General features: G+C 62.8%; 39 protein-coding genes (1 of these 39 cut by a window edge). 20 read left to right on the top strand and 19 right to left on the bottom strand.

The genetic code is table 11. From position 1 onward, the window contains the following. The 3 genes from AC0ZZU_RS21865 to AC0ZZU_RS21855 all read left to right on the top strand — a co-directional run. Window positions 1-212 (top strand): hypothetical protein (locus AC0ZZU_RS21865; protein ID WP_476340034.1); only part of this gene is annotated, 212 nt, incomplete at its 5' end. 207 nt (window positions 213-419) lie between these two features. After that, a complete protein-coding gene (gene rhtA / locus AC0ZZU_RS21860) occupies window positions 420-1,307 on the top strand; it encodes a threonine/homoserine exporter RhtA (RefSeq protein WP_476343365.1) in 888 nt (295 codons plus the stop codon). A gap of 184 nt (window positions 1,308-1,491) precedes the next feature. Next, entirely contained in the window at window positions 1,492-1,773 is a 282-nt protein-coding gene (locus tag AC0ZZU_RS21855; RefSeq protein ID WP_476343364.1) for a hypothetical protein, read from the top strand. A gap of 47 nt (window positions 1,774-1,820) precedes the next feature. Here AC0ZZU_RS21855 and AC0ZZU_RS21850 read toward each other — a convergent pair whose 3' ends face one another. After that, window positions 1,821-3,629, bottom strand: a complete 1,809-nt coding sequence (locus tag AC0ZZU_RS21850; RefSeq protein ID WP_476343363.1) for an aminopeptidase P family protein — start codon at window positions 3,627-3,629, stop codon at window positions 1,821-1,823. A 172-nt stretch (window positions 3,630-3,801) separates the two neighbouring features. On the opposite strand from AC0ZZU_RS21850, the gene AC0ZZU_RS21845 reads away from it, so the two are divergent. Together AC0ZZU_RS21845 and AC0ZZU_RS21840 are read left to right on the top strand one after the other, a co-directional pair. Next, on the top strand, window positions 3,802-4,911 hold the full coding sequence (locus AC0ZZU_RS21845; protein WP_476343362.1) for a DUF3182 family protein: 1,110 nt from the start codon (window positions 3,802-3,804) through the stop codon (window positions 4,909-4,911). Beyond that, window positions 4,898-5,668, top strand: coding sequence for an alpha/beta hydrolase family protein (locus AC0ZZU_RS21840; protein WP_476343361.1), 771 nt, complete (start codon window positions 4,898-4,900; stop codon window positions 5,666-5,668). The genes AC0ZZU_RS21845 and AC0ZZU_RS21840 overlap by 14 nt, the downstream gene beginning before the upstream one ends. A gap of 12 nt (window positions 5,669-5,680) precedes the next feature. On the opposite strand, the gene AC0ZZU_RS21835 is transcribed toward AC0ZZU_RS21840, so the two are convergent. After that, on the bottom strand, window positions 5,681-6,244 hold the full coding sequence (locus AC0ZZU_RS21835) for a helix-turn-helix domain-containing protein (RefSeq protein WP_476343360.1): 564 nt from the start codon (window positions 6,242-6,244) through the stop codon (window positions 5,681-5,683). An 84-nt stretch (window positions 6,245-6,328) separates the two neighbouring features. Between AC0ZZU_RS21835 and AC0ZZU_RS21830 the strand changes: the two genes are divergently transcribed. From AC0ZZU_RS21830 to AC0ZZU_RS21800, 7 genes are all read left to right on the top strand, one after another. Next, window positions 6,329-7,279 carry a DMT family transporter gene (locus tag AC0ZZU_RS21830; protein ID WP_476343359.1) on the top strand — a complete coding sequence of 317 codons (951 nt, stop codon included), beginning with the start codon at window positions 6,329-6,331 and terminating at the stop codon, window positions 7,277-7,279. A gap of 150 nt (window positions 7,280-7,429) precedes the next feature. Next, a complete protein-coding gene (locus AC0ZZU_RS21825; protein WP_476343358.1) occupies window positions 7,430-10,339 on the top strand; it encodes a monovalent cation/H+ antiporter subunit A in 2,910 nt (969 codons plus the stop codon). Further along, window positions 10,339-10,683 carry a Na+/H+ antiporter subunit C gene (locus tag AC0ZZU_RS21820; RefSeq protein WP_476343357.1) on the top strand — a complete coding sequence of 115 codons (345 nt, stop codon included), beginning with the start codon at window positions 10,339-10,341 and terminating at the stop codon, window positions 10,681-10,683. Before AC0ZZU_RS21825 ends, AC0ZZU_RS21820 begins: the two co-directional genes overlap by 1 nt. Then, window positions 10,680-12,356 carry a monovalent cation/H+ antiporter subunit D gene (locus AC0ZZU_RS21815; protein ID WP_476343356.1) on the top strand — a complete coding sequence of 559 codons (1,677 nt, stop codon included), beginning with the start codon at window positions 10,680-10,682 and terminating at the stop codon, window positions 12,354-12,356. Before AC0ZZU_RS21820 ends, AC0ZZU_RS21815 begins: the two co-directional genes overlap by 4 nt. After that, window positions 12,353-12,841 (top strand): Na+/H+ antiporter subunit E, encoded by a 489-nt coding sequence (locus AC0ZZU_RS21810; protein ID WP_476343355.1) that lies wholly within the window; start codon window positions 12,353-12,355, stop codon window positions 12,839-12,841. Before AC0ZZU_RS21815 ends, AC0ZZU_RS21810 begins: the two co-directional genes overlap by 4 nt. Further along, window positions 12,838-13,116 carry a K+/H+ antiporter subunit F gene (locus AC0ZZU_RS21805; protein WP_158461855.1) on the top strand — a complete coding sequence of 93 codons (279 nt, stop codon included), beginning with the start codon at window positions 12,838-12,840 and terminating at the stop codon, window positions 13,114-13,116. Before AC0ZZU_RS21810 ends, AC0ZZU_RS21805 begins: the two co-directional genes overlap by 4 nt. Continuing rightward, complete coding sequence (locus AC0ZZU_RS21800; RefSeq protein ID WP_476343354.1) at window positions 13,113-13,478, top strand: Na+/H+ antiporter subunit G; 366 nt, start codon at window positions 13,113-13,115, stop codon at window positions 13,476-13,478. The genes AC0ZZU_RS21805 and AC0ZZU_RS21800 overlap by 4 nt, the downstream gene beginning before the upstream one ends. 24 nt (window positions 13,479-13,502) lie before the next feature. Here the strand turns inward: AC0ZZU_RS21800 and AC0ZZU_RS21795 are convergent, their stop codons facing one another. The 8 genes from AC0ZZU_RS21795 to AC0ZZU_RS21760 form a co-directional block, all read right to left on the bottom strand. Then, window positions 13,503-13,973: a hypothetical protein gene (locus AC0ZZU_RS21795; RefSeq protein WP_476343353.1), complete on the bottom strand. Its 471-nt coding sequence runs from the start codon at window positions 13,971-13,973 to the stop codon at window positions 13,503-13,505. Between the two features lie 372 nt (window positions 13,974-14,345). Further along, window positions 14,346-14,750, bottom strand: coding sequence for a TraR/DksA family transcriptional regulator (locus AC0ZZU_RS21790; protein WP_476343352.1), 405 nt, complete (start codon window positions 14,748-14,750; stop codon window positions 14,346-14,348). 421 nt (window positions 14,751-15,171) lie between these two features. Then, a complete protein-coding gene (locus AC0ZZU_RS21785; RefSeq protein ID WP_476343351.1) occupies window positions 15,172-15,945 on the bottom strand; it encodes an enoyl-CoA hydratase in 774 nt (257 codons plus the stop codon). Window positions 15,946-15,958: 13 nt separating this feature from the next. Then, complete coding sequence (locus tag AC0ZZU_RS21780; protein ID WP_476343350.1) at window positions 15,959-17,086, bottom strand: acyl-CoA dehydrogenase; 1,128 nt, start codon at window positions 17,084-17,086, stop codon at window positions 15,959-15,961. A gap of 7 nt (window positions 17,087-17,093) precedes the next feature. Next, window positions 17,094-18,287 (bottom strand): acetyl-CoA C-acyltransferase, encoded by a 1,194-nt coding sequence (locus AC0ZZU_RS21775; RefSeq protein WP_476343349.1) that lies wholly within the window; start codon window positions 18,285-18,287, stop codon window positions 17,094-17,096. 12 nt (window positions 18,288-18,299) lie between these two features. Continuing rightward, window positions 18,300-19,067 carry an SDR family NAD(P)-dependent oxidoreductase gene (locus tag AC0ZZU_RS21770; protein ID WP_476343348.1) on the bottom strand — a complete coding sequence of 256 codons (768 nt, stop codon included), beginning with the start codon at window positions 19,065-19,067 and terminating at the stop codon, window positions 18,300-18,302. Window positions 19,068-19,215: 148 nt separating this feature from the next. Further along, window positions 19,216-23,700, bottom strand: coding sequence for an NEL-type E3 ubiquitin ligase domain-containing protein (locus AC0ZZU_RS21765; protein WP_476343347.1), 4,485 nt, complete (start codon window positions 23,698-23,700; stop codon window positions 19,216-19,218). 93 nt (window positions 23,701-23,793) lie between these two features. After that, a complete protein-coding gene (locus AC0ZZU_RS21760; RefSeq protein WP_476343346.1) occupies window positions 23,794-24,351 on the bottom strand; it encodes an NADPH-dependent FMN reductase in 558 nt (185 codons plus the stop codon). Window positions 24,352-24,507: 156 nt separating this feature from the next. On the opposite strand from AC0ZZU_RS21760, the gene AC0ZZU_RS21755 reads away from it, so the two are divergent. Then, window positions 24,508-24,726, top strand: a complete 219-nt coding sequence (locus tag AC0ZZU_RS21755) for a hypothetical protein (RefSeq protein WP_476343345.1) — start codon at window positions 24,508-24,510, stop codon at window positions 24,724-24,726. 5 nt (window positions 24,727-24,731) lie between these two features. On the opposite strand, the gene AC0ZZU_RS21750 is transcribed toward AC0ZZU_RS21755, so the two are convergent. The 4 genes from AC0ZZU_RS21750 to AC0ZZU_RS21735 form a co-directional block, all read right to left on the bottom strand. Then, entirely contained in the window at window positions 24,732-26,987 is a 2,256-nt protein-coding gene (locus AC0ZZU_RS21750; RefSeq protein WP_476343344.1) for an Orn/Lys/Arg family decarboxylase, read from the bottom strand. A 74-nt stretch (window positions 26,988-27,061) separates the two neighbouring features. Next, complete coding sequence (gene dnaQ, locus AC0ZZU_RS21745; protein WP_476343343.1) at window positions 27,062-27,814, bottom strand: DNA polymerase III subunit epsilon; 753 nt, start codon at window positions 27,812-27,814, stop codon at window positions 27,062-27,064. 52 nt (window positions 27,815-27,866) lie between these two features. Then, on the bottom strand, window positions 27,867-28,313 hold the full coding sequence (rnhA, locus tag AC0ZZU_RS21740; protein WP_476343342.1) for a ribonuclease HI: 447 nt from the start codon (window positions 28,311-28,313) through the stop codon (window positions 27,867-27,869). Window positions 28,314-28,356: 43 nt separating this feature from the next. Beyond that, window positions 28,357-29,115, bottom strand: a complete 759-nt coding sequence (locus AC0ZZU_RS21735; RefSeq protein WP_476343341.1) for a class I SAM-dependent methyltransferase — start codon at window positions 29,113-29,115, stop codon at window positions 28,357-28,359. A gap of 78 nt (window positions 29,116-29,193) precedes the next feature. Here AC0ZZU_RS21735 and gloB point away from each other — a divergent pair, with 78 nt between their 5' ends. The 7 genes from gloB to AC0ZZU_RS21700 all read left to right on the top strand — a co-directional run bounded on the left by gloB (window position 29,194) and on the right by AC0ZZU_RS21700 (window position 39,009). Next, the gene (gene gloB, locus AC0ZZU_RS21730) at window positions 29,194-29,973 is read left to right on the top strand and encodes a hydroxyacylglutathione hydrolase (RefSeq protein ID WP_476343340.1); all 780 of its coding nucleotides are present in this window, start codon (window positions 29,194-29,196) and stop codon (window positions 29,971-29,973) included. Window positions 29,974-30,072: 99 nt separating this feature from the next. Beyond that, entirely contained in the window at window positions 30,073-31,509 is a 1,437-nt protein-coding gene (locus AC0ZZU_RS21725; RefSeq protein ID WP_476343339.1) for a lytic transglycosylase domain-containing protein, read from the top strand. A 115-nt stretch (window positions 31,510-31,624) separates the two neighbouring features. Further along, window positions 31,625-33,454: an extracellular solute-binding protein gene (locus AC0ZZU_RS21720; RefSeq protein ID WP_476343366.1), complete on the top strand. Its 1,830-nt coding sequence runs from the start codon at window positions 31,625-31,627 to the stop codon at window positions 33,452-33,454. Beyond that, on the top strand, window positions 33,451-35,301 hold the full coding sequence (locus AC0ZZU_RS21715; protein ID WP_476343338.1) for an extracellular solute-binding protein: 1,851 nt from the start codon (window positions 33,451-33,453) through the stop codon (window positions 35,299-35,301). The genes AC0ZZU_RS21720 and AC0ZZU_RS21715 overlap by 4 nt, the downstream gene beginning before the upstream one ends. A gap of 1 nt (window position 35,302) precedes the next feature. Continuing rightward, entirely contained in the window at window positions 35,303-36,376 is a 1,074-nt protein-coding gene (locus AC0ZZU_RS21710) for a microcin C ABC transporter permease YejB (protein ID WP_476343337.1), read from the top strand. 1 nt (window position 36,377) lies between these two features. Next, complete coding sequence (locus AC0ZZU_RS21705) at window positions 36,378-37,397, top strand: ABC transporter permease (RefSeq protein WP_158461835.1); 1,020 nt, start codon at window positions 36,378-36,380, stop codon at window positions 37,395-37,397. A gap of 1 nt (window position 37,398) precedes the next feature. Continuing rightward, the gene (locus AC0ZZU_RS21700; protein ID WP_476343336.1) at window positions 37,399-39,009 is read left to right on the top strand and encodes an ABC transporter ATP-binding protein; all 1,611 of its coding nucleotides are present in this window, start codon (window positions 37,399-37,401) and stop codon (window positions 39,007-39,009) included. Window positions 39,010-39,641: 632 nt separating this feature from the next. Here the strand turns inward: AC0ZZU_RS21700 and AC0ZZU_RS21695 are convergent. The 5 genes from AC0ZZU_RS21695 to sixA all read right to left on the bottom strand — a co-directional run. Beyond that, window positions 39,642-40,691: an AI-2E family transporter gene (locus tag AC0ZZU_RS21695; protein WP_476343335.1), complete on the bottom strand. Its 1,050-nt coding sequence runs from the start codon at window positions 40,689-40,691 to the stop codon at window positions 39,642-39,644. Between the two features lie 12 nt (window positions 40,692-40,703). Then, on the bottom strand, window positions 40,704-41,495 hold the full coding sequence (locus tag AC0ZZU_RS21690) for a DUF4892 domain-containing protein (protein ID WP_476343334.1): 792 nt from the start codon (window positions 41,493-41,495) through the stop codon (window positions 40,704-40,706). Window positions 41,496-41,602: 107 nt separating this feature from the next. Then, a complete protein-coding gene (locus tag AC0ZZU_RS21685) occupies window positions 41,603-42,457 on the bottom strand; it encodes an alpha/beta hydrolase (protein WP_476343333.1) in 855 nt (284 codons plus the stop codon). Continuing rightward, on the bottom strand, window positions 42,454-43,242 hold the full coding sequence (locus AC0ZZU_RS21680) for an alpha/beta fold hydrolase (protein ID WP_476343332.1): 789 nt from the start codon (window positions 43,240-43,242) through the stop codon (window positions 42,454-42,456). Before AC0ZZU_RS21680 ends, AC0ZZU_RS21685 begins: the two co-directional genes overlap by 4 nt. 92 nt (window positions 43,243-43,334) lie before the next feature. Beyond that, window positions 43,335-43,533, bottom strand: the end of a protein-coding gene (gene sixA, locus AC0ZZU_RS21675; protein WP_476343331.1) for a phosphohistidine phosphatase SixA. 257 nt of this gene lie beyond the right edge of the window; only the last 199 of its 456 coding nucleotides appear in the window; its start codon lies off the right edge, out of view; it ends in the stop codon at window positions 43,335-43,337.

The following is a 43,533-nucleotide window of genomic DNA, read 5'->3' as shown; positions in this document are numbered from 1 at the left end:
CATTCTACGCTTTCCTCTGTGTCTGTCAAGCGTTTATTTTGAAGTTTTTAACCAGAAAGCTGTTTAACTTCAAACACTTGACTCGCTGCATCACTGCTAGCGGGAGGCGAATTCTACAGCGTTTCAACCTGCTGTCAACCACCTTTTTCACCGCTACCGATCTTTCGACCGGAGCCACTTCCGGCTGCTGTCCTGAACATCCAACTCGTTGATTCTCAAGGAGTTTTCCGTTCCAACTACGCTGGAAGTGGGGCGCATTATAAGGGGATTCGGGAGAGCGTCAACCCCTGCTTACGATAAAGTCACTAAATAGCCGATTTACCATCCTTACCCTGGCAATTGCGCACTATATTGCCCATCCGCCAATCTTTACGCATCATGGGGCACCGCCACATCGACCCAAGGACAGCCCCATCTAAATGAACACCCAAACCCGCGGCCTGGCTGCGACGCTGTTTCCCATTGGCCTGCTGTTGATCGCAATGGCGTCCATTCAGTCGGGCGCTTCGCTCGCCAAGAGCATGTTCCCCATTGTCGGCGCCCAAGGCACCACTGCCCTGCGGCTGATATTCGCCAGTGTCATCATGTTGCTGCTGCTCAGGCCATGGCGCGCCAAGCTCAACGCCAGCACCCTTCGAACAGTTGTGATTTACGGCCTTGCCCTGGGCGGCATGAACTTCCTCTTCTATATGTCGCTACGCACAGTGCCACTGGGCATTGCCGTCGCATTGGAGTTCACCGGTCCGCTGGCTGTCGCGCTGTATGCATCAAGACGCGCGGTGGATTTCCTCTGGATAGCGTTGGCGGTCGCGGGGCTGCTGTTGTTGATACCCATGGGTCAGTCAGCGAATGCCATCGACCTGGTGGGTGCCGCCTATGCATTGGGAGCCGGCGTGTGCTGGGCCCTCTATATATTGTACGGACAGCGCGCGGGTGCCGAAAATGGCATCCAGACCGCCGCACTGGGTGTAATGATCGCCGCACTGTTCATCGCACCAATCGGTATCGTGCATGCTGGCAGCGCGCTGCTCACACCCGCCCTGCTGCCCGTGGCGCTAGGCGTCGCAATACTGTCCACGGCCCTGCCCTACAGTCTCGAGATGGTAGCCCTCACCCGCATGCCCGCCCGGACCTTTGGCACCTTGATGAGCATCGAGCCTGCCTTTGGTGCATTGTCCGGACTGCTGTTTCTCGGCGAAGTGCTCAGCCTGTCACAGTGGCTGGCCATCGCAGCGATCATTACAGCCTCCGTCGGCGCCACGTTATCCATGCGCCGGGAAGCTCCGCCCCCCATTGCAGCGGACTGACCTGAGAACTGCTGCCATTTGAGTCTCTATCAATCGTTGTACTGATCGATCGTGCTGTTAAGCTGTCACACGATCATCATCTTCGAGCTATCTACTTGTCCGTTCACGGAGGAATGGACCCAAGGAAGAAGCGAGCAGCAATGAACAGACCCAGCGCAGACCTGGGCACGTATTAAGGACAGGAATGAAACGAATTTTGCTCATCCTGGCTGTATTGGCCATTGCAGGATGCGCCGCGACCGCCAAGACCGAGGTCAAGCGGGGCAAGAAGGGGCTGCATATCAACTGTTCCGGGCTTTCATCTTCCTGGGACAAGTGCTACGCCAAAGCAGCGGCGTCTTGTGACAGCAAGGGCTACAAAGTCATCGCCCGAGCTGGCGATGACGACGCGGAACCCGGCGACTTCCTGTTCGGGATCAACCCTGCGGGCTATACCAGCCGCAGCATGATCGTCATTTGCAAGTGATCTGAAAGGGCCAGCTCAGCGCTGGCCCTTTTTTCGTGGCGCAGCGTTCAAAGATCCGCGGTACGCACCATCAGCCAGTCCAGAGCGTCGCCCTGCAGCAATGGCGCCAGACGCCTGCGAACCTCTTCATGGTAGGCGTTGAGCCAGCTCACCTCTTCACGAGCCAACATCTCCGGCACCAGGCAGCGTGTGTCGATGGGGCAAAGCGTCAAGGTTTCAAAGGCGAGAAAATCCCCGAACTCACTACACCCCGCTTCATGGGTAACCACGAGATTTTCGATCCTCACGCCCCATTGCCCTGGCCGGTAGGTGCCTGGCTCGATGGAAGTGATCATGCCGGGCTGCATCGCGGTCTGCGGCGTGGCCGCCGCCTGGTAGGCGATGACCTGCGGCCCCTCGTGCACATTCATGAAGTAGCCCACCCCATGGCCGGTACCGTGCCCGTAGTCCACGTGGTCAGCCCAGATCGGCGCCCGCGCGATGGCGTCGAGCAGGGGCGACAGAATCCCCCGCGGGAAGCGTGCCCGGGACAAGGCGATCACTCCCTTGAGCACCCGCGTGCAATCCTGCTTCTGCGCAAGGCTCGGCGTGCCGATTGGCACCATCCGGGTGATATCGGTCGTCCCGCCCAGGTATTGCCCCCCGGAATCGATCAGCAACAGGCCGTCGCCTTCTATCTGCGCATGGGCCTGTTCGGTGGCGCGATAATGCGGCATCGCGCCATTGGCGTTGAACGCCGCGATCGTAGAAAAGCTCAGGGAGACAAACCCAGGCCGGCGGGCCCGAGCCGCGCTCAGTTGCTCATCGACGCCCAGCTCGGTGACCACTTCGCGGCCCTGCTGTGCCTCGAACCAGGCGAAGAACTCGCAAAGCGCGGCGCCGTCATGCTCCATGGCCTGGCGTATATGCTCCAGGTCATTCTCGCTTTTGCGCGACTTGCTTAGCGTGGTCGGATTTAGTCCTTCGACCAGCCGGACATCCGCGCCCAGGTGCTCGAGCAAACCCACGGTCACCCGCGCCGGATCGATGAGCAGGCTACTGGTGGCGGGAATCGATGCCAAGGCACGGCCGATATCGGCATAGTCACGTACCAGGATGCCGGCGAGCTCAAGTACTCGACGCAAGTGATCATCGACTTTGTCCAGCGCCACGAACAAGGTCGCCTGCTCCTGGCTGACCAGCGCGAAAGAAACGAACACGGGATTATAGGAAACATCGCTCCCGCGCAGGTTGAACAGCCAGGCGATGTCATCCAGGGTGGCAATGAAGTGCCAGTCCGCTTTCCTGGCCACCAGATCATGACGCAGCGCGGCCAGTTTATCGGCACGGGAGACGCTCGACTGCGGCGGTAGATGCTCGTAGACCGGATTGCAAGGAAGCGTCGGCCGCTCGCTCCAGACTCTACCCGGCAGGTCAAGGTGGGTCAGCAGCCGTATCTTGCGCGCCTCGAAGCGCTCCCCCAACTGACGCGCCGAGGCTACGGCCATGACACTGCCGTCAACAGCCACCGCGCCGTTCTCCGGGACCGTATCGGCAAGCCAATCCAAGGGCCCCGGCTGCCCCGGCCGCAGCTTCATCAGCTCGATGCCGCTACCGGCCAGCTCACTCTCGGCCTGCTCCCAATAGCGGCTATCAACCCAGAGCCCTGCGTAATCGCAGGTAACGACCAGCGTGCCCACCGAGCCATGAAAGCCCGACAACCACTGCCGGGCTTGCCAGTACCCCGGCAGGTACTCGGACAGGTGCGGATCAGCGGAGGGAACCAGCAGGGCGTCCACCCCCTCCCTGGTCATGACCTCGCGCACCCGTGCCAGGCGTGCCGGAATACTCTCTGGTAGTGAGGACTGACTGTTCATGCAAACTCCTGCTGACACACCGACGGGTTCTGGCCACAGATAATGGAACACGTGGGGCGCACCGGCAACCGACCACGCAATGTCCAGTCAGGCAGCCCCATCGATCACTCACGGTGAACTTCCCTCCAGCCCCGACTTCACACCCATACATCCTGAGCAAGAGAGCTTGAACATGCCTCGCTCATCCAGACAGAAAGCGGGTGTTGTACTGCTTGATACGCGGGAACGAACCACCGAGCACGAGCATGCTGTGCATCTCAAGCTCGGCCACTACCTGGCCGGCCTGCTAGGTACCGAGATGATCGATACGGAGGATGTGGCACGTCACGGCGCAGACCTCTATTACCTGCCCACCACGACCTTGATCGACCCGTCGCATTACGCCAGTCTCGGCATCACCAGCGAAGCCGACCTGTTCGGCGGACTGGTCAGCCATCCTTATATGGCTACCAAGGCGATTTCCCACTCGCTCCTGCCCGACGCCACTTTTCCTCCTGGCTGGACCAATGCGTTCGCCCGTTACGCTGGGGACGCATTACTGCGCGGGTACACGGTGTTCAGCAAGGCTGATGCACGCCGCGCCGCGCAATTGCTCCTCCTCGATGGGCCAATCAGGGTCAAGCCGGTGCTGGCGTGCGCTGGGCGAGGTCAGCATGTGATCCAGCGGTCCGAAGAGCTCGAACCTCTGCTTGCCGAAATGGACGACGCCATGCTGGAACTCTGGGGCCTCGTGCTTGAAGAGAACCTCGCGCAGGTGGAGACCTTCAGCGTAGGCCAGGCCCGGGTTGCCGGGCTGACCTGCAGCTACCATGGCACCCAGCAGCTCACCTGTGATCACCAGGGCGTGGAGGTCTATGGCGGCTCCGAACTTGTAGTAGTGCGCGGGGGCTATGACGCGTTGCTTCAGCTCTCCCTCGAAGACCACCTGCGTCTCGCAATCACCCAGGCCATGGCCTACGAAGAAGCCGCAGAGCGCAGCTTCCCGGGTTTCATAGCTTCGCGGCGCAACTATGACATAGCCCGCGGACTCGACCATACGCAGCATCAATGCAGTGGTGTGCTTGAACAATCCTGGCGTATCGGCGGTGCCAGCAGCGCCGAGATCCTGGCCCTGCAGGCCTTTGCCGATGACCCCCGGCTCAACCGGGTACGCGCTTCCAGCCACGAAGTCTTCGGCAAGCCTGACCTGCCCCAAGACGCTACCCTCTTCTATCAAGGAGAAGACAGTGAACTCGGACAACTCAGCAAGTACGCGCGCATCCGCGACCATGACCATCCATAGCGAACCGCTCGAGCTGCAGGTCGACGGGGAACGCATTGCCGGCACCCTGGTCAGCCCCGGCAGCAAGATGCCAGGCATCCTGTTCGTTCATGGCTGGGGCGGCAGTCAGCAGCGCGACCTCGCCCGCGCCCGCCAGATCACCGGGCTTGGCTGCGTCTGCATGACGTTCGACCTGCGCGGCCATGAAAAAACCGCCAGCCAGCGCCAGAGCGTGACGCGCGAGCAGAATCTCGATGACCTGATCGCGGCCTATGACAGGCTAGTGAGCCACCCTGCCGTCGACAGCGGCGCCGTCGCCCTCATCGGCAGCAGCTATGGTGGCTACCTGGCGACACTGCTGACAACCCTGCGCCCCGTGAAATGGCTGGCCCTGCGGGTCCCCGCGCTGTACTGGGACGATGAGTGGCAAATTCCCAAGCAGGCACTTGACCGCAAGCGCCTCCAGGACTATCGCCAACGCCTGCTCGGCCCTGGCGACAACCGTGCCCTGGCTGCCTGCGTGGAATTTCGAGGAGATGTGTTGCTCGTTGAGTCCGAACAGGATGACTACGTGCCCCACAGCACCCTGATGAGCTATCGGTCAGCCTTTAGCAATGCGCACTCGCTCACCCACAGGATCGTCGATGGCGCCGATCATGCGCTGTCCAGCGAGGAGAGCCAGAAGGCCTACAGTGCCATGCTGGGATCGTGGATCAGCGAAATGGTCATCGGTGCGCGGCTGGACCGCTACCCCCATTACGCGCCTTGGTACGCCTGAGCTCGCCAGGCCTCAGATCACCACATTGCGTACGAAGCGGGTAACCGCAACGCCGTCATTGCGATACCCGTGACGGCAGTTGCTGGGGAAGGCGAAGAACTCGCCCGCCTGTAGCAAGTGTTCCTGGCCTTCGATCACCAAAGTCAGGCAGCCTTCAAAAACGTACAACTGCTCGCTCCATCCGTCGGCGTCGATATCGCTGCTGTAATGCTCTCCCGGCTCCAGGCGCCACTCCCACAGTTCAACCTCGCGGCTGGCCGGGCAGCTGGCCAGCAGCACCGCCTTGCTGCCAGGGTGTTCCCCCGCCCAGGCCAGCTCGTTGATACGCCGCGGGTCGCGCTGCTCCGGGGCCTGGATCAGGAAACTGAAGGCCACCCCGAGCGCCTCGGCGATCAGGTCAAGGGTAGTGAGGCTGACATTGTTCTCGCCACCCTCGATTGCCACGAGCATGCGTCGGCTGACCCCGGACTTCTCGGCCAAGGCGCTTTGACTCAGCCCGGCGGCGGTGCGCAGGCGGCGGATATTCTGGCTGACGTGTTGCAGTACCGACGCCCGGTGGCTGGAATCTCTGTGCACTATATTGCTCACTGGTGGGGGCTGCGCAGTATACTGCCCACTTTGCGCGTAATTGTGCGTCGCCCTATCCGAGTGTGCAAGACCATGACCCGATCCGCCCAAGCAGAGCGCCCGTCCGTTACCTTCCGACTGAGCAAGGCAGAACTGGTGCTGGTGTTCATCACCATGCTCTGGGGCGGTACGTTCCTCCTCGTCCATAACGTCATGAGTGTCAGTGGGCCGATGTTCTTCGTCGGCCTGCGCTTCGCGGCGGCCGCGCTGTTCGTCGGGGTGGTTTCGCTGCGAGCCTTGCCCGGACTCACCTGGACGGAATTCAAGGCGGGGATGCTCATCGGTGTGACGATCATGCTTGGATACGGATTGCAGACGATGGGCCTGCAGACCATCAACAGTAGTCAGTCAGCGTTCATCACGGCGCTGTATGTGCCCTTCGTACCACTGCTTCAGTGGCTCGTCCTTGGCCGGCGTCCAGGCCTGATGGCGTGCCTTGGGATCTGCCTGGCGTTTGTCGGCCTGATGCTGCTGGCAGGGCCGCAGGGCGGCTCCCTCCAGTTCAGCGAGGGGCAGATTGTCACGCTTGTGAGCGCAGTAGCGATCGCCGCCGAAATCATCCTGATCAGCCGTTATGCGGGTTCCGTGGATGTACGGCGGGTGACCGTGGTTCAGTTGGCCACGGCATCAGCCCTAGCGTTCCTGATGACAGTGCCGACCCAGGAGACCCTGCCCGATTTTTCCTGGCTGCTGGTCCTGAGCGCTATTGGCCTGGGTGCCATGAGCGCGGTGATTCAGGTAGCGATGAACTGGGCTCAGAAATCGGTGTCACCTACCAGGGCCACATTGATCTACGCAGGCGAACCCGTCTGGGCTGGCATCGTTGGGCGCCTTGCCGGCGAACGCCTGCCGGGAGTCGCACTGATCGGCGGAGCTCTGATCGTGCTGGCCGTGGTTGTCAGTGAGCTGAAGTTCAGGAGGCATCCGGCCGCAGTCACGCCGCAGGCCGACGAAGGTCAGGGCGAGGGGGAACTCGGTCGTTGACTCAACGATCGAGCACCTATTTTTGTAAAGAACTGTTATAAAAAAAGTGCTTGTTACGCTGTCTTTGTAGGATCCTGAGACAGCTTGCGTGTTGGTGATAAACCCTACGCCACGTATGATCCTTGGCAAACTCCTGCAGATTAGAACGCTATGTCATTGATAGTGCTATTGCTTCTGCCGTTTGTCGGTAGTTGCCTGGCGGCTGTCCTGCCGCACAACGCCCGTAACACCGAGTCGTTACTGGCCGGTCTCGTTGCCCTGGCTGGCACCATCCAGGTAGCGTTGCTGTACCCGCAGATCGCTGACGGCGGGGTCATCCGCGAGGAATTTCTCTGGCTGCCCAGCCTGGGCCTGAACCTGGTCCTGCGCATGGACGGCTTTGCCTGGCTGTTTTCCCTGCTGGTGCTGGGAATCGGCACGCTGGTCGCGCTTTATGCTCGCTACTACATGTCACCGCAAGATCCGGTGCCGCGTTTCTTCGCTTTTTTCCTGGCGTTCATGGGCGCCATGCTTGGCCTCGTGATATCGGGCAACCTGATCCAGCTGGTGTTCTTCTGGGAACTGACCAGCCTGTTCTCGTTCCTGCTCATCGGTTACTGGCATCACCGCAGCGATGCGAGACGCGGTGCCTACATGGCCCTGATGGTCACCGGAGCCGGCGGCTTGTGCCTGCTGGTGGGGGCGTTGCTGCTTGGCCATGTGGTCGGCAGCTATGACCTGGACAAGGTCCTGGCTGCCGGCGAACAGATCCGCCAACATGCGCTGTATCCAGTGCTGCTGCCCCTGATCCTGATCGGCGCCTTGACCAAGAGCGCACAGTTCCCCTTCCAGTTCTGGCTGCCCCATGCAATGGCGGCTCCAACGCCAGTTTCCGCCTATCTCCACTCCGCGACCATGGTAAAGGCGGGCGTGTTCCTGCTGGCCAGACTCTGGCCGGTGCTTTCAGGTACCGAGGAATGGTTCTGGATCGTCGGCGGCGCGGGCGCTTGCACCTTGGTGCTCGGCGCTTTCGCCGCCATGTTCCAGAACGACCTCAAAGGGCTGCTGGCCTACTCCACCATCAGCCACCTGGGCCTGATCACCCTGCTGCTGGGCCTGAACAGCCCGCTTGCGGCGGTTGCCGCCGTGTTCCACATCCTCAACCACGCCACGTTCAAGGCCTCCTTGTTCATGGCTGCGGGGATCATCGACCATGAAAGCGGCACCCGTGACATCCGCCGCCTCAGTGGGCTGTTCCGCCTGATCCCCTTTACCGCCACCCTGGCCATGGTGGCCAGTGCCTCGATGGCCGGGGTGCCGTTGATGAACGGTTTCCTGTCCAAGGAAATGTTCTTCGCCGAGACCGTGTTCATCAGCGCGAGCGCCTGGATCGAGCTCGCCCTGCCGGTCATAGCCACCCTGGCCGGTACCTTCAGCGTGGCGTATGCGCTACGTTTCACGGTCGATGTATTCTTTGGCCCACCTGCCAAGGACCTGCCACACCAGCCCCATGAACCGCCACGCTGGATGCGCGCGCCGGTCGAGCTGCTGGTGCTGACGTGCCTGGTGGTCGGCATCTTCCCTGCCCAGTCGGTGGGCCCGCTGCTCGCCGCAGCGGCGCTGCCGGTAGTTGGCGGGACCTTGCCGGAATACAGCCTTGCCATCTGGCACGGCTGGAACGCACCGCTGATCATGAGCGTGATTGCCATGTGCGGTGGTGTCCTGCTCTATCTGGTGCTGCGTGAGCAACTGCGCCGCGGCCGCTTCCGTAATCCACCCTTGATCGAGCGCTTCAACGGCAAGCGCCTCTTCGAACATGGACAGGTCCACCTGATGCGCCTGGCGCGCCATGTCGAGTTGCTGCTGACTACCCGTCGTTTGCAGCCACAACTGTTCATGCTGGCCCTCATGGCATTCCTCGCCGGGCTGTTGCCCATGCTCTACAGCGGGCTCAGCTGGGGCGAGCGGCCCAAGATTCCCGGGTCCGGTGTGTTTGTCGCCCTGTGGGTGATCGCCATCGCCTGCGCCATCGGTGCCGCATGGCAGGCCAAGTACCATCGTCTTGCCGCTCTGACCATGGTCAGCGTCTGCGGCCTGATGACGTGCATCACCTTTGTCTGGTTCTCCGCGCCTGACCTGGCCCTGACCCAGCTGGTAGTCGAGGTGGTCACCACCGTGCTGATCCTGCTCGGGTTGCGCTGGCTGCCCCGGCGCATAGAGGGCGTATCGCCCTCGGCGGCGAGGCGTGCACGCCTGCGGCGTTTGCGCGACCTGCTGCTCGCAGCGCTGGTAGGCGGCGGCATGGCATTGCTTTCCTACTCCATGCTGACCCGCCCGACGCCTAACGATATTTCCACGTTCTACCTGAGCCGGGCTTTGCCAGAAGGGGGCGGTACCAATGTGGTAAACGTCATGCTGGTGGACTTCCGCGGCTTCGATACCCTCGGCGAGATCACTGTACTGGTGGCAGTCTCGCTGACCGTATTCGCCCTGCTGCGCCGCTTCCGTCCTCCGAAGGAAAGCATGCAGCTGCCGGCGCAGCAGCGCCAGCTGGCCCGGGATGTCGTGACTGACCTGATCAACCCACGGCACGCCACCGACACTGCATTGGGCTTCATGATGGTGCCAGCGGTGCTGGTGCGCCTGCTGCTGCCGATCGCCCTGCTGGTATCGATGTACCTGTTCATGCGCGGGCACAACCAACCAGGCGGCGGCTTCGTGGCCGGACTGGTGATGTCGGTCGCCTTCATTCTCCAGTACATGGTCGCCGGCACCCAGTGGGTCGAGGCGCAGATGAGCCTGCGCCCGCTGCGCTGGATGGGCACGGGGCTCTTGTGTGCCACGCTCACTGGCGTCGGCGCCATGGCCCTGGGCTATCCGTTCCTGACTACGCACACCGCGCACCTGAGCCTGCCTGTGCTGGGCGACATCCACGTGGCCAGCGCGCTGTTCTTCGACATCGGCGTGTATACCGTGGTTGTCGGTTCGACATTGCTGATCCTGACGGCCTTGGCGCACCAGTCGGTGCGTGCCTATCGTCCTGGAAGCCAGCCCAAAACCCGCCAAGCAGGAGCCGCCTGATGGAAGAAGTCATCGCAATCGCCATCGGCGTCATGGCCGCCTCGGGAGTCTGGCTGATCCTGCGGCCGCGTACCTATCAGGTGATCATGGGCCTGTGTCTGCTTTCCTATGGGGTGAACCTGTTCATCTTCAGCATGGGCAGCCTGTTCATCGGCAAGGAGCCCATCATCAAGGACGGCGTGCCCCAGGACTTGCTCAACTACACCGATCCCTTGCCCCAGGCACTGGTGCTGACCGCCATTGTCATCAGCTTTGCCATGACCGCACTGTTCCTGGTGGTGATGCTCGCGTCGCGCGGGTTGACCGGCACCGACCATGTCGATGGCCGGGAGCGCGACGAATGACGTGGATGAACCAACTGATCGTCATGCCTATCCTGCTGCCGCTGCTGACAGCAGCCCTGATGCTGCTGCTGGGTGAAAGGCACCGTCCGCTCAAGCGGCGACTCAACCTGTTCTCCAGTGTCTTGGGCCTGGCCATTGCCACCACCCTGCTGTTGTGGGTACGCGACCAAGGCCAGGCCGAGTCGATCGGCGTGTACCTGCCTGGCAACTGGCCAGCACCCTTCGGCATCGCGCTGGTGCTCGACCATCTTTCGGCACTGATGCTGGTGCTGACCGGGATCATCGCCGTCTGCGCGCTGCTCTTTGCACGGGCACGCTGGGACAGCGCCGGGGCCAGCTTCCACGCTTTGTTCCAGGTCCAGCTGATGGGCCTGTACGGCGCTTTCCTCACCGCCGACCTGTTCAACCTTTTCGTGTTCTTCGAGGTGCTGCTGGCAGCCTCCTACGGCTTGCTGCTGCACGGCTCCGGACGTGCGCGGGTCAAGGCGGGCTTGCACTACATCGCGATCAATCTGTTCGCTTCCTCCTTGTTCCTGATCGGCGCGGCGATGCTTTACGGCGTCACCGGCACCCTGAGCATGGCTGACCTGGCGTTGAAGATCCCGCTGGTTCCCGAAGCCGACCGCGGCCTTCTGCATGCGGGCGCCGCGATCCTGGCCATGGCTTTTCTGGTCAAGGCCGGCATCTGGCCGCTCAACTTCTGGCTGGTACCGGCCTATTCCTCAGCCAGCGCACCGGTAGCGGCGCTGTTCGCGATCATGACCAAAGTCGGCTTCTACGCGGTTCTGCGCCTATGGACCCTGCTTTTCTCGAGCCAGGCCGGTCCCTCGGCGTTCTTTGGCGGCCAGTGGTTGATCTATGCTGGCCTGATCACCCTGGCCATCGCCGCGTTCTCGATCCTTGCCGCTCAACGTCTGGAGCGCATGGCCGCGCTGAGCATCCTGGTATCAGCCGGCACCCTCATGTCGGCCATCGGCTTCGGTCAACCGGTGCTGACCGGCGGCGCCCTTTTCTACCTCGTGAGCTCAAGCCTGGCGCTCTGCGCGCTGTTCTTGCTGGCCGAACTGATTGAACGCTCGCGCTCTGCCAACGAAGCGCCGCTTGATGATGACGACGGGATGCCGCCTCCACTGGAGTCACTGCACCCTCCCAAAGGTATCAATCTCGATGACGAGCAGAAGGCGGTGATAGGCCAGGTAATTCCATGGACCATGGCCTTCCTGGGGTTGGGCTTCATTGCCTGCGCCTTGCTGATCATCGGCATGCCGCCGCTCTCAGGCTTCATCGGCAAGCTCAGCCTGATCAGCGCATTGTTCAACCCGCTCGGCCTCGGTGTGGCTACCGCCGAACCACTGTCGGCAGCAGGCTGGACGCTGGTCGCCCTGCTGGTCCTGTCCGGGCTGGCTTCGCTGATCGCCATGGGCCGGGTGGGCATCCAGCGTTTCTGGAAACCCGAGGAGCGCCCCTCGCCCGTGCTGCGCCGTTATGAGTGCCTGCCAATTGTGATTCTGCTGGGTCTGTGTCTGGTCTTGAGTTTCAAGGCCGAGCCGCTGCTGCGCTACACCCAGGACACTGCCGCCAGCCTGCAGACCCCCGATGGCTATATCGAAGCCGTATTGGGGACCCGTCCGGTCCCAGGCCCCACTTCCCGCGACACTGAGGTGCAGCCATGAGCCGAGTCTTCCCTGCACCCCTGCTGTCGCTTACGCTGTTTGTGCTGTGGCTGCTGCTGAATCTGTCCTTGAGCCCCGGCAACGTGCTGCTTGCTGCCATGCTGGCGATAATCGCTCCCCTGCTGATGGCGCCGCTGCGCCCGCAAGTTGCGCGTATCCGCAAGCCAGGCAGCATTGCCCGCTTGATGTTGCGGGTCGGCACCGATGTCGTGTTGTCGAACCTGCAAGTCGCGCGTGGCGTGCTCAGCGCGCGGCGACGCCCGCCGCGCTCGGTTTTCGTCCACATCCCTCTGGCGCTGCGTGACGCCCACGGCCTGGCAGCGCTGGCAATGATCACCACGGTCATCCCGGGCACCATCTGGTCGGAGCTGGCGCTGGACCGCAGCGTCTTGCTGCTGCATGTGTTCGACCTGGAGGACGAAGCGTCCTTCATCCAGCACTTCAAGGACACCTACGAGCGTCCGCTCATGGAGATTTTCGAATGACTGGCCTGCTCGCCAACGCCATTCTCGCCAGCCTGTTCATTTTCGCTACCGCCATGGCACTGGCACTGGTCAGGCTGTTCCGCGGTCCTTCCGCCCAGGACCGGGTCCTGGCGCTGGATTACCTGTACATCCTGGCCATGCTGATGATGTTGGTACTGGGGATTCGCTACGCCAGTGACACCTACTTCGAAGGTGCCCTGCTGATCGCCCTGTTCGGCTTCGTCGGCTCTTTCGCACTGGCCAAGTTCCTGCTGCGCGGTGAGGTGATTGAATGAACGAAAGTGCTGAACTGCCATTCTGGCTGGAGCTGACAACCGCAATCCTGCTGCTGACCGGCAGTGTCTTCGCCCTTGTCGGGGCGCTGGGGCTGGTGCGGCTCAAAGACTTCTTTCAGCGCATGCACCCGCCGGCGCTGGCATCGACCCTCGGTGCCTGGTGCGTTGCCCTGGCATCGATCATCTACTTTTCCGGGCTCAAGCAGAGCCCGGTGCTGCATGCCTGGCTGATTCCTGTTCTGCTGTCGATCACCGTGCCGGTGACCACCCTGCTGCTGGCCAGGGCGGCATTGTTCAGAAAACGCATGTCAGGAGATGACGTCCCTGCGGAAGTGAGCAGCGGCAAGGACAGCGGAAACTGAGACGAGGGCGCCTGCCCTCGCTGGTCATTCGCTGGCTTTGAAGGTGGTCAGTTCGCCCTTTCGCCACTTGGCGACCTTGGAGGTAGCTGCCTTGAGCACTTTGCCCAGGCCTTCCTCTACCTGCTGGTGAGCGGCGAACACCAGCATCACACCTTGGCCTTCGCGGAACACGATGCCATCACCTTCGGGGACCGTGACGAACGCATAGTCACCGACCCCATAGACGTTGAGCTTGATCTCGCGGAAACGGATCTCCAGCTTGCCGCCCTCACGACTGGGCAAGACCGCCGCGCGAAAGTGATCACCCACTTTCAATTCGAGCCGCTGCTTGTCATCGACCACCAACGCGGTGTCGGTATCGAGCTCGGCCATGTAAAGGCCCTCGGCATTCTGCTCGGTGATATAGACGAAACGCCCTTGAAACTGCCTGACCAACTTGGCCCGCAGATCGCCCAGGGCAAACAGGGCATGGGTATCCAGAGTGCTGACTGCCAATGAACAATTCCTCAAACCGATTACACTCCGTTGCCGCGCGGACAACATCACTGCGCGTGGCAACGGCACTTCAAAGTGGAAGTCACAAAGACTAATGGGTAAAGCCCGGCGCGTCTGTGCAGGCGGACGCAGAAGTGTGAAGGAATTCTCACACTTGCTTGAAGGTCAAGTCCGCGCTACAGATCCGGGAAAAGCGGGCGTACATATCACCTGCCCATTACAGGAAAAGGAATATGCACGAAAACACCGAAATCCGTCGAGAGGGGAAATGCATTTCTTACATCGTATTGACCCGCACGCATTAATACGCCCGGGCGGGAAATGCAAAAGGCCCCATGGATCGCTCCACAGGGCCTTTCTCCGGCTACAAGGTCAAACCTGGCGCTGGTGCTTGTCGATCTGCTCGTGACGCTCCTGCGCCTCGATGCAGTACTTGGTAGTCGGGCTGATCAGCAGGCGCTTCAAGCCGATCGGCTCGCCGCTGTCATCGCACCAGCCGAAGCTCTCGTCTGCGATTCGGCCCAGCGCCATTTCAAGCTGCGGCAGGGAGCGCTGGTCACGCTCGATAGCGTTGACCAGCCAGTGGCGCTCTTCCTCGACGGAGGCAGCGTCCGCCGGGTCCGCAGGGCTGTCCAGGCTCTCGATGGTGATGCGGCTCTGTTCGATGCGCTCCTGGGTCTCGATTTTCATCGACTGCAGCAACTCGGTGAAGAACGCCAACTGCGCGGCGTTCATGTAGTCATCGGCCGGCATGGCCAGCAACTTGTCCTTGGTCATCGACTTCTCTATAAAAATACGTGCATTTAGGCGAATCGGGTGCCACCGGCGAACGCGCGCCAGCGGCGGAATTCTTCAAGCACCATTCGGCACTCTATTTACAGGGGGCGGCAGTCTAAGGTGCCGCGTCGTACTGGGCAACCGAAATGACAGGGCAATCGACTGAAACGCAGCACAATCCGCTTATTGGCGATCAAAACACATGGATCGCCCGGTTTGACCAGCAACCCTGGCAAAGGTGCCCGCAACGGCCGCGCGGGTGCAGGTGGTAACTCGCCAGGGCCCAGGCAGCGGTCGACACTCGCCTGTCCCAGCTCAAAGTCAGCAACGAGTCGGTGCTCGAGACCTTGAACGCCAAACTGCGTGAGGACGCCGACACGCAGCAGGGCTACCTGGAGAAGATCGCGCAATTGGTCGCAGGTCAGCGGTCCTTGAACTGCGCTTCTCGCTTGGCGATGAAGGCCGCCATGCCTTCCTTCTGGTCTTCGCTGGCGAAGGCCGCGTGGAACACTCGCCGCTCGAAGCGCACACCCTCACTCAGGGAAACCTCGAACGCGCGATTGACGCTTTCCTTGACCATCATGCTCACCGGGATCGATTTGCTGGCAATGCCTGCAGCGACTTTCAAAGCCTCCTCCAGCAGTTCGGCCTGTGGCACTACGCGGGCGACCAGTCCAGCACGCTCAGCTTCGTCGGCGCCCATCAGACGGCCCGTCAGGCACAGTTCCATGGCCTTCGCCTTGCCTACAGCATGGGTCAGGCGCTGGGTACCGCCCATGCCCGGAAGCACGCCCAGGTTGATTTCCGGCTGGCCGAATCTGGCGTTATCGGCGGCAAGGATGAAATCGCACATCATCGCCAGTTCGCAGCCGCCGCCAAGGGCAAAACCCGATACCGCGGCGATGATCGGCTTGCGCCGGTTGGCAATGCGGTCGGCGTCATTGAACAGATCGTCGACATAGATCTGCGGATAGCTCAGCTCGGCCATTTCCTTGATGTCGGCGCCTGCCGCAAACGCCTTGGCAGAGCCGGTCAATACCACGCAGCCGATGCCGGGGTCTTTGTCCAGCTGGTCCAAGGCCTGGTTGAGCTCCCCCATCAACTGCGCGTTCAAGGCGTTGAGCGCCTGCGGCCGGTTGAGCGTGATCAGGCCGACCCTGCCGTGGATGTCCAACAAAATGGTTTCGAATGCCATGCTGCCTGCTCCTTCAAAGATTGCGCGCAATGACCATGCGCTGAATGTCGCTGGTGCCTTCGTAAATCTGGCAGACGCGGACGTCTCGGTAGATGCGCTCCAACGGGAAGTCGCTCAGATAGCCATATCCTCCCAGGGTCTGCAAGGCATCGGAGCACACCTGCTCGGCCATTTCCGAGGCAAACAGCTTGGCCATCGAGGCTTCGACCAGCGCCGGCCGCCCGGCATCGCGCAGCGCCGCGGCGTGCAGCACCATCTGCCGGGCGACGGCGATGCGGGTGGCCATGTCGGCCAGGCGGAAGGCCACGGCCTGGTGCTCGACCAGAGCCTTGCCGAAGCTTTGCCGCTCGCGGGCATAGTCGCGCGCTGCTTCGAAGGCAGCCCGGGCCATGCCCACCGACTGCGCGGCAATGCCGATGCGTCCGCCCTCGAGGTTGGCCAGCGCGATGCGATACCCCTCGCCTTCCTCGCCCAGACGGTTGGCAACCGGCAGGCGCAGGTTGTCGAAGACGATCTGGCAGGTGTCGGAAGCGTGCTGTCCCAGTTTGTGTTCGACCCTTGCCACCTGGTAGCCCGATGAGTCGGTCGGCACGATGAAGGCGCTGATGCCGCGCTTGCCCGCTTCGGGGTCGGTGACGGCGAAGACGATCACCACGCCGGCGCTTTGTCCGGATGTGATGAACTGCTTGCTGCCGTTGAGCACGTAATGGTCGCCGTCCCGGCGCGCACGGCTTTTCAGGCTGCTGGCGTCGGAGCCCGCCTGGGGCTCGGTAAGGGCGAAGGCTCCGAGCATTGATCCACTGGCGAGGGGCCTGAGAAACTGTTGTTTCTGCGCTTCGTTGCCGAACCTGAGAATAGGCACGCAGCCGACCGAATTGTGCACACTCATGATGGTCGAGCAGGCTCCGTCGCCTGCAGCGATTTCCTCGAGGGCCATGGCATAGGCAACATAACCCGTGTCGCTGCCACCCCACTCCTCGGGCACCAGCATGCCGAACAGTCCCATGGCGGCCATTTCGTCGATCGCCTCGCGGGGGAAGCGGTGTTCGCGGTCCCATTGCTCGGCGAAGGGTTTCAGGCGTTGCTGGGCGAAGGCACGGACCGCGTCACTGATCTGTTGTTGTTCTTCGTTGACTAGCATGGACACCTCAGTACAGGCACTCGACAGCCATGGCCGTGGCCTCGCCACCCCCGATACAGATGGCCGCGACGCCGCGGCGCAGATTGTTCTGGCGCAGGGCTGACAACAGGGTCACCAGGATCCGGGCACCCGAGGCACCGATGGGATGGCCAAGTGCGCAGGCGCCCCCATGGATGTTGACCTTGTCATGGGGCAGGTCCAGGTGCTTCATCGCGGCCAGCGTGACCACCGCGAATGCTTCGTTGATCTCGAACAGGTCGACTTCACCCAGCTGCCAGCCCGTGCGCTTCATCAACCGCTCGATGGCGCCGATCGGTGCACTGGGAAACAGCGCGGGGGCGTCGGCGAAATCGGCGTGGCCGTGAATCACCGCCAGCGGCTTGAGCCCACGCCGCTCGGCTTGGGAACGGCGCATCAGCACCAGCGCCGCGGCGCCATCGGAGATAGAGCTCGAGTTTGCCGCGGTCACGGTGCCGCCCTCGCGGAACGCCGGCTTCAACTGGGGAATCTTGTCCAGGCGCGCCTTGGGTGGTTGCTCATCCTGGCTGACCATGCGCTGCGCCTTGCCATCGGAGACCTGGACCGGAACAATCTCGGCGGCAAAGCTGCCGTCCTCGATCGCCCGCTGGGCGCGCGTCAGCGAAGAGATGGCGAAGTCGTCCTGAGCGTGGCGGCTGAAGCCATTGGCCTCGGCGCAGTCCTCGGCGAAGGTACCCATCAGACGGCCCTTGTCGTAAGCATCCTCAAGGCCATCGAAGAACATGTGGTCGATGATCTTGCCGTGCCCCATGCGATAGCCGCTGCGCGCCTTTTCCAGCAGGTAGGGCGCGTTGGACATGCTTTCCATGCCTCCGGCGACCACTACCTCGGCGCTGCCGGCAAGCAACAGGTCATGCGCCATGATCGCCGCCTGCATCCCCGAGCCACACATCTTGTTGAGGGTGGTGCAGGTGGTGCCGTTATCCAGTCCGGCACCCAGCGCAGCCTGACGCGCAGGCGCCTGGCCGAGCCCTGCGGGCAGCACGCAGCCGAACAGCACCTGCTCGACCGCACTGGCATCGATGCCGGCACGCTCGACGGCGCCACGGATGGCTGCAGCGCCCAGTTGCGGTGCGGTGAGGCTCTTCAGATCGCCCTGCAGGCCGCCAATGGGGGTGCGCACGGCGCTGACGATTACAATCGGATCATTTACTGGGGTCATGAAAGATTCTCCTTATTTGGCAGCCATGCGCAGGGCGCCGTCGAGGCGGATGACCTCGCCGTTGAGCATGCTGTTCTCGATGATATGGCGGGCGAGCGCCGCGTATTCCTGCGGGCGGCCCAGACGCGTGGGAAAAGGCACGCCAGCGGACAGCGAGTCGCGCACTTCCTGAGGCATACCTGCCATCATCGGCGTCTCGAAGATGCCGGGGGCGATGGTCATCACGCGGATGCCAAAGCGCGCCAGCTCGCGGGCCACCGGCAAGGTCAGGCTGGCGATGGCGCCCTTGGAGGCGGCATAGGCGGCCTGGCCGATCTGCCCGTCGTAGGCGGCGATCGAGGCAGTATTGATGATTATTCCGCGCTCACCGTCCTCGCCCGCCGGTCCCTCGGCCATGGCGGCGGCCGTCAGGCGCAGCAGGTTGAAGCTGCCGACCAGATTGATGTTTATCACCCGGGCAAAGCTGTCGAGGCCATGCGGTCCCTGCTTGCCCAGGACCTTTTCGGCGCCGACTATGCCAGCGCAGTTGACCAGCCCATGCAAGCTGTCAAAAGCGCTCATGGCGGCGTCCACCGCCGCCTTGGCCGCAGCCTCGTCGCTGATGTCGGCGACCGCGAAACGTGCCCGGTCGCCCAGGGCGTGGGCCTTGGCAGCGACTGCTTCGGCATTGAGATCGACCAGCATCACACGGGCGCCGGCCTCGATGAGCATGTCCGCGGTGGCGGCACCCAGCCCCGAGGCCGCGCCGCTGACAATGAAATTGCTGTGGGCTATCTGCATGGCGTTTTTCCTTGAGGCGCTGGCAGTGGGCGCCAGCACCCGGCGTGTTGTTATTGGAGTGCCCTGAGGTCTGAAGATAGTCGCGCTGCGCCCTATGGGACGCAATGGCCAAACCTGTCAATTTTTGTGACTGGTTGGCCACCTGGGTTCAGCGCCCTCCCGCCTTCTGCGCCGCCAACGCCTGTTCGGTGAGGGTCAGAAACAGCGCGTCCAGCGCCGCCTGGCGTTCGTGGGACAGTTGGTTGATCCGCTGCAGATAGATGCCCTCTTCGAGGCTGTCCTGCTGCGCGCCCAACGTTTCCAGCCGCTCCCAGAACTGCTGCTCCACATCCTCGAAACGCTGCGTGTTCTCACTCCTCAGGTACTCCTGCCAGAAATCCCGCTTCGCCACATAAAGGGGCAACGCGTCTGATGCTTCGGCCAACTGCACGGTCTGCGCGGCTTGGTCAAGCAGGGCCTGGGTTACCCCGGAAATCGGCTCGAACTGCATGGTTCGCGGCTGGCCTGGCAGCTTCAGCCGCTGGGCAAGTCCAGTGCGATAGGCCAGGCTTACCTCGACCTCATCCACGCTCTGGCCTGCGTCCAGGCGCGCCGCTATGTCGTCACGGGCAAATTGCTCGACGCGATCCAGGCGGAACAGCCGCCGGGCCATGTCAAGACGCGCAGACAGGCCCTCGCCGGGCGCATGCTGTTTCAGCGCCCTGGCGATCAGCACCCGCACTTCCAGCGTGCTGAAGCAGGACGCCACACTGTCCACGCATGTGCGTGGGCTGCTGGCAAGGTTGAATATTTCCTCGCGCAGAGCGCTTTCGCTACCCACGGCGTCAAGCACATCGGCCACGCGCCGCTGCAGGTCCTCACGACTCAAGCTGAAATCGCTGGTTCGCGTCAACTGGTCCAGCACATCGAAGAATTCAGCGCTGCCCGCCTCTGCCATCAACTGTTCCCACAACAGGCGATGCTGCCCTGCTGCTCCAGCGTCCAGGCCTTGCACCCAATGCTCTTGGGACCAGCCGGGACTCTGTTCGTCGATCACCGGGGCGGGCAATGGTCCCGGCAGCATCATGCTATCGCGCACGGCGATGGGAAGGGGATTGCCTTCCAGCAACAACCTGCGGCGAAAGGCACGTTCAGCGTCAAGAATCGCCTGGGGCACGGAAGAAAGCTGGTTGTCGCGCAGATCAGCGGCCTCCAGAAAAGCGCACCATCGCAAGCCAGGCGGGAACGTCTGCAACTGGCAGCTGCGCAGGTTGAGTTCGGTCAAGGAAGAGAGTGGATTGAAATGCAGGCTTATCAAGCCTAGCGGGTTATGGCTGAGGTCAAGCACGCGCAGGTGCCGCAAGCTGTCCAGGACCGTAGCGGCGGGACCTGTCATGCGAATCTCGTTGTGCCGAAGGTGAAGCTCGCGCAGGTCGGACAGGCCTGACAGCCCGGGTGGAAGGCTCTGCAGACCATTGTTGTTCAACCAGATCTTGCGCAGCCGGGAGAAACAGCCGAGGAAACTCGCAGGCAGCTGCTGCAGGCGCATGCCCGACAGATCCAGTTCCAGGATGTGCGAGAAGTCGGTGCCGGCGGGCAGCGCAGGCAACTGGCCAACCTCGACCCCCGACAAGTCAAGGCGCATACCGATAGGAAGGGCGTTGGGGCCCAGCACTGTATCGCCCTGCGCTCGCCAACTGCGGCGCAGCGCATGACGGACGAACCGCCGCTGGGTGCGACTGGCAGACCCCAGCTCGGTCGCCCAGCGGCTGATGGCGCGGTCGAAACGCCGGTAGGACTGTTCCAGGCGCAGCAGTTCGGAGAACGGCGTGATCGACCCCGAGCACAGGATCTCAAGGTAAGTGTCAACCTGTTGATCATTGAAGCCTGGGTAAAGCGAACGGATCCGGTTGCGCAGGACGCTCTGGGGGTTGTTCCCGGCTATCCTCCTGCCGCTCAGGACGTACCCGAGACGGCCATCGTGCAGGCGCTCTGGCCTCTTGAACCATGGCCTGATCTCCCGCAGCCCTGCGAGCGGCAGGAGGTCGTGCCGGCTGCGCGGCAGCCACGCCTGCACATCGGCACGCATTTGCATGCCACCTGACTCGCCCGCCCACCCCAGGCGCTCCGCCTCCCTGAGCGTGAGCAATGCGGCCAAGGTTTCGAACAGCCCCTGTGGTTGCGCGATATCGATTTCCAGCATCTTTCCATGCCCGTCATAGGGCAGTACGAGACCGTCGCGCCTGACCAGGACTACCCAGCGCCCCAAGGCGGGCCGGGGATCCAGGCGGGAGAGCAAGGGACCGGCATCGGAGCCGTCGCGCACTTCGAGATTCAGCGCGGACGGCCAGCCCTGGCGCCGTCGCAGAAACGTGAAGACCAGCTCCAACGTATCATTGCTGTGACTGTCGCGCAGGTACAACGCCTCGACCATGCGTGTGACCCGGGCCGATTGCAGTGCCGCACGGGCGTGCTCGGCCAACGCCAGAGGCAGGCGCGAATCATCAGTCATGCGCTGGCGTTGCGCAGCAGTGGCTGTTTTCAGCACATCCAGCGCATAGGCATCGGGCAGTCCCGGGAAATCGCGCTGGACAAGCGCGAGCAACCCCTCGGCGGGCAGGTAGCGCCGGGAAAAATGCTCAAGCAGGCGTGAACGCCAGAGCGGCGCGTCCTGCAACAGCAACTGACGCATACCGGCCTCGTCATCGACGGGTTCCGAGAGCTGCTCGCGACACCAGGCCAGCCATTGCGCATCGGGCGGGAAATCGGTGTCCGCGGCCAGGCGCGCAAAGAATACCTCCAGCTGGCCGGCCACTGCGTCGCGCTCCAGAGTGTCACGCAGCGCCACGGGCAGAGGTCGGCTTTCCACCAGCAGGCCACGCAGCGCGTCCTCATCGAAACCGGCGACGCGCAGGATGCGGCCAACCCGCGGGCTGTCGAATCGCTCGGCACCTGGCCAGAGCCGGGTCAGCAGATAGCCTTCGCCCTGCCACTCCAGCGGTCGCTCGCCAGATACGCGCCAAGCACATTGGCCATTGTGTTCCATCACTGGACCGTATGCGTCATCCCGTTCGGGATGATGCAAGCGCCACGTCGATCGGCCTTCGACCTGCCGCACTTCATGGCTTGCCCCCTCGTGCCGCCAGAAGTACCGCTGCCCGTTGCTGTACAAGCCGTTATCTTGCAACTGCAGGTTCTCGGGCTCCATCTGGACGCGGTAGACGCTGAGGTCGTTGGACCATAGCCGCTTGTCAGCCGAGTCCAGTTCGACTGGCTCGAGCTCATCGACGAAGCGCCCACGCGTGAAACCATGCGCCACCGCAGTTGCCGCGCCTGTCACTCCCGCGACGACCACCGTCTCAGCCACGCCCAGCATGTGCTGCATGGCTTCATGCTGATGGCCCTGGGACCAGTCCTGGGCGCCTTCATAGACCTCAGCCAGGGTATGCACCACCATTTGCCCGAACAGCAGCTCCCCGACCACCGGCAGGAACAGCCCCGCCTGGTTGAGGATACCGAGCCCCACACTTTCCAATGCCTCGATCCTTTCCTCCGACGCCGCATGATCGGCATCGGCAGTTGGCACCAGCAACAGCCGGGCGTCGTCCTTGATCCGCGCCACCTGCTGAGCCGCCAGGCTGACAAAGATTTCGTCTTCCGGCGCTCGGCCCTGAGGCGCAAGGTCTGGCACGGCATCGTTCAGGCGCAGTGAAAGCAGCGACAGGAAAGCAGGCCTTTGGCGCAGCGCAATCAGGCGGGAGAAGCGTTGCTGATATTCAGCGTCCTTGAGACATACCGCCAGCTCGGCGCCAAGCGCTTTCCAAGAAGCATGACGGCGCAGCGGCTGCCCGTTTACATCTGGCAGGTAGAGCAGGACGCCTCCGGGCTGCCCGCTGGCGTCACGCAGCTCCACGGCCAGCGCACCCTCCACGGGTTGATCAAGCACTCGCAACAAGAGCACGCGCTGGCGCCCCGCCGCTTGTTGGTCCTGCGGTTCATCCACCAGACGTTTCAAACATTCGAGATCGTCCCTGTGAAGCTGGCCCTTGAGAGCCGCGATCTCCGCAGCCATCGCCAGGCCATTGCCTTTGTCCGCAGCCAACTGCGCCTGGGTCGCTACATTGAATACGCGGGAAAGCAGTGCCTGATACCTGGCGCCGGTATCCACCGACCGGCACAACTGGGCTATCTCGGCCAGACGGTCGGAGAGCTCCGCTTCCTGCGCATCATCCTCGACCAGCGCACTGCCGACGTAGTACGACACATTGTCCTGAAAATTCTGCATCAACCGCTGCAGTGCCGGCGCACGCACGTAGATGATTTCATCGTCGGGCAAGCCGCCGCCTGGAGGAACCGAGAAGCGCCGCCTGACCTCTCGCCAGCGTGCCTGGCGCAGATCGACCGTCAGGGCCAGCTGCCCTGACAGTTCGCGCCTCAGCAGGCTGGACGCGAAGCTGTCGGGGGGCGTCAGGTGGCGCTTGGCAAGGTTGAGCTGCTCGCGGCTGACGTTGCAGGCGGCAAAGCGCTGGCGCAAGGCCCGGATGTCGGCAAGCGAGGCTTGGGCAAGCCAGGGCGGCAGTATCTCCTTGATGAAATCATCGGTCGCCGTTGCGGCGCTGTCAGGCGCAGTCAGTGCAGTGGGTGTATCCGTCATGGCAGTGATCCTTGTCCTCTGAAAGGGTCGGTCACTGTATGCAGCTGGTCTGCTCGGTCGAAGCGGGAAGTCAGCCCCCGGGCGAAGCTACCGTCAGCCCGCGTTGATGAGCTTCACCCACGCGGCAAACTTGTCGATGAAGGTCTGCAGGAACGGGCGCGTCTTGTCACCCAGCTTGCCCGTCTCCTCGAACAGACTGGCGGCCCCGCCCAGGTAGGCTTCTGGCATCTGCATGCAAGGCATGTCAAGGAACACCAGGGACTGGCGCAGGTGGTGATTGGCACCAAACCCCCCGATGGCACCCGGCGACACGCTGATCACCGCAGTCGGCTTGCCGTTCCAGGCACTGTGCCCGTATGGCCGGGAACCGACGTCGATGGCATTTTTCAATACGCCAGGGACCGAGCGGTTGTACTCGGGGGTGACAAACAGCACCGCGTCGCTTTGGCCGATCTGTGCGCGAAAGCGCTTGTAGGTCTCGGGCGGATCGACGTCGATATCTTCGTTGTACAACGCCAGGTCGCCTATCTCGACGATCTTCAGCTCCAAACCGGGAGGCGCCAGCTGCGCTAATGCCAGTGCCACCTTGCGGTTGTAGGAATCCTTGCGCAAACTGCCTACCAGGACCGCTACCGAATACTCCTTGCTCATGGAATTCTCCACCTTTGCTGGATGAAAGTGACGCAGTAGGTATAGATGACCGTCCTATCCGCTCTTTAGTTTTTTTCCTGCGGTCGAAAACTTCCCAGCCTGGGTGGTGGTCTATGCCTGCAGACGATGTTCACTTTTCTAGAGGTTGTACGGTAAATGACAGCAGTACTGGTTGGTCAATTTCATGCACGGGACGCCGAGGGCCGCGTCTACCCCGTCCATGAGTTCCAGGAAGCCACCCTTCTGGCTGACGGCAGTGCGTCCTCCGCACCTGTCACTACTTACCGCCTGGCGATCGGGGACCGGGTCAATCACCTGGGTGACGACCGCTTCGAGCTGGCCCAGAGCGGCGTCGAAATCATCCGCATCCCCTGACTTGCCTACTGCCGTACGCAATCGACGGTGTAGCAGCGTTCCTGTCCTGCGTCGTCGCATTGCAGGCCATGTACATCGGCATTGAATCCAGGGAACCCGTTGTCGAACGCACGGGCGAACGACAGGTAGTCGATGATCGAGCGGGTGCCTTCGGTGAAGCGCTCGCCCGGCATGATCAAGGGAATGCCGGGTGGATACGGCACCAGCATCACCGCAGCCACCCGGCCCATCAGCTGTTCGATTGGTACCGCATCCACCTCCCCACGCACCAGATGGTCGTAGGCCTGGGACGGCGTCATTGCCACGTCGGGCAACCGCGTGAAAAGGCGCTTCAGTTGCTTGGCGGTGGCGTTGCTGCGGTAGCAGTCATGCAACTGGTCGCACAGATCGCGCAGGCCTAGCCTCTGGTAGCGCAGCGGATCGATCCCGGCAATGCATGGCAGGCATTGACTGAGTGCAGTGTTGGCGTCGTAATGGCGCTTGAACTCCAGCAACTCGGTCAGCAAGGTGCTCCATTTGCCCTTGGTGATACCCATGGAGAAGAGCACCAGAAAGCTGTAGAGCCCGGTCTTTTCCACCACGAGTCCTCGCTCCCAGAGAAACTTGCTGACCACCGCTGCCGGTATGCCACGTTCACCCAGCACCCCATCGGCATCGAGCCCTGGCATCACCAGGGTCACCTTGAGCGGGTCGAGCAGCACGTAGTCCTCGGCCACTTCGCCAAAACCATGCCATGGAGCGCCCGGCTGCAGTAGCCAGTCCCCGGCGACAGGGCCCTGGGCGCCGTCCACGGCAGGCGGCTGCCAGATGCTGAACCACCAGTCCTCGGCGCTGATGTGCTCGCGCAGCTTCGCCAACGCGCGGCGAAAGCTCAGCGCCTCATCGAACATCTCCTGCAGCAGCGAGCGTCCCGCAGGCCCTTCCATCATCGTTGAGGCGACGTCCAGTGAGGCAAGGATGCTGTACTGCGGCGAGGTAGAGGTATGCATCATGAACGCTTCGTTGAAGCGATCGCGGTCGAGCGGGCGCACGCCACCGTCCTGCACGTGAATCATCGAGGCCTGGCTGAAGGCAGCCAGCAGCTTGTGGGTCGAATGGGTACTGAACAGCAGCGGGCTGTCATCGCTGCGCGGGGTGCCCATGGCGAAACGCCCGGCGAAGAATTCGTGAAACGCCGCGTAGGCAAACCAGGCTTCATCGAAATGCAGCACCTCGACGCTGGCGCCCAGCAGCTGCTTGATCTGCCCAGCGTGGTAACACAGTCCGTCGTAGGTCGAGTTGGTCACAACCGCCAGTTTGATCCGCGCCGTCCTCCCACGTGCCAGGGGATTGGCGTCGATCTTGGCCTGGATCGACCCGGGGCTGAACTCGCTCGGCGGAATCGGACCGATGATGCCGAGCTCGTTGCGTTCGGGAGACAGGTACAAGGGGATGGCCCCGGTCATGATGATCGCGTGGACCACCGACTTGTGGCAATTACGGTCTACCAGCACCAGGTCGTCACGGCCTACCATCGAATGCCAGACAATCTTGTTGGCGGTCGAGGTGCCGTTGATCACGAAGAACGTGTGATCAGCGCCAAAGTTGCGTGCGGCGCGGGCTTCGGCTTCGGCCAGGGGGCCCGTATGGTCGAGCAGCGAGCCCAGCTCCGGCACCGAGACCGACAGGTCCGAGCGCAGTGTGTTCTCCCCGAAGAACTGATGAAAAGCCTGCCCGACCGGGCTTTTGCGGTAGGCCACTCCGCCGCCATGACCAGGGGTGTGCCATGAATAGTTGGACTGCGCGGTATGCTGCACCAGCGCCTTGAAAAACGGCGGCAACAGGCCATCGAGGTAGCTATGCGCAGCGCGCGCGACCTGCCGCGCCAGAAAGGGCACGGTGTCTTCGAACAGGTAGAGGATACCGCGCAGCTGGTTCAGTTCACCCATGGCCTCGGCGGGGGCGTTCTCCAGGGTCACCTGCTCGCCCAAGGCGAAAATCGGCAGGTCTGGCGAGCGCAGCCGTACCAGGCGAATCAGCTCGGTCATGTTCTGCAGCAGATGGGTATTCTCGCCAATGCCCTCAGCGGCGACCAGCACGCACGCCAGCCCGTGATGGGTCGCGGCGACCAGCCGCGCCTCGGCATGGTTGGCGGCGGGCAGGATGGTGAAGCCATCCTGGCTCAGCTCCTGCGCAATCCCGCGCACCCGTTCACCGGCGACGCTGTCGGCCTTGATGTCGCGATGGACAATCAGGATTGGAAACTTGAGGTCCTTGTACATGGGCATTCCTCGCCTGAAGGACAGTTGCGTCCTTTCAGGGTAGAAGCTGCCCAGCCAGGGTGCCCGCTTTTGCCTCAGCCCGCTTCGCCCAGGGTTTGCCACAGGGCCGGGCCGCCGGCCGACCTGGCCACCACTTCGAGCCGTGCCTGATGCGCCGCGAGCTCATCGGGGGTGGCGCGGACGATGCGCCCCGGCTGGCGGCTGGCCGGCAGGCGGCGGATCTCGCTGCCGCCAGTGCCCTGCCCGTTTTCATCGCCGTCCGCGCCATCGCCTGCCAGCGACAGGGTGGTCTGCCCGCCGGTCATGCTCAGGTAGACATCGGCCAGCAGCTCGGAGTCGAGCAAGGCGCCGTGCAGTTCGCGGCCCGAGTTGTCGATGCCGTAGCGCTTGCACAAGGCATCGAGGCTGTTGCGCTGACCCGGATGACGGGCCCGGGCCATCATCAAGGTATCGAGAATGGTGCAGTGCTTGGCGATGTCGGCGCGGTCGTGCTGACCAGCCAGGGCGAACTCGCTGTTGATGAAGCCAACGTCGAACGCCGCGTTGTGGATGATCAGCTGCGCGCCCTGGATGAACTCGAAGAACTCGTCGGCAACCTCGGCAAAGCGCGGCTTGTCGAGCAGGAAGCTGTCGGTGATACCGTGGACGCCAATGGCGCCTTCATCACTCTCGCGGTCAGGCTGGAGATAGACGTGGAAGTTGCGCCCGGTCAGCCGGCGGCCGATCACCTCGACGCACCCGATCTCGATGATCCGGTGGCCGTCGCTGACCGGCATGCCGGTGGTTTCGGTGTCGAGGACTACCGACCTGCTGTTGGGTTGTTCCACGTCGGGGACTCCGCTGCTGCGTATTCTGCAAAGCCGGGCATTGTACCGCAGCTCAGCGCAGGCCGCGCACCTCATCGACGCCGCGATTCGCCAACTGGTCGGCGCGTTCGTTGCCTGGGTGGCCGATGTGACCACGCACCCATTTCCACGTGACCTTGTGGCGCGCGACCTGGGCATCCAGCAACTGCCACAGGTCGGCGTTTTTCACCGGCTCCTTGGCCGCAGTCTTCCAGCCGCGCTTCTTCCAGTTGACCATCCACTCGGTGATGCCTTTCATCACGTACTGCGAGTCGGTGACCAGCAGCACCTCGCATTCGCGCTTGAGCGCCTCCAGGCCCTGGATTGCGGCCATCAGCTCCATGCGGTTGTTGGTGGTTTCACGCTCGCCGCCCCACAACTCCTTCTCGACGCCCTTGCAGACCAGCAGCGCGCCCCAGCCACCCGGGCCAGGATTGCCCTTGCAGGCACCATCGGTGTAAAGCTCGACCGTATCGCTCATGTACCGCCTTCATTGTTCAGGTAATCAGTGGCCAGCGGGCCGCTCAAGGCTCCAGGTTGCGCCGGTTGACCTTGGCCATCGGCAACGGCAGCAGCTTGCCCATCGGCTCGCGACGCTCCTGGCGCAGCGGCCGCAGACCGACCACCATCTTGCGCGCCACCAGCAGATAGACCCCGCCGCCAGTGCTCTGCCAGCGTCCCGCCACCCGTTCCCAGCCCGCCAGGCGTTGTTGCCAGGCCGGCGAGGCAAGCGGCGGACGATAGCACCCGAATCGGCGTTTCTCCAGCGCGAATCCCAGCAGATTGAGCCAGTCGCCGACCCTGGAAGCCGAGATGCAACGCGCCTTGCGCAAGGCGCCGTGGCCAAACAGGCGACGTACGCCCCAGCTGCTCCAGGGGTTGATGCCGATGATCAGCAGATGACCGCCCGGGCGCACACTGCTGGCGGCCTGGCGGAGCAGACCGTGGGGGGACAGGCTGAAATCCAGGCCGTGCTGCAGCACCACAACGTCGGCGGCATGCTCGCCCAAGGGCCATGCCTGCTCCTCGCAGACGATCTCGACCCCCGGCAGCGGCGCACCCAGGCGCACGTTGCGCTGCACCTGAGGCGCTGCGGGAGGCGCCTCGGCACAGGGGCCGTAGTGCACCAGGAAACCACCGAAATAGCGCGCGAGTTCATCTTCGAGCAGCTTGTGTTCTTCCTGCAGCATCAGCCGGCCCAGTGGCCCGTTGAACCAGTCACGGGCAAGGCTGATCAGTTCGACCCAGTCGGGATCGGCCTGGGCAAAGGCTTTGTCGGTCATTGAGCTCTCCTCGAAGGTTCTCTGCCCGCGTCATCGCGGCTAAGATGCCCTCATGTCCCACGCATTGGCGATAGCACCATGATACAGATCGACGCTCTACCCGCTTTCTCGGACAACTACATATGGTTGTTACAGGATACTGCCAAACGTCGCTGCGCGGTGGTTGATCCGGGTGACGCTGCGCCAGTGCTGGCATGGCTGCAGGCGAATCCTGACTGGGTACTGGAGGACATCCTCATCACCCATCACCACCATGACCACGTCGGCGGTGTCGAGGCCATCAAGCGCGCCACCGGAGCGCGGGTATGCGGGCCCGCCAACGAGCGCATCCCGGCGCGCGACCTAGCTGTGGAGGACGGTCAGCAGGTGCGTGTACTGGGGCTCGAGCTTCAAGTAATGGCGGTCCCCGGCCATACCCTCGGGCATATCGCCTACTACACCGCGCAGGCACCGGTCCCGCTTCTGTTTCCAGGCGACACGCTGTTCGCCGCAGGTTGCGGCCGCCTGTTCGAAGGCACGCCTGCCCAGATGCACCAGTCCCTCGGCCGCCTGGCCGCCCTTCCTGGTGAAACGCTGATCTACTGCGCTCACGAGTACACCCTTGCCAACCTGCGCTTCGCTTGCGTGGTGGACCCGGAAAACTCGAGCGTTGTACAGCGTTTGGAAGACGTTACCCGGCTGCGCGCCGAAGATCGCATCACCTTGCCTTCCAATATCGCGCTTGAGCGCCTGACCAATCCATTTCTTCGCATAACTGAAACATCCGTTAAACAAAAAATAGACGAATGGGCTGGGCACGCAAACGATGGTCCCGTGGCCGTTTTTGCTGCCTTGAGGCGCTGGAAAGACGGCTTCTGATAATCTCAAGATATATCGAAAGGGTCGGTCAAAGGTTGACCAGGCAAGGGGTGGTTCCTAGAATCCCCCAACTTTTTGCCCGGATAACTGTCCAAGCCGATGCCATCCTGTAGCCGCAAGACCGCTCATTCCGTCGCCCTGACGCGCCTGGCCCAAGCCAGCGTTCTCGCCTTGGCCGCCACATTGGTGGGCTGCCAGAGCAATGCTCGGGTCGACGAAACCGACAGCGTACGCGCGCACAAGTATCAGGCGCGGATAAAGCCCAAGCCTGTGATCATCGCGGTCAAGCCGGTCGAGCAGGCCCCGCAGGATGTCTGGGAGCGCATGCGCCAGGGCTTCGCCTTGCAGGATGTGATCGGCGTCAACCCGCGCATCGAGCAGCAGCGCCTGTGGTTCGCCAGCAACCCGTCATTCCTCGAGACCGCTGGCGAGCGGGGCAGTCTCTACCTGCACTACATCGTCGAGCGTCTCGAAGAGCGCGACATGCCGCTGGAGCTGGCGCTGCTGCCAGCCATCGAAAGCGCCTACAACCCAATGGCCTATTCGCGCGCCCATGCGGTCGGACTGTGGCAGTTCATCCCGTCCACCGGGCGCCATTTCAACCTGCGTCAGACCAGCTTCTACGACGGCCGCCGCGACATCACTGCATCGACCAACGCAGCGCTGGATTACCTGTCGCGCCTGCACGACATGTTCAACGGTGACTGGCTGCTGGCCATGGCCGCCTACAACGCTGGCGAGGGCACTGTCAGCCGCGCCATCGAACGCAACGAAAAGCTCGGCCTGCCCACGGATTTCTGGAACCTGCCGCTGCCCCAGGAAACGCGCAACTACGTACCCAAGCTGCTGGCCTTGTCGCAGGTGGTACTAACCCCCGAAGCCTACGGCGTCAACCTGAGCCCGGTGGCCAACGAGCCCTACTTCGAAGCCGTCGCCATCAACGACCGCCTGGACCTGTCGCGCGTGGCCGCGTTCTCCGGCATCGACGAAGACGAGCTGATCCAGCTCAACCCGGCCTTCAAGAAGCGCATGACCGTGGACGGGCCCAAGCAGCTGCTGGTGCCGACGGCCAAGGCGCAACTGCTGACCGACAGCCTGTCGAACCTCAAGCCTGAACAGCTGCTTGCCTTGCAGCCCAAGAAGGCAGTCTTCGAGACGGCGTTGGCAGAGGCCTCGGCCCCCGTTGCGGGCAGCCGCAGCTACCGGGTCAAGCGTGGCGACAACCTGGGCAGCATTGCCCGCGCCAACCGTGTGTCGGTCAAGGAGCTGCAGCGCTGGAACCGCATCTCCGGTTCGCGCCTGAAGACCGGCCAGGTGCTCGCGCTGCGCGGTGGCTCGGCCCCGGCCAGCGCCAGTGCGGGCAAGCTTGCCGCCAACAAGCAGCGCTCGACCCAGTACAAGGTGCGCAAGGGTGATTCGATGTACCTCGTTGCCAAGCGCTTCAATGTCGAGATGAAGCACCTCAAGCGCTGGAATCCGCGCAGCGGACATGCGCTCAAGCCTGGACAGACGCTTACCGTTTACGTCGGACACTGATGCACTCCCCGCAGGACCTGAATCCGGGTCCTGCGCACTGCTCTTTTTCCATCCCATACAAGCTGTTACTGTACCCCGACAAAGCCCAAGCCGCCTGGATCGGATAACAGACTTGATACGTCCCCTCCTGTTGCTGACATTGAGCCTGGTCTTGAGCTTTCCCGCAGGCGCGACGGTCAGCGAAAGCCACGGTTACGCCCAGTTCGGCACGCTCAAGTATCCGGCCACCTTCACCCACTTCGACTGGGTCAACCCGCAAGCGCCCAAGGGCGGCACCTTGCGGGCCATGGCATTCGGCACGTTCGATACCCTCAACCCGTACACCTTCAAGGGCAGCAGCCCGGTCACCACGCCCAATTTCCTGCAGTATGGGATCAATGAGCTCAATGAGCCGTTGATGGTCGGGACCGGCCAGTACGATCCGTCTGGCGATGAGCCCACCTCCAGCTACGGCCTGATCGCTCGAACCGTCGAATATAGCGAGGACCGAAGCTGGGTAGTGTTCAACCTGCGTCCCGAGGCTCACTTCCACGATGGCAAGCCGATCACCTCGGCCGACGTGGCGTTCTCCTACCGCACGCTGCTCAAGGAAGGTCACCCGATCTACCGCACCAGCCTGCAGGAGGTGAAAAGGGTCGATATCCTTGGGCCACTGCGTATTCGCTTTGTCTTCAAGCGCGCCGGCAACCCGCTGCTGATCCTGCGTCTGGGAGAGATGCCGGTACTGCCCAGGCACTACTGGCAGGGCCGCGACTTCAAGGCCACCACCTTCGAACCGCCCCTGGGCAGTGGTCCGTACCGTATTACACGGGTACAGCCAGGCCGCAGCCTGGTGTTCGAGCGGGTGAAGAACTACTGGGGCCGAGACCTGGCCGTCAATCGCGGCAAGTACAACTTCGACCGGGTCGAGTTCGAGTTCTACCGGGACGCGACGGTCGCCTTCGAAGCCTTCAAGGCCGGGGAGTTCGACATCTACATCGAACACCAGGCCAAGAACTGGGCCAACAGCTACAACTTCCCGGCGGTGCGGCGCGGCCAGGTCATCAAGGCGCAGATCCGGCACAGTATCCCGACCCAGACCCAAGGCCTGTTCATGAACAGCCGCCGGGCCAACCTCAGTGATGTGCGCGTGCGCCAGGCACTGGGCCTGCTGCTCGATTTCGAGTGGACCAACCGCGCCTTGTTCAGTGGCGCCTACAAGCGCTCGACCAGTTACTACCCCAACAGCGAGTTCACCGCCAGCGGCCTGCCGGTGGGGAAGGAATGGCTGCTGCTCGCGCCCTTCCGTGACGACTTGCCCGCAGCGCTGTTTACCGAGCCCTATCGGGTCAGCCAGACCGATGGTCGCGGGGTAGGCCGGCAAAACCTGCGCCAGGCCCTGGCATTGCTCGCCGATGCTGGCTGGACCCTCCAGGGCCAGCGCTTGCAGGACAGCAAGGGCCGGCCGTTCCGGATAGAGCTGCTGCTGGTCAACCCGAACCTCGAACGTATCCTCCAGCCCTTTGTCGAAAACCTCGCCAGCATCGGTATCGACGCGCGCCTGCGCACCGTCGACCGTGCCCAGTACAAACAGCGCCTGGACCAGTTCGACTTCGACATGATTCTGATGACCCTGAGCCAGACCCTCAGCCCCGGACTTGAACAATGGCTGTACTTCCATTCGAGCCAGGCCCAGGTAAAGGGCAGCAAGAACTACGCGGGCATCAAGGACCCGGTGGTCGACCACCTGCTCGACACCCTGCTGGCCGCACGCAGCCGCGATGACCAGGTGGCCGCCGCCCGCGCCCTGGACCGGGTGCTGTCCTGGCACTACTACATGATTCCCAACTGGTACCTCGACAATCACCGCCTGGCCTACCGCAATCGGTTCGCTTTCGTCACCACGCCGCCCTATACCCTGGGCTTGAACAGCTGGTGGCTCAAGACTTCGGAGCACCCCCAATGACGCCAACACACCGCCTGCGCCGTCTGGCCGGCAGCCTGTTGCTCGCCTGCCTGAGCCTCCCCGCGATGGCCGCACCGCAGCATGCCCTGACGCTTTACGACGAGCCGCCGAAATATCCGGCCGATTTCAAGCACTTCGACTTCGTCAACCCGGATGCGCCAAAGGGCGGCACCTTCAGGCAGTCGAGCTTTGGCGGCTTCGACAGCCTCAATCCGTTCATCAACAAGGGCGTGGCGGCCGAGAACGTCGGCGGCATCTACGACACGCTGATGCGCCAGAGCCTGGACGAACCCTTCACCGAGTACGGCCTGGTGGCTGGCAAGATCGAAAAAGCCCCGGACAACAGCTGGGTGCGTTTCTACCTGCGTCCCGAGGCACGCTTTCACGACGGCCACCCGCTGCGGGCGGACGACGTGGTCTGGACGTTCAATGCCTTGATCAGCAAAGGTGCGCCGCTGTACCGGGTGTATTACGGCGACGTTGCCGAAGTGGTGGCCGAGGATCCACTCACGGTGCTCTTCCGCTTCAAGCACACCAACAACCGCGAGCTGCCGCTGATCCTTGGACAACTGCCGGTGCTGCCCAAGCACTGGTACGAACACCGCGACTTCACCCGCGGCAACCTCGAAATCCCCCTGGGCAGCGGGCCTTACAAGGTCACGCAGGTCAAGGCCGGCCGCTCCGTCCGCTATGAGCGCGTCAAGGATTACTGGGCCAAGGACTTGCCGATCAACCGTGGCTTCTACAACTTCGATGCCATGACCTTCGACTATTACCGCGACAACACTGTCGCCCTCGAAGCCCTCAAGGCAGGGCAGTTCGACTACATGCTGGAAATGACTGCGAAGAACTGGGCCACCGCCTACAACGTCCCGGCCGTGCGCGAGGGGCGGTTGATCAAGGAGGAACTCCCCAACGGAAACCCTACCGGCATGCAAGGCTTTGTGTTCAACCTGCGCCGTCCGGTGTTCCAGGATGTACGGGTGCGCCAGGCATTGAGCCTGATGTTGGACTTCGAGTGGACCAACAAGCAGTTGTTCAACGGTGCCTACACCCGTACCGGCAGCTATTTCGACAATTCCGAGATGGCCGCCAGCGGCCTGCCTTCGCCAGACGAGCTGAAGATCCTCGAACCGCTGCGCGGCAAGGTTCCCGAGCAGGCCTTTACCGAGGTGTTCAGGAATCCGGTCAACGATGGCAGCGGCATGATCCGTGAACAGCAACGCAAGGCGTACAAGTTGTTGCAGGAAGCGGGCTGGAAGATAGTCGACGACAAGATGGTCGATGCCCAAGGCAACCCGGTGTCCATCGAGTTCCTGCTCGCCCAGACCGAGTTCGAACGGGTATTGCTGCCGTTCAAGCGCAACCTGGCCGATCTGGGCATCGAGCTGAACATCCGCCGTGTCGAAGTGCCGCAGTACATCAACCGCCTGCGCTCGCGGGACTTCGACATGCTCGTCGGTGGTTTTCCCCAGTCCAATTCGCCTGGCAACGAACAACGTGAGTTCTGGTCCAGCAGCGCGGCCGACAACCCTGGCAGCCGCAACTTCATCGGCCTGCGTGATCCGGCCATCGACCAGCTGGTCGAGAACCTCATCAATGCAAATTCCCGCCAGAGTCTGGTCAACCATGCGCGCGCCCTCGACCGAGTACTGCTGTGGGGCTATTACGTGATCCCCAACTGGCATATCAAGACCTGGCGGGTGGCCTACTGGAACCACATCGGTCACCCCGAGACTTCACCCAAGTATGACGTCGGCATCGATACCTGGTGGATCAAGCCGGAGGTCACTCCCGCGGTGAACCCGCAGCTGTCCGCGGATCACCAGCCGGACGAGGCGAACTGACATGCTCGCCTATATCCTGCGCCGCCTGCTGCTGATCATCCCCACCCTGTTCGGCATCCTGGTCATCAACTTCATCATCGTCCAGGCCGCACCTGGCGGTCCCGTCGAGCAGATGATCGCCAAGCTCGAAGGCTTCGAGGGCGCCACCAGCCGTATCGCCGGGGGTGGTGCCGAAGTCTCCGTGGCCGGTTCCAATTATCGCGGCGCGCAGGGCCTGGACCCGGCCCTGATCGCTGAAATCGAGCACATGTACGGCTTCGACAAGTCGGCGCCCGAACGTCTCTGGATCATGGTCAAGAACTACGCGACACTCGATTTCGGTGACAGTTTTTTCCGTGACGCAAAGGTCATCGACCTGATCGCCGAGAAAATGCCCGTATCGATCTCGCTGGGGCTATGGAGCACCTTGATCATGTACCTGGTGTCGATCCCGCTGGGGATCGCCAAGGCCGTGCGCCACGGCAGTCACTTCGATGTCTGGACCAGCTCCGCCATCATCGTCGGCTATGCCATCCCGGCCTTCCTCTTCGCTATTCTGCTGATCGTGATGTTCGCGGGCGGCAGCTACTTCGACTGGTTCCCGCTGCGCGGCCTCACCTCGAACAACTTCGACGAGCTCTCGACCACCGGCAAGGTGCTGGACTACTTCTGGCACCTGGTGCTGCCGATCACCGCGCTGGTCATCGGCAACTTCGCCACCATGACCCTGCTTACCAAGAACAGCTTCCTCGACGAGATCAACAAGCAGTACGTAGTCACAGCCAAGGCCAAGGGCCTCAGCCGGCCGCGGGTGTTGTACGGGCATGTGTTCCGCAATGCCATGCTGCTGGTCATCGCCGGTTTTCCTTCAGCCTTCATTGGCATCTTCTTCACAGGATCGCTGCTGATCGAGGTGATCTTTTCCCTCGACGGGCTGGGCCTGATGAGCTTCGAGGCGGCAATCAACCGCGATTACCCGGTGGTCTTCGGCACCCTGTTCATCTTCACCCTGCTGGGGCTGGTGGTGAAACTGATCGGCGACCTGACCTACACCCTGGTCGATCCACGCATCGACTTCGCCAGCCGGGAGCACTGAAATGGCCTTGTCTCCTCTGAACCGTCGGCGCTTCGAGCGCTTCAAGGCCAATCGTCGTGGCTGGTGGTCACTATGGCTCTTCCTGATCCTGTTCGGCCTGAGCCTGGGTGCCGAACTGGTCGCCAACGACAAGCCAATCGCCGTGCGCTTCGACAGCCAGTGGTATTTCCCGGCGTTCAAGCGCTATCCGGAGACTACCTTCGGCGGCGAATTCCCGCTGGAGGCCAACTACAAGAGTCCCTACATCCGCGAACTGCTCGCCGCCAAGGACAGCTGGGTGCTGTGGGCGCCGATCCGCTTCAGCTACCAGAGCATCAACTATGACCTCAAGGTCCCTGCCCCTGCCCCGCCCTCGGCGGACAACTGGCTAGGCACGGACGACCAGGGCCGCGACGTGATGGCCCGGGTAATCTACGGCTTCCGGGTATCGGTGCTGTTTGCCCTGACGCTGACCGTGCTCAGCTCCATCATCGGGGTGATCGCCGGTGCCTTGCAGGGTTTCTATGGCGGCTGGGTCGACCTGGTGGGCCAGCGCTTCCTGGAGATCTGGTCGGGGCTGCCGGTGCTGTACCTGTTGATCATCCTGGCAAGTTTCGTCCAGCCGAACTTCTGGTGGCTGCTGGGAATCATGCTGTTGTTCAGCTGGATGAGCCTGGTGGATGTGGTGCGCGCCGAATTCCTGCGGGGCCGCAACCTGGAATATGTACGTGCCGCCCGCGCACTGGGGATGAAGAATGGCGCGATCATGTACCGGCACATCCTGCCCAATGCGATGATCTCGACCATGACTTTCATGCCGTTCATCCTGACGGGGGCCATCGGTACCCTGACCGCACTGGACTTCCTCGGCTTCGGCCTGCCACCCGGCGCGCCATCGCTGGGCGAGCTGGTAGCCCAGGGCAAGTCCAACCTGCAGGCGCCGTGGCTGGGCATCAGCGCGTTCGCCGTGCTGGCACTGATGCTGAGCCTGCTGGTGTTCGTCGGTGAATCCGCCCGCGATGCCTTCGACCCGAGGAAATGAGATGAACGAGCAAAACCTGATCGAAGTCCGCGACCTCTCGGTCGAATTCGTCAGCGGCGAGCAGGTGCAGCGGGTGGTCGAGGGCATCAGCTTCGACATCCGCAAGGGCGAGACGCTGGCGCTGGTCGGCGAGAGCGGCTCGGGCAAGTCGGTCACCGCGCACTCGATCCTGCGCCTGCTGCCCTACCCCCTGGCCCGACATCCCAGTGGCAGCATCCGCTATGCCGGGCAGGACCTGCTGACGCTGGGCGAAAAGCCCATGCAGCGCATTCGCGGCGACCGCATCGCGATGATCTTCCAGGAGCCGATGACCTCGCTCAATCCGCTGCACTCCATCGAAAAGCAGATCAACGAGATTCTCCTGCTGCACAAGGGCCTGACCGGCAAGCAGGCCACCGCGCGCACCCTGGAACTGCTTGACCTGGTCGGCATTCCCGAGCCGCGCAAGCGCCTCAAGGCACTGCCCCACGAGCTTTCCGGCGGCCAGCGCCAGCGGGTGATGATCGCCATGGCCCTGGCAAACGAGCCTGAGCTGCTGATCGCCGACGAACCCACCACGGCGCTCGACGTCACTGTCCAGCTCAAGATCCTCGACCTGCTCAAATCGCTGCAGGCACGTCTGGGCATGTCCTTGCTGCTGATCAGCCATGACTTGAACCTGGTCAAGCGCGTAGCCCACCGTGTCTGTGTGATGCAACGCGGGCAGATCGTCGAGCAGGCCGACTGCCAGACCTTGTTTCGCGCTCCGCAGCATCACTACACGCAGATGCTCATCGGCGCCGAGCCCAGCGGCGAGCCTGCTGCCAACCCAGTGGGCGCGCCGTTGCTGGAGGTCGATGACCTGCGCGTATGGTTCCCGATCAAGAAAGGCCTGCTGCGCCGTACCGTGGATCACGTCAAGGCCGTCGATGGCATCAACTTCAGCCTGCCCCAGGGACAGACGCTGGGCATTGTCGGCGAAAGCGGCTCGGGCAAGTCGACCCTGGGGCTGGCCATCCTGCGGCTGATCTCGAGCCAGGGCGGAATCCGCTTCCAGGGTCAGTCGCTCGCGGGCCTCAACCAGAAAGAGGTGCGGCCGCTGCGCCGGCAGATGCAGGTGGTGTTCCAGGATCCGTTTGGCAGCCTCAGCCCACGCATGTGCGTGGCAGACATCGTCGGTGAAGGCCTGCGCATTCACCGGATCGGCAGTCCTGAAGAGCAGGAAGCGGCGATTATCGCGGTGTTGGAGGAAGTGGGCCTGGATCCCCGTACCCGCCACCGTTATCCGCACGAGTTTTCCGGCGGCCAGCGCCAGCGGATCGCCATTGCCCGGGCGCTGGTGCTCAAGCCGGCGTTGATTCTGCTCGATGAGCCTACTTCGGCGCTGGACCGTACTGTGCAGCGGCAGGTCGTGGAATTGTTGCGCTCGCTGCAGAGCAAGTACAACCTGACGTACCTGTTTATCAGTCATGATCTGGCGGTGGTGAAGGCTTTGAGTCATCAGTTGATGGTGATCAAGCAGGGGCAGGTGGTTGAGCAAGGGGATGCGGCCGGGATCTTTCATGCGCCGCAGCATGGTTATACACGGCAGTTGTTGGAGGCGGCGTTTTTGGGGGAGGATTGTGGGCGTTAGGTTTTTTGGGGGGCTTGGGTTATTGGGTGAATATCCAATTTATTGTAGTGGCGCTTAAACCGGCTTCACCCTCACGGCGAGTCACTTTTCCAGACGACCGGTGTGCCGGCTCAGGAAAAAGTAACCAAAAAATCTTGCCCCTCCATGGGCCCTAAGCTTCGCTTCGGGTCCCCTCCCTCCGGTGTCGCTCCGGGGCTGCTGGAAAGGGGCGGTAGATCAAGATCAACAGCCAGATCAAAAGCCTAGTGGCTCAGCTCGCTGGACCTGTAGGAGCGGCCTTGTGTCGCGAAGCGGCCCCGCAGGGTTCGTAAAACCTGCACACGCGGAGTGCCTGACACACCGCGATTACAGGTCTGTGCACAGCTGGAGATTGACGATGAACAAGAAGGGAAAACACCTCTAGCTCCGGCTCTTGATCCGGCTCTTGATCTACCGCCCCTTTCCAGCAGGCCGAGCGGCACCGGAGGGAGGGAACCGGGAGCGCAGCGTAGGGCCCATGGAGGGGCAGCGGTTTTGGTTACTTTTGCCAAGACAGAAGTGACTCGCCGTAAGGACGACACCGGTTCACGCGTCACTACAGCAAATGGATATTCACCCAATACAACGCCCAACCCCCAAGCCATCAAGCCCGATCAAGCCCCCGACGGCGGCACCGTACTCCGACTCCAATCCAGCAACAAACTGTAGGCCACTGCAAGCAACGTAGGCCCAATGAAGAGCCCGATAAAGCCAAACGCCAGCAACCCGCCAAACACGCCAAGCAGCACGATCACCAGCGGCAGGTTGCCGCCCCGGCTGATCAGGTAAGGCTTGAGCACATTATCGACGCCACTGATGATGAAAGTACCCCAGATCCCGAGAAACACGGCCATGCCGTAGTCACCTTTCCATACCAGCCAGGCGGTGGCCGGCACCCATGCCAGCGGCGGGCCCATGGGGATCAGGCTGAGCATGAAGGTCACGATCCCCAGCACCAGCGCGCCGGGCACGCCAGCAATCAGGAAACCGATCAGCGCAAGCACTGCCTGGGCCGCCGCCGTGCCGATCACACCATTGACCACGCGCTGGACCGTTCCCGCGACCAGGTCCAGGTAATACCCGGCACGGTCTCCAATCAACCGCTGCAGCAGCCGCAGCACGAAGGCCGCCAGCCGCGGGCCGTCACGGTAGAAAAAGAACACGAAGACCAGGCTCAGCGTCAGCTCCAGCATCCCGCCACCGATCTGCGCACTGCGCGCCAGCAGCCAGTTGCCCACCTGCCCGAAGTAAGGCTTGAGCGATGCCAGGAAGGCGGAGCCTTGCTGGTCAAGCGTGTTCCACATCCCAACGAGCCGTCCGCCCACGAGCGGAATACCGCCCAGCCATTCCGGCGCATCGGGGAACCCGTCGACCTGCACATCACGTACAAAAGCCGTAGCATCGCGGACATGGTCGGCCAGGTTGAAACCCAACCATACCAAGGGCAAGGCGACCAGGAGGAACCAGAGACCGGTGAGCAGCCCTGCGGCCAGGCCTTCACGACCACCCAGTGCCCGCGTCAGGACCCGCATCAGTGGCCAGCTGGCAAAGGCCAGGATCGCACCCCAGAGCAGCGCCGAGATGAACGGTGCCAACACCCAGAGGCCGGCGCCCAGCAGCGCCAGCAACATGATCTGCACCAGCAGGCGATCGTTATTGACCATGAGCAGCCTCACTCAACGGATGAGTTCCAGGTGCAGCCCTTCGGTGGCTGATGTGCCGACTTCCAGGCGAGAACCCCGCACGCCAGCCCCTACCAGCTGCTCCCGCCAAGCCTCTGCCTGGGCACCGCTGAGGCTGGCGCGCAGGGTGCTGTCCAGGTTCAGGCTGCGCCCGAGCAGGGTGACCCAATCCTCTTGCGGCTGGGCGAGGTCCGGGTAGTCGAGCTTGCCGGTGTCGCGCAATTCGTGCAGCACGGTCGCCGGCGTGGGCAGCAATGTGCCCAACGGGGTGCTGGCGACAAACTCCTCGACATGCAGATAAGCGCGCTTGTTGCCCCGCGTAACACTGTAGAGCGACACCAGAGTGTTGTCCTGTTCAGCGCTGCGGCGCAGCAGGATAAACGCCTGCTGCTCGTCACCGCCATTGAGGCGGGCGTTCTTGAACACTTCGTTGGCCCACAGGCTGGCCTCGCCGCAATCGCGACCCTGACACCAGAACAGCGGATACCCGCCGTCCTTCTGCAACGCCTCGCGTGCATTGGTGAAGGCCTCGCGCGCGGTCCGCTCAGGGGGGAGCTCGTAGGTGACGGAACTGACCTGACCGCGACTTTCGACTTTGTTTTCCACCCGCAGCCGATTGCCGATCTTGCGCAACGAGCCGAGCGGATAGATACGCTCCTGTTCGACCGCAGGGCGTTCATCCACCACCTTGGCATCCAGCGGCGCGGGCAAGGGCGACGCCCAGAGCAGCGGGCTGACGAGGCAAAGGCAGCCGGCCAGGGTGGTGCGGATCAATCGTGTAGTCATCGGGTGCCCACGTCGCACGGGGCGCCAAGGCTGAAAGCGGTGTCTGGCATCTTCATTGGTTGTCTCCCTGTTCAACCCGCCAAGCCTCGGCACTTGCCCGCCGCAAGTCAAGGAAAGCCAAAGAAGCGATTGAAACAGTCTGCAACAAGGGTTGCGCCTTCCTCGTCATTCAGATGCAGGTGATGGCCGCCGGGCAGTGTCTCGAACTCAAAGGGTAGCTGGTCGAGCAGGCTCGTGTGGCGCGCGAGCATGCCATCGCGGGCCACCACCAGGCGGGCCGGACAACTGATCCGGCGCACGAACGCCATGGCCTGGTCCTGGTCCAGACGGGTTGGCGATGGCAAGGTCAGGCGGCTGTCACTGCGCCAGCTGTAACCACTCGATACCGGCATCAGGCCGCGCCGGGCAAGCAGCTCGGCCGCATCACGACTGACAGCGACCATCCCCTTCATGCGCGCCTGGACACCGTCTTCAAGCGTGCCGTAGACCGTCTTTCGCTTGGTTTCCAGACGCAACTGCGCTGCCAGCGCCATGCCCATGCGCTCGGCGGCATCCTGCGGACCACTGGCAGGCGGCAGGACACCGTCGATCAAGGCCAAGTGGCTGACCCGATCGGGCAAGGCGCCCGCCAGCAGCACCGAGACAATCGCGCCCAAGGAGTGGCCAAGCAAGGCGAAGCGTTGCCAGCCAAGCTGCTCGGCGACACGCAGCACGTCGTGGACATAGTCGGCCGGCGCATAGCCTGCGCCGGCCGGGCGATGCTCGGAATAACCATGGCCGGCGAGGTCGAGTGCGACGATACGCAGGCCTCTGAGACGCGGCGCCAGGCGCGCGAAGCTGTTGGCGTTGTCCAGCCAGCCGTGCAGCGCGATGACCGGCAGTCCATCGGCGGGACCGGACAGATGAGCAGCCAGCTCGATGTGCCCGAGGCTCAGGCGCACTTCCTCCACCTGAGCACTCATGCCAGGCTCCAGCGATCGAACAGGCCTTTGATCAGGCTCGCCGTGTCGCTTGGCCGCTCCAGCGGGAACATGTGGCCGCCTGGCAGGCTATGGTACTCGCCCCGGGGAATGCCGCGTACCGCGTAGGCGTGGTGCCGGCGGACCACCCGGCTTTCGCTGCCCCGTATCATGGCCAGGGGGACTTCAAGCTTGCGCACCGTGCCAGGCCGGGTGTGCGGCAGGCTGCGATAGATGCTGATTTCCGTGGCGGGATCAAAGCGCAGGCGCAGGCCATCACCCGCAGGCTGCAAGCCATGCTCCAGATAGTCCTCCAGGCACTCTGGATCGAAGTGACGGAAAAGCGACTTGCCCGCGAAGTAGGCCCGGGCAGTGTCACGGTCGGCGAACGCCTCCTGCCGGCCGAGGGTACGCCCGGCAGGGGTGATGCGGTCGATGAAGCCCCAGCGCTTGGCCGCGCGGATCAGCCACTGGTCGGTAGCGGTCAGCACGGGTGAGTCGAGCATGACCACCCCGCGGTAGTACTGCGGGCAGCGCATGGCGGCATGCAGGTGCAGCACCCCGCCCAACGAATGACCGACACCCCAGACCGGGCCGTCCTGCTGGGCCAGGTGGTGGAGCAGTTCATCGACCAGGTTCTGCCAGTTGTCATCGACCGGAAAACGCGGGTCATGGCCATGCTGGGGGAGATGAAGGACCCGGTAGTCTGGCGCCAGGGCAGCGAAGAGTTTGCCGTAGGTCGCCGAAGGAAAACCGTTGGCATGGGCGAAGAAGATCGGTTGCGGCATGACCACGATTCCCGGACTGAGTAATAGCCTATTGTCGACATGCCGCGAGGGACGGGCAATGTACGGATAGGCCATCGACAAGGGCGATCAGGTCAAGCGGCGTGCAGGCCCAGCAGGGTCATCAACCCCGCAAGCGGCCAGTCGCCCTCGAGCTCGGCCAGGGTGGCAGTGCTCATCGCCGCTGGCGCCTGGTAATGGCCGTGCTCGAGCAAGCCTACCAAGGCTCCGACCAGAGGTTGGTGGCTGACCAGCAACACGTGCTCCAGCCCCAGGTGGTCCAGTTCGGCGATC

It is taken from the genome of Pseudomonas sp. JE3303 (assembly GCF_056312565.1).
The sequence above is the reverse complement of the archived record's forward strand: the minus strand, read 5'-3'. Positions and strand labels throughout refer to the sequence as shown.

What these genes read in the sequence shown, in the direction of transcription:
- rhtA (WP_476343365.1), top strand. Translation starts at nt 420, where the DNA reads ATGAACACCCAAACCCGCGGCCTGGCTGCGACGCTGTTTCCCATTGGC.
- AC0ZZU_RS21855 (WP_476343364.1), top strand. Translation starts at nt 1,492, where the DNA reads ATGAAACGAATTTTGCTCATCCTGGCTGTATTGGCCATTGCAGGATGC.
- AC0ZZU_RS21850 (WP_476343363.1), bottom strand. Translation starts at nt 3,629, where the DNA reads ATGAACAGTCAGTCCTCACTACCAGAGAGTATTCCGGCACGCCTGGCA.
- AC0ZZU_RS21845 (WP_476343362.1), top strand. Translation starts at nt 3,802, where the DNA reads ATGCCTCGCTCATCCAGACAGAAAGCGGGTGTTGTACTGCTTGATACG.
- AC0ZZU_RS21840 (WP_476343361.1), top strand. Translation starts at nt 4,898, where the DNA reads ATGACCATCCATAGCGAACCGCTCGAGCTGCAGGTCGACGGGGAACGC.
- AC0ZZU_RS21830 (WP_476343359.1), top strand. Translation starts at nt 6,329, where the DNA reads ATGACCCGATCCGCCCAAGCAGAGCGCCCGTCCGTTACCTTCCGACTG.
- AC0ZZU_RS21825 (WP_476343358.1), top strand. Translation starts at nt 7,430, where the DNA reads ATGTCATTGATAGTGCTATTGCTTCTGCCGTTTGTCGGTAGTTGCCTG.
- AC0ZZU_RS21820 (WP_476343357.1), top strand. Translation starts at nt 10,339, where the DNA reads ATGGAAGAAGTCATCGCAATCGCCATCGGCGTCATGGCCGCCTCGGGA.
- AC0ZZU_RS21815 (WP_476343356.1), top strand. Translation starts at nt 10,680, where the DNA reads ATGACGTGGATGAACCAACTGATCGTCATGCCTATCCTGCTGCCGCTG.
- AC0ZZU_RS21810 (WP_476343355.1), top strand. Translation starts at nt 12,353, where the DNA reads ATGAGCCGAGTCTTCCCTGCACCCCTGCTGTCGCTTACGCTGTTTGTG.
- AC0ZZU_RS21805 (WP_158461855.1), top strand. Translation starts at nt 12,838, where the DNA reads ATGACTGGCCTGCTCGCCAACGCCATTCTCGCCAGCCTGTTCATTTTC.
- AC0ZZU_RS21800 (WP_476343354.1), top strand. Translation starts at nt 13,113, where the DNA reads ATGAACGAAAGTGCTGAACTGCCATTCTGGCTGGAGCTGACAACCGCA.
- AC0ZZU_RS21790 (WP_476343352.1), bottom strand. Translation starts at nt 14,750, where the DNA reads ATGACCAAGGACAAGTTGCTGGCCATGCCGGCCGATGACTACATGAAC.
- AC0ZZU_RS21785 (WP_476343351.1), bottom strand. Translation starts at nt 15,945, where the DNA reads ATGGCATTCGAAACCATTTTGTTGGACATCCACGGCAGGGTCGGCCTG.
- AC0ZZU_RS21780 (WP_476343350.1), bottom strand. Translation starts at nt 17,086, where the DNA reads ATGCTAGTCAACGAAGAACAACAACAGATCAGTGACGCGGTCCGTGCC.
- AC0ZZU_RS21775 (WP_476343349.1), bottom strand. Translation starts at nt 18,287, where the DNA reads ATGACCCCAGTAAATGATCCGATTGTAATCGTCAGCGCCGTGCGCACC.
- AC0ZZU_RS21770 (WP_476343348.1), bottom strand. Translation starts at nt 19,067, where the DNA reads ATGCAGATAGCCCACAGCAATTTCATTGTCAGCGGCGCGGCCTCGGGG.
- AC0ZZU_RS21765 (WP_476343347.1), bottom strand. Translation starts at nt 23,700, where the DNA reads ATGACGGATACACCCACTGCACTGACTGCGCCTGACAGCGCCGCAACG.
- AC0ZZU_RS21760 (WP_476343346.1), bottom strand. Translation starts at nt 24,351, where the DNA reads ATGAGCAAGGAGTATTCGGTAGCGGTCCTGGTAGGCAGTTTGCGCAAG.
- AC0ZZU_RS21755 (WP_476343345.1), top strand. Translation starts at nt 24,508, where the DNA reads ATGACAGCAGTACTGGTTGGTCAATTTCATGCACGGGACGCCGAGGGC.
- AC0ZZU_RS21750 (WP_476343344.1), bottom strand. Translation starts at nt 26,987, where the DNA reads ATGTACAAGGACCTCAAGTTTCCAATCCTGATTGTCCATCGCGACATC.
- rnhA (WP_476343342.1), bottom strand. Translation starts at nt 28,313, where the DNA reads ATGAGCGATACGGTCGAGCTTTACACCGATGGTGCCTGCAAGGGCAAT.
- AC0ZZU_RS21735 (WP_476343341.1), bottom strand. Translation starts at nt 29,115, where the DNA reads ATGACCGACAAAGCCTTTGCCCAGGCCGATCCCGACTGGGTCGAACTG.
- gloB (WP_476343340.1), top strand. Translation starts at nt 29,194, where the DNA reads ATGATACAGATCGACGCTCTACCCGCTTTCTCGGACAACTACATATGG.
- AC0ZZU_RS21725 (WP_476343339.1), top strand. Translation starts at nt 30,073, where the DNA reads ATGCCATCCTGTAGCCGCAAGACCGCTCATTCCGTCGCCCTGACGCGC.
- AC0ZZU_RS21715 (WP_476343338.1), top strand. Translation starts at nt 33,451, where the DNA reads ATGACGCCAACACACCGCCTGCGCCGTCTGGCCGGCAGCCTGTTGCTC.
- AC0ZZU_RS21710 (WP_476343337.1), top strand. Translation starts at nt 35,303, where the DNA reads ATGCTCGCCTATATCCTGCGCCGCCTGCTGCTGATCATCCCCACCCTG.
- AC0ZZU_RS21705 (WP_158461835.1), top strand. Translation starts at nt 36,378, where the DNA reads ATGGCCTTGTCTCCTCTGAACCGTCGGCGCTTCGAGCGCTTCAAGGCC.
- AC0ZZU_RS21700 (WP_476343336.1), top strand. Translation starts at nt 37,399, where the DNA reads ATGAACGAGCAAAACCTGATCGAAGTCCGCGACCTCTCGGTCGAATTC.
- AC0ZZU_RS21695 (WP_476343335.1), bottom strand. Translation starts at nt 40,691, where the DNA reads ATGGTCAATAACGATCGCCTGCTGGTGCAGATCATGTTGCTGGCGCTG.
- AC0ZZU_RS21690 (WP_476343334.1), bottom strand. Translation starts at nt 41,495, where the DNA reads ATGACTACACGATTGATCCGCACCACCCTGGCCGGCTGCCTTTGCCTC.
- AC0ZZU_RS21685 (WP_476343333.1), bottom strand. Translation starts at nt 42,457, where the DNA reads ATGAGTGCTCAGGTGGAGGAAGTGCGCCTGAGCCTCGGGCACATCGAG.
- AC0ZZU_RS21680 (WP_476343332.1), bottom strand. Translation starts at nt 43,242, where the DNA reads ATGCCGCAACCGATCTTCTTCGCCCATGCCAACGGTTTTCCTTCGGCG.